This is a genomic window from Leisingera sp. S232 (assembly GCF_049800895.1).
Lineage (GTDB): Bacteria > Pseudomonadota > Alphaproteobacteria > Rhodobacterales > Rhodobacteraceae > Leisingera.
Map to the genome: position 1 here is coordinate 1 of NZ_JBNAFX010000037.1, position 42,237 is coordinate 42,237.

General features: G+C 60.2%; 43 protein-coding genes. 16 read left to right on the plus strand and 27 right to left on the minus strand.

The window, feature by feature from the left end; all coding sequences use genetic code 11:
• The 5 genes from ACP151_RS17825 to ACP151_RS17845 form a co-directional block, all read right to left on the minus strand.
• Window positions 1-247, minus strand: a 247-nt coding sequence (locus tag ACP151_RS17825; protein ID WP_424979233.1) for a transposase, incomplete at its 3' end; no start/stop codon positions are given.
• Between the two features lie 135 nt (window positions 248-382).
• Entirely contained in the window at window positions 383-808 is a 426-nt protein-coding gene (locus ACP151_RS17830) for a TIGR01244 family sulfur transferase (protein WP_424980247.1), read from the minus strand.
• 11 nt (window positions 809-819) lie between these two features.
• On the minus strand, window positions 820-1,254 hold the full coding sequence (locus ACP151_RS17835; protein WP_424980248.1) for a DUF6691 family protein: 435 nt from the start codon (window positions 1,252-1,254) through the stop codon (window positions 820-822).
• On the minus strand, window positions 1,254-1,682 hold the full coding sequence (locus ACP151_RS17840; protein ID WP_424980249.1) for a YeeE/YedE family protein: 429 nt from the start codon (window positions 1,680-1,682) through the stop codon (window positions 1,254-1,256). Before ACP151_RS17840 ends, ACP151_RS17835 begins: the two co-directional genes overlap by 1 nt.
• A 22-nt stretch (window positions 1,683-1,704) precedes the next feature.
• Window positions 1,705-2,568 (minus strand): MBL fold metallo-hydrolase, encoded by an 864-nt coding sequence (locus ACP151_RS17845; protein ID WP_424980250.1) that lies wholly within the window; start codon window positions 2,566-2,568, stop codon window positions 1,705-1,707.
• A 294-nt stretch (window positions 2,569-2,862) separates the two neighbouring features.
• Here ACP151_RS17845 and ACP151_RS17850 point away from each other — a divergent pair, with 294 nt between their 5' ends.
• Complete coding sequence (locus tag ACP151_RS17850) at window positions 2,863-3,078, plus strand: hypothetical protein (protein WP_424980251.1); 216 nt, start codon at window positions 2,863-2,865, stop codon at window positions 3,076-3,078.
• A gap of 39 nt (window positions 3,079-3,117) precedes the next feature.
• Here ACP151_RS17850 and ACP151_RS17855 read toward each other — a convergent pair whose 3' ends face one another.
• Window positions 3,118-3,336: a hypothetical protein gene (locus tag ACP151_RS17855; RefSeq protein WP_424980252.1), complete on the minus strand. Its 219-nt coding sequence runs from the start codon at window positions 3,334-3,336 to the stop codon at window positions 3,118-3,120.
• 191 nt (window positions 3,337-3,527) lie between these two features.
• On the opposite strand from ACP151_RS17855, the gene ACP151_RS17860 reads away from it, so the two are divergent.
• From ACP151_RS17860 to preA, 4 genes are all read left to right on the plus strand, one after another.
• The gene (locus tag ACP151_RS17860; protein ID WP_008553759.1) at window positions 3,528-3,791 is read left to right on the plus strand and encodes a DUF2312 domain-containing protein; all 264 of its coding nucleotides are present in this window, start codon (window positions 3,528-3,530) and stop codon (window positions 3,789-3,791) included.
• A gap of 159 nt (window positions 3,792-3,950) precedes the next feature.
• Window positions 3,951-4,349: a RidA family protein gene (locus ACP151_RS17865; RefSeq protein WP_424980253.1), complete on the plus strand. Its 399-nt coding sequence runs from the start codon at window positions 3,951-3,953 to the stop codon at window positions 4,347-4,349.
• Window positions 4,350-4,640: 291 nt separating this feature from the next.
• Window positions 4,641-5,975 (plus strand): NAD(P)-dependent oxidoreductase, encoded by a 1,335-nt coding sequence (locus ACP151_RS17870; protein ID WP_424980254.1) that lies wholly within the window; start codon window positions 4,641-4,643, stop codon window positions 5,973-5,975.
• Window positions 5,976-6,030: 55 nt separating this feature from the next.
• Entirely contained in the window at window positions 6,031-7,335 is a 1,305-nt protein-coding gene (gene preA / locus ACP151_RS17875; RefSeq protein WP_424980255.1) for an NAD-dependent dihydropyrimidine dehydrogenase subunit PreA, read from the plus strand.
• Between the two features lie 183 nt (window positions 7,336-7,518).
• Here the strand turns inward: preA and ACP151_RS17880 are convergent, their stop codons facing one another.
• Window positions 7,519-8,133, minus strand: coding sequence for a TetR family transcriptional regulator C-terminal domain-containing protein (locus tag ACP151_RS17880; RefSeq protein WP_424980256.1), 615 nt, complete (start codon window positions 8,131-8,133; stop codon window positions 7,519-7,521).
• 268 nt (window positions 8,134-8,401) lie between these two features.
• Between ACP151_RS17880 and ACP151_RS17885 the strand changes: the two genes are divergently transcribed.
• The 7 genes from ACP151_RS17885 (at window position 8,402) to ACP151_RS17915 (ending at window position 16,375) form a co-directional block, all read left to right on the plus strand.
• Window positions 8,402-9,652, plus strand: a complete 1,251-nt coding sequence (locus tag ACP151_RS17885) for a Zn-dependent hydrolase (protein ID WP_424980257.1) — start codon at window positions 8,402-8,404, stop codon at window positions 9,650-9,652.
• 130 nt (window positions 9,653-9,782) lie between these two features.
• Window positions 9,783-11,237, plus strand: a complete 1,455-nt coding sequence (gene hydA, locus ACP151_RS17890) for a dihydropyrimidinase (RefSeq protein WP_424980258.1) — start codon at window positions 9,783-9,785, stop codon at window positions 11,235-11,237.
• Window positions 11,238-11,309: 72 nt separating this feature from the next.
• On the plus strand, window positions 11,310-12,149 hold the full coding sequence (locus ACP151_RS17895) for an ABC transporter ATP-binding protein (RefSeq protein WP_424980259.1): 840 nt from the start codon (window positions 11,310-11,312) through the stop codon (window positions 12,147-12,149).
• A gap of 111 nt (window positions 12,150-12,260) precedes the next feature.
• Window positions 12,261-13,178: an ABC transporter permease gene (locus ACP151_RS17900; RefSeq protein WP_424980260.1), complete on the plus strand. Its 918-nt coding sequence runs from the start codon at window positions 12,261-12,263 to the stop codon at window positions 13,176-13,178.
• 85 nt (window positions 13,179-13,263) lie between these two features.
• Window positions 13,264-14,109 carry an ABC transporter permease gene (locus ACP151_RS17905; protein WP_424980261.1) on the plus strand — a complete coding sequence of 282 codons (846 nt, stop codon included), beginning with the start codon at window positions 13,264-13,266 and terminating at the stop codon, window positions 14,107-14,109.
• A gap of 90 nt (window positions 14,110-14,199) precedes the next feature.
• The gene (locus tag ACP151_RS17910) at window positions 14,200-15,186 is read left to right on the plus strand and encodes an ABC transporter substrate-binding protein (RefSeq protein ID WP_424980262.1); all 987 of its coding nucleotides are present in this window, start codon (window positions 14,200-14,202) and stop codon (window positions 15,184-15,186) included.
• Between the two features lie 286 nt (window positions 15,187-15,472).
• Window positions 15,473-16,375, plus strand: a complete 903-nt coding sequence (locus ACP151_RS17915; protein ID WP_424980263.1) for a 4Fe-4S binding protein — start codon at window positions 15,473-15,475, stop codon at window positions 16,373-16,375.
• On the opposite strand, the gene ACP151_RS17920 is transcribed toward ACP151_RS17915, so the two are convergent.
• The 8 genes from ACP151_RS17920 to acs form a co-directional block, all read right to left on the minus strand.
• The gene (locus ACP151_RS17920; protein WP_424980264.1) at window positions 16,335-16,835 is read right to left on the minus strand and encodes a flavin reductase family protein; all 501 of its coding nucleotides are present in this window, start codon (window positions 16,833-16,835) and stop codon (window positions 16,335-16,337) included. The genes ACP151_RS17915 and ACP151_RS17920 overlap by 41 nt on opposite strands.
• 60 nt (window positions 16,836-16,895) lie before the next feature.
• Window positions 16,896-18,305: an exonuclease domain-containing protein gene (locus ACP151_RS17925; protein WP_424980265.1), complete on the minus strand. Its 1,410-nt coding sequence runs from the start codon at window positions 18,303-18,305 to the stop codon at window positions 16,896-16,898.
• A gap of 2 nt (window positions 18,306-18,307) precedes the next feature.
• Entirely contained in the window at window positions 18,308-18,823 is a 516-nt protein-coding gene (locus ACP151_RS17930) for a hypothetical protein (protein ID WP_424980266.1), read from the minus strand.
• A 119-nt stretch (window positions 18,824-18,942) separates the two neighbouring features.
• Window positions 18,943-20,766 (minus strand): DUF294 nucleotidyltransferase-like domain-containing protein, encoded by a 1,824-nt coding sequence (locus tag ACP151_RS17935; RefSeq protein WP_424980267.1) that lies wholly within the window; start codon window positions 20,764-20,766, stop codon window positions 18,943-18,945.
• Between the two features lie 111 nt (window positions 20,767-20,877).
• Complete coding sequence (locus ACP151_RS17940) at window positions 20,878-22,662, minus strand: sodium:solute symporter family protein (protein WP_424980268.1); 1,785 nt, start codon at window positions 22,660-22,662, stop codon at window positions 20,878-20,880.
• 1 nt (window position 22,663) lies between these two features.
• Window positions 22,664-22,948, minus strand: coding sequence for a DUF4212 domain-containing protein (locus ACP151_RS17945; RefSeq protein WP_424980269.1), 285 nt, complete (start codon window positions 22,946-22,948; stop codon window positions 22,664-22,666).
• Between the two features lie 188 nt (window positions 22,949-23,136).
• Window positions 23,137-23,820 (minus strand): adenylate kinase, encoded by a 684-nt coding sequence (locus ACP151_RS17950; protein WP_424980270.1) that lies wholly within the window; start codon window positions 23,818-23,820, stop codon window positions 23,137-23,139.
• Between the two features lie 7 nt (window positions 23,821-23,827).
• A complete protein-coding gene (gene acs / locus ACP151_RS17955) occupies window positions 23,828-25,789 on the minus strand; it encodes an acetate--CoA ligase (protein WP_424980272.1) in 1,962 nt (653 codons plus the stop codon).
• Between the two features lie 485 nt (window positions 25,790-26,274).
• On the opposite strand from acs, the gene ACP151_RS17960 reads away from it, so the two are divergent.
• The 3 genes from ACP151_RS17960 (at window position 26,275) to ACP151_RS17970 (ending at window position 29,503) form a co-directional block, all read left to right on the plus strand.
• A complete protein-coding gene (locus ACP151_RS17960; RefSeq protein WP_424980273.1) occupies window positions 26,275-27,291 on the plus strand; it encodes a C4-dicarboxylate TRAP transporter substrate-binding protein in 1,017 nt (338 codons plus the stop codon).
• 122 nt (window positions 27,292-27,413) lie between these two features.
• Complete coding sequence (locus ACP151_RS17965; protein WP_424980274.1) at window positions 27,414-28,100, plus strand: TRAP transporter small permease subunit; 687 nt, start codon at window positions 27,414-27,416, stop codon at window positions 28,098-28,100.
• Complete coding sequence (locus tag ACP151_RS17970; RefSeq protein WP_424980275.1) at window positions 28,100-29,503, plus strand: TRAP transporter large permease; 1,404 nt, start codon at window positions 28,100-28,102, stop codon at window positions 29,501-29,503. Before ACP151_RS17965 ends, ACP151_RS17970 begins: the two co-directional genes overlap by 1 nt.
• Window positions 29,504-29,572: 69 nt before the next feature.
• Here the strand turns inward: ACP151_RS17970 and ACP151_RS17975 are convergent, their stop codons facing one another.
• The 12 genes from ACP151_RS17975 to ACP151_RS18030 all read right to left on the minus strand — a co-directional run bounded on the left by ACP151_RS17975 (window position 29,573) and on the right by ACP151_RS18030 (window position 41,767).
• Entirely contained in the window at window positions 29,573-30,346 is a 774-nt protein-coding gene (locus ACP151_RS17975; RefSeq protein WP_424980276.1) for a LamB/YcsF family protein, read from the minus strand.
• Entirely contained in the window at window positions 30,343-31,371 is a 1,029-nt protein-coding gene (locus ACP151_RS17980) for a biotin-dependent carboxyltransferase family protein (protein ID WP_424980277.1), read from the minus strand. Before ACP151_RS17980 ends, ACP151_RS17975 begins: the two co-directional genes overlap by 4 nt.
• On the minus strand, window positions 31,368-32,138 hold the full coding sequence (locus tag ACP151_RS17985; RefSeq protein WP_424980278.1) for a 5-oxoprolinase subunit B family protein: 771 nt from the start codon (window positions 32,136-32,138) through the stop codon (window positions 31,368-31,370). Before ACP151_RS17985 ends, ACP151_RS17980 begins: the two co-directional genes overlap by 4 nt.
• A gap of 41 nt (window positions 32,139-32,179) precedes the next feature.
• Complete coding sequence (locus tag ACP151_RS17990; protein WP_424980279.1) at window positions 32,180-33,463, minus strand: TRAP transporter large permease; 1,284 nt, start codon at window positions 33,461-33,463, stop codon at window positions 32,180-32,182.
• Window positions 33,460-34,008, minus strand: coding sequence for a TRAP transporter small permease subunit (locus ACP151_RS17995; protein WP_424980280.1), 549 nt, complete (start codon window positions 34,006-34,008; stop codon window positions 33,460-33,462). Before ACP151_RS17995 ends, ACP151_RS17990 begins: the two co-directional genes overlap by 4 nt.
• Before the next feature lie 22 nt (window positions 34,009-34,030).
• Window positions 34,031-35,065 (minus strand): TRAP transporter substrate-binding protein, encoded by a 1,035-nt coding sequence (locus tag ACP151_RS18000; protein WP_424980281.1) that lies wholly within the window; start codon window positions 35,063-35,065, stop codon window positions 34,031-34,033.
• A 24-nt stretch (window positions 35,066-35,089) separates the two neighbouring features.
• On the minus strand, window positions 35,090-35,917 hold the full coding sequence (locus tag ACP151_RS18005) for a putative hydro-lyase (RefSeq protein WP_424980282.1): 828 nt from the start codon (window positions 35,915-35,917) through the stop codon (window positions 35,090-35,092).
• Between the two features lie 76 nt (window positions 35,918-35,993).
• Window positions 35,994-36,893: a LysR family transcriptional regulator gene (locus ACP151_RS18010; RefSeq protein WP_424980283.1), complete on the minus strand. Its 900-nt coding sequence runs from the start codon at window positions 36,891-36,893 to the stop codon at window positions 35,994-35,996.
• Window positions 36,894-37,547: 654 nt separating this feature from the next.
• Window positions 37,548-37,964, minus strand: coding sequence for a hypothetical protein (locus ACP151_RS18015; RefSeq protein WP_058280689.1), 417 nt, complete (start codon window positions 37,962-37,964; stop codon window positions 37,548-37,550).
• A gap of 103 nt (window positions 37,965-38,067) precedes the next feature.
• Window positions 38,068-38,445 carry a hypothetical protein gene (locus tag ACP151_RS18020; protein WP_424980284.1) on the minus strand — a complete coding sequence of 126 codons (378 nt, stop codon included), beginning with the start codon at window positions 38,443-38,445 and terminating at the stop codon, window positions 38,068-38,070.
• A 179-nt stretch (window positions 38,446-38,624) separates the two neighbouring features.
• Window positions 38,625-40,007 carry a hypothetical protein gene (locus tag ACP151_RS18025; protein ID WP_424980285.1) on the minus strand — a complete coding sequence of 461 codons (1,383 nt, stop codon included), beginning with the start codon at window positions 40,005-40,007 and terminating at the stop codon, window positions 38,625-38,627.
• Entirely contained in the window at window positions 40,004-41,767 is a 1,764-nt protein-coding gene (locus ACP151_RS18030) for a hypothetical protein (protein ID WP_424980286.1), read from the minus strand. The genes ACP151_RS18025 and ACP151_RS18030 overlap by 4 nt, the downstream gene beginning before the upstream one ends.
• Window positions 41,768-42,054: 287 nt before the next feature.
• Between ACP151_RS18030 and ACP151_RS18035 the strand changes: the two genes are divergently transcribed.
• Window positions 42,055-42,237, plus strand: a 183-nt coding sequence (locus ACP151_RS18035) for a transposase (RefSeq protein ID WP_424976771.1), incomplete at its 3' end; no start/stop codon positions are given.

The window sequence follows — 42,237 nt, forward strand, 5'->3', positions numbered from 1 at the left end:
TCTTCAGCAGGCTCGCAACCATACCGGACGTTTGCCGCAATGGCAGGCCGAACAACACCTTCACACTAAGGCAGAACTGGATGGCCGCATCGGAGAAGGTCTCCGGTCGTCCGCGTTTGCCGCATCGCTCGGCGAACCAGGTCATGTCGCGGTCAAACCAGACCAGCAGAGAGCCGCGCTTTCGAAGTGATGCGTTATAGTTGGACCAGTTCGTTGTTCGATAGCGGGAAGAGGCAGGCTTCGGCATGCCGCCGATCTAACCTACGGGATTCGCAAAGTGAATCCTCTACGGCCTTTGTGCAACAACGCCCTTTCACACTTGAAAATTCTGATCCGCAAGGGCGCAGAAGGCCGTGGCCGATTGTAGCGGCCACTGGATATTTTAACGGCCTGCCTGAGACATGAGCGCCGGGCGCAGCCCATCCAGCTGATATCCTGCGGCTGCGGTCTTTTGCAGGATGTCGTCGGCGGACATATCCTCTGCCTGGCTCAGCGCCCAGACCACTGAGCAGCGGGTGCCGGACGCGCAATAGGCCAGCACCGGTCCTTTGCAGCTTTCATACAGCGCGCGCTGAAGGGCGATGTTTTCCGGTGTCATGGTTTGATGGGTCAGCGGCAGGACTTCGAACTGCAGGCCAGCGGTCTCAGCAGCGGCGCGGATCGCCTCTGCCTGATGACTGGGCGGAACCTCTTCATCCGGGCGGTTGCAAATGACCATCTTGTAGCCGGCATCTGCAATGGCGGGCAGGTCTTCGACCGAGATCTGCGGCGAGACCGAGTAGCGGGGGGTAAGTACGCGTGCATCCATGGTTTATGTCTTTACGCTTTTGCAGCTGTGCGGTCCAGATGCCGGTTGATGCCGGGTGCAGCGAGCATGCCGCAGGCCATTGCGGCCAGGAACACAGCGCCCTGCCAGCCGTTGTAGCTGAGCGAGGCCAGGGCAGGGCCGGGGCAAAGCCCTGCCAGGCCCCAGCCCACGCCAAACAGAACGGACCCCAGAATCAGCCGCCGATCCAGGCGGAAAGGCGGCGGCGCCGGAAAGCTGCCGCCAGCGGCCGGCCTGCGCCCCTGTGTCAGCCGCCAGGCCAGCGCCATAGGCACCAGTGCTCCGCCCATCACAAAGGCGAGGGTCGGGTCCCAATTGTCAAATATGTCCAGCCAGCCTTGCACTTTGGCGGTGTCCGTCATTCCCGACAGCATCAGGCCTGCCCCAAATAATCCGCCGGCGATAAGCGCCAGAAACATCCGCAGCATCAGATCACCCCCAGCATTTGGCGCAGTACCGCCACCGTCAGAATACCCGCCAGCATGAACACGGCAGTTGCCAGGATCCCGCGCAAAGACAGGCGGGAAATGCCGCAGACCCCATGACCGGAGGTGCAGCCGTTGGCCACCCGTGTGCCAAGGCCGACCAGCAGGCCCGCGGCAATCAGGGTGGCCGCGCTTTTGGTGACATGCGTGTCAGGTGTGTGGCCGGACAGCAGCGCAATCAACAGCGGCATCAGAACGGCGCCGGCGATAAATGCGGACCGCTCAGCAGCAGAGGATCTGCCGCTGCCGTCCAGCAGCCCGCCCAAGATGCCGCTTGCCCCCATGATGCGCCCGTTTCCCAAAAGGTAAACAGCGCCGCCCAGTCCGATCAGCGCGCCGCCGGCCAATCCCCAGATCCAATCCGCTTCCATCGGTTTGCTCTTTCGTTGTTCTCTAGATTTTGTTGACCGGAATTTTCAGGAAGACATCCCCCTGGTCGTCCGGTTCCGGCATCTGGCCCGCCCGCATGTTCACCTGCAGCGACGGCAGGATCAGCCGCGGCATGCCCAGAGTGGCATCTCGTGCGTCACGCATTTCAACGAAGTCCTCGATACTGCGGCCTGCACCGATATGTACGTTCAGCGCCCTTTGTTCGCCCACTGTTGTTTCCCAGGCGAATTGATCACGGCCCGGCGCCTTGTAGTCGTGGCCGACATAAATGCGGGTTTCATCCGGCAGGGACAGAATTTTCTGGATCGAGTTGTAGAGATCCGCCGAAGAGCCGCCAGGGAAATCGCATCGCGCGGTTCCAAAGTCAGGCATGAACAGCGTGTCTCCGACAAATGCAGCATCGCCGATCACATAGGTCAGGCAGGCCGGGGTGTGGCCCGGCGTGTGCAGCACCTCACCCCGCATCTGGCCGATCATGAAGCTGTCGCCTTCTTGGAACAGCTGGTCGAACTGGCTGCCGTCCCGCTGAAACGCGGTGCCTTCGTTGAAGATTTTGCCAAAGGAGTCCTGGATGACCGTAATCTGGTCGCCGATGCCGATCTTTCCGCCCAGTTCTTTTTGCAGATATGGCGCTGCTGAGAGGTGATCTGCGTGAACATGGCTTTCAAGGATCCATTCGACCCTAAGGTCTTCGGCCTTGATCCAGTCTGCAATCGTCTCTGCAGAAGCGGTGCAGGTGCGTCCCGCCGCTTGGTCATAATCCAATACAGAATCGATGATGGCGCAGGCGGAGCCTTCGGGTTCGCGCACCACATAAGAAACGGTGTTGGTCGCTTCATCGAAAAAGGCTTTGACGGCGGGGGTCATGCGGTGCTCTCCCATTCGGTTCAATATTCATATATGGTTTTTAGAATGTGTATCAAGTCCGGTCGCAGCAGGCGCCATCTTAGGCCCTGAATCATCACCTGAGGCTGATTTAAGTCAAGGAAGAGGATTGCTGCGCCGCAGTATGCTGAGCGGGATGAGAAAAGGGACTGAAAATCGTGAGCGGACCAGAAAAACTGCTCAGATAGGCGGATACACGCTCAGATTGTGCAGGCATTCGTGCCGCTGTTGTGAAATATCAGTATAACCACATCATGTAAAAAGGGAGGACCGCTTATGACTCGAGAAGATCTGCTCAGCACTGTCGAAAGCCTGGAGACCCGGATCCACAAGGAGACCGGCGCTGCCCGTCTGGCCATGCGGCCGGAATTCATCCGCCTGTTGGATTACATGCGCAAGACCGGTGCCGAGGTTCCCGGAAGGTTGCGCCGTCTGGAGGCCGCCCTGTGCGAAGAAGCGGTCGAGGACATGTTCGACAACGTGCCGGTTTAACCGCGTGCCGGGGCAGGCGGGGCCTGCTGCAGCTGCAAGTCAGCCCAGGAAGATGCCGACCATCACCAGCATCAGACCCAGGACCGACAGCAGCAGAGCGCCCAGATTGTAGGGCAGCACGGATTGTACTGCGGCGCGCAGGGCTTCGTCGTCCAGCTTTTGGCGGCGCGCGCGCGCCACTTTTACGATACACCAGATCAGTCCCAGCAGGCCGGTCACGGAAACTGCGGCTCCGGTCCAGACAATGTATTCAAACATATGTGTGCTCCTGCGGTTCTGTTCTGCGCCGCGCCTAGCCGATCCCGGCTGCGCGCGCAAGCTTTGCCTCCGGCACGCCGGATTTTGCCGCTCTGAACGGCTCTTCTTCTTTCCCTGCTTGCGGCGCGGCGGGCGTGGCGCTATCCCCTTGCTCCGACAGCAACAGACAGCATGTGCCGACGGAGCCGCAGATGGATATCACTGAAGACGAAAAGAGCGAAAACTACCGCGTGACCGCTGGCGAATTGCGCCAGTTCATCGAACGGTTCGAGCGGCTGGACGAAGAAAAGAAAACCATTGCCGAACAGCAGAAAGAGGTAATGGCCGAGGCCAAGGGCCGCGGATATGACACCAAGGTGATGCGCAAGATCATCGCCCTGCGCAAGCGGGACGAGAACGACATCGCCGAAGAGGAAGCGGTGCTGGAGATGTACAAGGAAGCGCTTGGCATGTAAGCCGCACCGCAGCTTTGCAAGATTTGGCCGCGCAGGTTCCCGACCTGTGCGGCCTTTATGTTTTTGGTGCATGCTTCAATAAATTTTAAGCTTGAAATAAATGCTATGGCGGCGCTATGGTCTGCTTCAGGACGTGATCACAGAAAAGGGAGCCCTGTCATGCCGACCATCAGCGTGCATCCAGAAGGGTGGAAGCCCGCCAAAGGCTATGCCAATGGCATGATTGCCGAGGGCAAGCTGCTGTTTGTCGGCGGTCAGATCGGCTGGACTGCGGATCAGGTTTTCGAGGCCCGCGACTTCATCGGGCAGATGAGCCAGGCCCTGCGCAATATCCTTGATGTCGTGGAGACAGCAGGCGGTTCTGCGCAGGATATTACCCGGCTCACATGGTTTGTGACGGATAAGGCAGAGTATCTCGCCCATCAGGCGGAGGTCGGCACAGCCTACCGTGCGGTGATGGGATACCATTTTCCAGCAATGACCATGGTGGTGGTTTCAGCGCTGGTTGAGGACGAGGCCAAGGTTGAAATTGAAGCCACTGCGGTCCTGCCGTCCTAGCCTTTCAAAGAGCTGCTGGCGGGGTTGTTTGCCACCGCAATTCGCTCCGCGCGGCTTTGCAAACGGCAGGCTTGCTTCGGGCTTTCTACCGGTTTTGACGCCGTATTGCATTGGCGTCGGCTGAATGTCACCGAAGCAGCATTTCACAAAAGCGCATGATTACAAGTTCTTGCAGGCCGTTCTTTCGGGTTCGGTCAATTTTTTTGGCCTGTTCAAAATTTTACCAGTTGATAAAAAATTAGACTGTGGCACTCTTATAGAAACAGCAACGCAAAATCAGGGAGACACCCAATGGCGACCAGCCATCAGGCATCCGGCATTCAGGCAGCGCGGCTTGACGCTGCTGGCATTGCCGAGAATTTCTCGGACCTGCACCCGGCCTATGATGCGCATGAGGCAGCCGTGGCGGCGGACCGCTGCTATTTCTGCTATGACGCGCCCTGCATGACCGCCTGTCCGACCAGCATCGATATTCCTCAGTTCATCCGGGAGATCCAGGCAGGCCATGCTGAAAGCGCAGCCAAGACCATCCTAGAGCAGAATATTCTTGGCGGTATGTGTGCCCGAGTTTGCCCGACTGAGACTTTGTGCGAAGAGGCCTGTGTGCGAGAGACGGCGGAGGGCAAGCCGGTCGAGATCGGCCGCCTGCAGCGCTATGCCACCGACACATTGATGGAGAAGGGGGAGCATCCCTTCACCCGTGCTGCCGCCACCGGCAAGAAGATCGCCGTGGTTGGCGCAGGGCCTGCGGGCCTTGCGGCTGCGCACCGGCTTGCGATGCTGGGCCATGACGTTGTGGTCTATGACGCCAAGCCCAAGGCCGGGGGGCTCAATGAATTCGGCATCGCTGCCTATAAATCCACCAATGATTTTGCCGCCCGCGAAGTGGATTGGCTGCTGCAAATTGGCGGTATTACAATGGATTACGGCAAGAAACTGGGTGCGGATCTGTCGCTGGACGGGCTGACCTCCGGCTATGACGCGGTGTTCCTGTCGATCGGTCTGGCTGGCGTCAACGCGCTGCGCGCCCCGGGCGAGGACAAGGACGGCGTCCGTGACGCGGTGGCGTTTATTGCCGAGCTGCGTCAGGCGGATGACCTGACCGCGTTGCCGGTGGGCCGCAATGTTGTGGTGATCGGTGGCGGCATGACCGCGGTGGACGCCGCGGTGCAGTCCAAGCTGTTGGGGGCCGAAAACGTCACCATCGCCTATCGCCGCAGCCGGGACGACATGGGCGCCAGCCGGTTCGAGCAGGATCTGGCGGCCTCCAAAGGGGTCAAGCTGATGTTCAATGTCATGCCCAAGGCTGTGTATGGCAATGGCGCAGCGGCTGAGATCGAATTGGAATATACCGACGTCACGGACGGCAAGGTCGCGGGCACCGGGGAAACCGTGCGGCTGGCGGCAGATCAGGTGTTCAAGGCCATCGGGCAGACGCTGGAAGGTCAGCCTGATGCGCTGGCGCTTGAGGGCCGCAAGATCAAAGTCAGCGGCACGGGCCGCACGTCGGTTGCGGGGGTCTGGGCCGGGGGCGACTGCGCAAGCGGAGGAGAGGACCTCACCGTGACTGCGGTGGCTGAGGGCCGGGATGCGGCAATGGACATCCATTCCAGCCTAATGGGCTGAGCCAGTTCGGGTGCAGCTCCATTGCACCCAAGCTAGCCTTAAGAGGAGAGATCAAATGGCTGATCTGACAACAGAATTTCTGGGTATCAAATCCCCCAACCCGTTCTGGCTGGCCTCTGCGCCACCAACCGACAAGGAATACAACGTTCGCCGCGCCTTTGAGGCAGGCTGGGGTGGTGTGGTCTGGAAGACCCTGGGCGCCGAAGGCCCGCCGGTGGTCAATGTGAACGGCCCGCGCTATGGCGCGATCTGGGGCGCCGACCGCCGCCTCCTGGGGCTCAACAACATCGAGCTGATCACCGACCGGCCGCTGCAGACCAACCTGGAGGAGATCACCCGCGTCAAGAAGGATTACCCGGACCGTGCCGTGATCGTCTCGATCATGGTGCCCTGCGAGGAGCAGGCTTGGAAAGACATCCTGCCGCAGGTGGAGGCCACCGGCGCGGACGGGATCGAGCTGAACTTCGGCTGCCCGCATGGCATGGCGGAACGTGGCATGGGCTCTGCCGTGGGGCAGGTGCCGGAATACATCCAGATGGTCACCGAATGGTGCAAACAATACTACTCCAAGCCGGTGATCGTGAAGCTGACCCCCAACATCACCGACATTCGTCACCCGGCGCGGGCGGCAAATGCGGGCAACGCAGATGCGGTCAGCCTGATCAACACCATCAACTCGATCACCTCGGTGGATCTGGACAGCATGGCGCCGGAGCCGACGATTGGCGGCAAGGGCACCCACGGCGGCTACTGCGGCCCGGCGGTCAAGCCGATTGCGTTGAACATGGTGGCGGAAATTGCCCGGGATGCGCAGACACGCGGGATGCCGATCTCTGCCATCGGTGGCGTCACCACCTGGCGCGACGCGGCAGAGTTCATGGCAATGGGGGCAGGCAATGTGCAGGTCTGCACTGCGGCGATGACCTATGGTTTCAACGTGGTAAAGGAAATGATTTCCGGCCTGTCCACTTGGATGGACGAAAAGGGTTACACCTCCACCCAGGACTTCATCGGCATGGCGGTGCCGAATGTGACCGACTGGCAGTATCTGGATCTGAACTTTGTCACCAAGGCGAAGATCAGCCAGGACGATTGCATCAAGTGCGGCCGCTGCTTTGCGGCCTGCGAGGACACTTCGCACCAGGCGATTGCCATGAGCGAAGACCGGGTGTTCACGGTGAAGGACGACGAATGTGTTGCCTGCAACCTCTGTGTGAATGTCTGCCCGGTCGAGGGCTGCATCACCATGGAGGAGGTTCCTGCAGGCCAGCTTGATGAGCGCACCGGCGAAGTTGTCTCAGGTGATTATGCCAATTGGACCACGCACCCAAACAATCCGTCCGCAACCGCTGCAGAGTGAACCGCTGTCAGGACCCGGCTTCGAAACTCTCCCGCCCGTCGCCGGCCTCCTGTTCAGGAGACCCGCTCCCGTTGGGCCCGGCACCGCGCAAGGCGCGATGCCGGGCCCAAGGCCGTTCAGGTCGCATCAGCTTGGCTGATGGGGGCTGCGGGCGCGGGAGCGATTGATTTTGTTGGCGGCAAATCAGCTTACCGGCGTAAGCATCCGTCGGTAAAGAGTTTCCAGATAGTCTGGCGCGGCGTCAAACGGATCTTCTGCGCCCATCAGTGTTCGGACCTGAGCGTCGAAGTCGGCATAATGCTGAGTCAGCGACCAGATCGAAAACAGCAGATGTTTGGGATGTGCGCGATTGATGCGACCGGCATCCATCCAGTCTTGCAGCAGCTGGGCCTTTTCTTCCACAAGCACAGTCAGATCCGTGGCGATCACATCATGCAAACGTGGCGCACCTTGCACAATCTCATTGGCATACAGCCGGCTTTCGCGCGGATAATCGCGGCTCATCTGCAGCTTGCGCTGCACATAGGCGAGGATCTCCTCCAGCGGATCCCCTTCCGGGTCCAGCGCGCGGAGCGGGTCCAGCCAGGTGTCCAGCAGCCCGGCCATCAATTCGTTGAAGATCGCTTCTTTGGAGGAAAAATAATAGAGCAGGTTCGGCTTTGACAGCCCGGCTGCCTTGGCGATCTGGTCCACGGTGGAGCCACGGAACCCATGGCTGGAGAACACGTCCAGCGCAGCCTCCAGAATGGCGGCGCGATTCTTTTTTTGAATTCGGGTGGGCGCGCGGTCTGCGGGCATGTTCGTCCTTGTCTATTTCGCCGCGCCTGTCGGTTGAGGCGCGGTGTTTCCCCTATTTCCGGCAAAAGGGCCGATTTTTTCAAGAGGCGTGCGGCAATTTCTTGACTGAGTGTGAACCCGTGATAGCGTGAGTTTGACCAGTTGGTCAAATCATTGACTGGACCCGCAGGGGTCGGCGATTTGATGGATCGGCACTCAAAGCCACCGGAAACGGCGATAACGCCGGCCGAAGCCCGCAGAGACGGGTGAACAGGGAAGGAAGCTGGAGATGACGTCACTTGGACAGAATCTGAAAATCGATGGCGACAGGCTGTGGGGCAGCCTGATGGATATGGCCAGGATCGGCCCTGGTGTTGCGGGCGGCAACAATCGCCAGACCTTGACGGATGAGGATGGCGAGGGCCGCGCATTGTTTCAGAAGTGGTGCGAGGAAGCGGGCTGCACCATGGGGCTGGACCAGATGGGCAACATGTTTGCCATGCGCGCGGGCACCGACCCTGACGCGCTGCCGGTTTATGTCGGCTCGCATCTGGATACCCAGCCCACCGGCGGCAAGTATGACGGGGTGCTGGGGGTGCTGGCGGGGCTGGAGCTGATCCGTTCGCTCAACGACATGAACATAAAGACCAAGCACCCGATCGTGGCCACCAATTTCACCAACGAAGAAGGCACACGCTATGCACCGGCCATGCTGTCCTCTGGTGTTTTTGCGGGCATTCACACCCAGGACTGGGCTTACGCACGCGAAGACGCCGAAGGCAAGACATTCGGGGATGAGCTGAAACGCATCGGCTGGCGCGGCGCGGAGGAGACTGGCGCCCGCAAAATGCATGCCTTCTTTGAACTGCACATCGAGCAGGGGCCGATTCTGGAGGCCGAAGGCAAGGATATTGGTGTTGTGACCCATGGTCAGGGGCTGAGCTGGACCCAGGTGACCATCACCGGCAAGGATGCCCATACCGGGTCCACCCCGATGCCGATGCGCCGCAATGCGGGGCTTGCCATGGCGCGCATACTGGAATTGGTGGACGAGATTGCCTGGAGCCATGCACCACATGCGGTGGGTGCGGCCGGCCATATCGACGTCTACCCGAACTCGCGGAACGTGATCCCGGGCAAGGTTGTCTTCACCGTTGATTTCCGCAGCCCGGATCTGGACGTGATTACCGATATGGAGAAGCGACTGCGCGAAAAGGCCAGCGAAATCGCCGCGGCGATGGAGGTTGAAATCGAATTTGAAAAGGTTGGCGGATTTGACCCGGTTGCCTTTGATGAGGGATGTGTCAGCGCCGTGCGCAGTGCAGCCGGCCGGCTGGGGTATTCGCATTTGGATATTATCTCTGGCGCGGGCCATGACGCCTGCTGGATCAACCGGGTGGCGCCGACTGCGATGGTGATGTGCCCCTGTGTTGATGGTCTTAGCCATAATGAGGCCGAAGAGATCAGCAAGGCGTGGGCGGAGGCGGGCGCCAATGTTCTGTTCCATGCGGTGGTCGAGACAGCGGAGATCGTGGAGTAGGGGGCGCTGCCCCCGCGGCCCTTTGGCCCGCTCCCCCGGAGTATTTCGGGAAAGATGAAATGAGCTGCGCCAGATGGCGGAAGAGACAAGTGGAGGCGTGAAAAGCGCCCCGATTCAGGGAGTTGCAACCATGAGTAAAGTCATCCGGAACGGCACCATCGTGACCGCCGACCTGAGCTATGAGGCGGATGTTCTGATTGAACACGGGGTGATCACCCAGATCGGCCCGAACCTGAAGGGCGATGAGGAACTTGATGCCAGCGGTTGTTATGTGATGCCGGGCGGGATCGACCCGCATACGCATTTGGAGATGCCCTTTATGGGTACATATAGTTCCGACGATTTTGAAAGTGGCACCCGGGCAGGGCTGGCAGGGGGCACCACCATGGTGGTGGATTTTGCCCTGCCCAATCCGGGCGAGAGCCTGCTGGATGCGCTGAAGCGTTGGGACAACAAATCCACCCGCGCCAATTGCGACTATTCCTTCCATATGGCGGTGACCTGGTGGGGGGAGCAGGTCTTTGACGACATCAAAACCGTGATCCAGGCGCGCGGCATCAACACCTTTAAGCACTTTATGGCCTACAAGGGCGCGCTGATGGTGAATGATGATGAGCTTTATGCGTCGTTCCAGCGGTTGGCGGAACTGGGCGGTATTGCCATGGTGCATGCGGAAAACGGCGATGTGGTGGCGGAACTCTCCGCGAAGCTGTTGGCCGAAGGCAATACCGGGCCAGAGGCCCATGCCTATTCGCGACCACCCCAGGTGGAGGGCGAGGCCACCAATCGCGCCATCATGATCGCCGATATGGCCGGCGTGCCGCTTTATGTGGTGCATACCTCCTGCGAGGACAGCCACGAGGCCATCCGCCGCGCCCGCATGCAGGGCAAGCGGGTCTGGGGCGAGCCGCTGATCCAGCATCTGACCCTGGATGAAAGCGAGTATTTCAACGCTGACTGGGATCACGCCGCGCGGCGCGTCATGTCGCCGCCGTTCCGCAACAAACAGCATCAGGACAGTCTGTGGGCCGGTCTGCAGTCGGGATCATTGTCAGTGGTGGCCACGGATCATTGCGCCTTTACAACCGAGCAGAAACGCAGTGGCGTTGGCGATTTCACCAAGATTCCGAACGGCACCGGCGGGCTGGAAGACCGGATGCCGATGCTGTGGACCCACGGCGTTGAGACCGGGCGGATCACGCCGAACGAATTTGTGGCCGTGACCTCGACCAACATCGCCAAGATATTGAATTGCTATCCGAAGAAGGGGGCCATTCTGGTTGGTGCCGATGCCGATCTGGTGGTCTGGGATCCGGAGAAGCGCAAAACGATTTCGGCCGGCACCCAGCAGTCCGCCATCGACTACAATGTGTTCGAAGGCCATGAGGTGAAGGGGTTGCCGCGCTTTACCCTGACCCGTGGCCATGTGGCGGTGCAGGACGGCGAGATCCGCTGCCAGGAAGGCCATGGCAAGTTTGTGTCGCGCGAGGCCAACACCACGGTGAACAAGGCACTGTCGACCTGGAAAGAACTGACGGCGCCGCGCCCGGTGGAGCGCAGCGGCATCCCGGCGACAGGCGTGTAAATCAGGAACGGGCTGCCGATACTGGCAGCCCGTTTCTGTGTGAAATCCAGATATTAAGATTTGTGCGAAGATATGAATATGGCAACGACCACCCAGGCTATCAGTCCCGAGGCCGCCGCTTCCGCAACAGGTTCCGCAGATTGCGTGATCCAGGCAAAGAATCTGGACCTGACGTTTCAGACGGGGGACGGGCCGGTGCACGCGCTGAGGGACATCAGCCTGGAGATCAACAAGGGCGACTTTGTCTCCTTTATCGGTCCGTCAGGCTGCGGCAAGACCACCTTTCTGCGCTGTATCGCAGCGCTGGAAACCCCAACCGGCGGCAGTCTGAGCGTGAACGGCATGACTGCGGATGAGGCGCGGCGCAACCGGGCCTATGGCTATGTGTTTCAGGCGGCGGGGCTGTACCCGTGGCGCACCATCGCCAAGAACATCAAACTGCCGCTGGAGATCATGGGATATTCCAAGGCGGAGCAGGAAAAGCGTGTGAGCCGAGTTCTTGAACTGGTTGAATTGTCAGGCTTTGGCGGCAAGTTTCCCTGGCAGTTGTCGGGCGGTATGCAGCAGCGGGCCAGTATTGCCCGCGCTCTGGCATTTGATGCGGATATCCTCTTGATGGACGAGCCTTTCGGGGCGCTGGATGAGATTGTACGAGATCACCTGAATGAGCAGCTGTTGAAGCTCTGGGCGCGGACCAACAAGACCATTGGTTTTGTCACCCATTCAATTCCTGAGGCAGTCTATCTGTCGACCAAAATCGTGGTGATGTCGCCGCGGCCGGGGCGGATTCACGATGTGATCGACAGCACACTGCCCAAGGAGCGGCCGTTGGACATCCGTGACAGCCCGGAGTTCATCGAGATCGCCCACCGGGTGCGGGAGGGGCTGCGGGCGGGGCATGGCGATGATTGAATTTGCCAGCCAGACTCGGCTGAGTTGGGGCCGGAGTTGGGGGGGGACCTGCCTGCACCGCCCGTGCACTCCCTGTGCAGCGGGCTGGTGCCATCTGCGGAGGGTAGGGGAATGAAAAGCCTTGTTGCTGTTCTGACCGTTCTGACCGCCATTGTCGCGCTTTGGTATGCGGCCTGCGTGCCGATGAACATCAAAGGCGTGTTGGATGCTGCTGAACGGGCAGGGAGTGAAGTAACGCCTGCCACGCCAAAAATGCGGCGGGACATGAGCGCATTCGGGCTGGTCGCAAACAACACATTTGCCATTGGCGAGACCTGGGCGCAGGAGCGTCCGCGGCTGCCTGCGCCGCATCAGGTGGCGGTGGAGCTGTGGGCGACCACGGTGGAGAAGAAGATCACCTCGAAACGCAGCCTGATCTATCATGCGCAGGTAACGCTGAGTGCGACGCTCTTGGGCTTTGCGATCGGCACCGGTCTGGGCATTCTGCTGGCGGTGGGCATCGTGCATTCCCGCGTCATGGATATGTCGGTGATGCCCTGGGCCATTGTCAGCCAGACCATCCCGATCATCGCGCTGGCGCCGATGATCATTGTGGTGCTGTATTCCATCGGTGTGCAGGGGATCATTCCGAAGGCGGTGATCTCTGCCTATCTCAGCTTTTTCCCGGTTGTTGTCGGCATGGTGAAAGGGCTGCGGTCGCCGGATTCTATGCAGCTGGATCTGTTGAAAACCTATAGCGCCAATACCAGCCAGGGGTTTTGGAAGCTGCGGCTTCCGTCCTCGCTGCCATATCTGTTTGCTTCGCTGAAAATCGGCATTGCGGCCTCGCTGGTGGGGGCCATCGTGGGTGAGCTGCCAACTGGTGCTGTGGCAGGCCTGGGCGCGCGGCTGCTGGCGGGCAGCTATTACGGGCAGACCGTGCAGATCTGGTCGGCGCTGTTTGCGGCTGCCATTCTGGCGGCGGCGCTGGTCTCTTTGTTGGGGGTGATGGAAAAGCTGGTGCTGAAGCGGATGGGGGTGCGGGTATGACCGGACGTCGGGAGAAGGGCTCTGCCCTCGCCGCTGCGCGGCTCACCCGGGATATTTTCGGCCAGAAGAACAGGGGGGCTGCGTCATGGGACTGGTGATGCTGGCGGGGCTTGTCTGGTGTTTGGGGTGGTGGCTGAACAGCCGTTTGGCCAATAGCCCGGCATCGAAAACCCGCGCCGTGCAGCTTTTGGTGCCTGCGATATTCGGCATTACCGTGCTGGTGGTCTGGGAGTTGCTGGTGCGCGGCCTAGACGTGTCGCTGGTGATCCTTCCCGCGCCTTCGGTGATTGCGGCGCGCTTTGCTGTCAGCGTTCCGATCCTATGGCAGGATTTCGCCCAGACCATCCTGAAAGGTGCGCTCGGCGGCTATGTGATCGGCTGTGGTGCGGCGTTTGTGACTGCGATCCTGGTGGACCGCAGTGATTTCCTGCGCCGCGGCCTGCTGCCTGTTGGAAATTTCGTAGCAGCCTTGCCGATTGTCGGAACCGCGCCGATCCTGGTGATGTGGTTCGGCTTTGACTGGCATTCCAAGGCGGCTGTCGTGGTTGTCATGGTGTTTTTTCCGATGCTGGTGAATACCGTTGCTGGCCTGCGTGAAACCGACCAGATGCAACGCGACCTGATGCAGACCTATGCTGCCGGATACTGGCAGAGTTTTTTCAAACTGCGGCTGCCGGCGGCGCTGCCTTTTGTGTTCAACGGGTTGAAGATTTCAACCACTCTGGCGCTGATCGGTGCGATTGTCGCGGAGTTCTTCGGCTCGCCAACCGTCGGTATGGGGTTCCGCATTTCCACCAGTGTCGGCCAGCTGGCGCTGGATATGGTCTGGGCTGAAATCGTGGTGGCTGCACTGGCGGGGTCAGCCTTTTACGGGCTGGTGGCGCTGATCGAGAAGAGCTTCACCTTCTGGCACCCGTCGCAACGGGGATGATCAGAGGGGTTGAGCCGGCACAACACATACGGGAAGATAAAAACCAAAAAGAAACCCGGAGAAACCAAAATCAATAGGGAGAACTTAGCGATGAAGCACATTATGACGGCAGCGGCCCTGGCGCTGGGGGCGGCAGGTGCAGCCCAGGCAGCGGACGACGTGACCTTGCAGCTGAAGTGGGTCACACAGGCACAGTTCGCAGGCTACTATGTGGCGCTGGACAAGGGGTTCTATGAGGAAGAGGACCTGAACGTGACCATCCTGCCAGGTGGTCCGGATATTGCACCAACCCAGGTGATTGCAGGTGGCGGCGCCGATGTGACCATCGAATGGATGCCGGCCGCGCTGGCCGCGCGGGAAAAAGGCCTGCCGCTGGTCAATATCGCTCAGCCGTTCAAATCCTCGGGCATGATGCTGACCTGCTGGAAGGACACCGGTATCGCCGCGCCGGCTGATCTGGCCAATCGCACCCTGGGGGTCTGGTTCTTCGGCAATGAGTTCCCATTCATGAGCTGGATGAGCCAGCTGGGCATTTCCACCGCAGGCAAGGGGGAGACCGGAGTGGAAGTTCTGAAGCAGGGCTTCAACGTCGATCCGCTGCTGCAGCGCCAGGCGGACTGCATCTCGACCATGACCTATAATGAATACTGGCAGGTCATCGATGCGGGGGTTGGCGCCGATGAGCTGATCACCTTTAAGTATGAGGATCAGGGCGTGGCGACGCTGGAAGACGGTCTGTATGTGCTGGAGGACAAGCTGAGCGACGCCGAGTTCACCGGTAAGATGGAGCGCTTTGTACGTGCCTCGATGAAGGGCTGGAAATACGCTGAGGCGCATCCGGACGAAGCCGCAGAGATCGTGCTGGACAATGATGCCTCTGGTGCGCAGACGGAAACCCATCAGAAGCGGATGATGGGCGAGATTGCCAAGCTGACTGCTGGCAGCAACGGCGCGCTGGATCCGGCAGATTACGAGCGTACCGTCGCGACCCTGATGGGGGGCGGATCGGATCCAGTGATCACCAAGGCACCTCAAGGTGCCTGGACCCATGCGATCACGGATGCGGCGCTGAAGTAAGACAGCCGCAAGGCCAGAAACTGTGTGCTTTTTGCCCCGCCGGACGTCTGTCCGGCGGGTTTTCCGTTAAAAAACCAGTGGATCTATTAAAATTGCAACAAAATGAATGTTTCCGGCCAGACACACGTAAAAGTGGTGTTTGTTGTGCTAACATGTTTTTATGGGTGAGGTTTTTCAGCATACCCCGGACAGGATTGGATCAGCGGACGGTCGCCCGCAAAGCCTGTGCTTATGCCCTCCGGGTGAGGCGTCAAGCTGTTGTTCCAGATATGCCGTCAAGGGGCGGGTGACCTTGCTGGATGCAGCCCGGCGCAGCAGTGCGCTGCCGCTGATGGAGCTGTGCCAGGCTGCGCATGACCGCAAGCTGGCAAGCGGGCGCCCGCAGACCCTGGCGCTTTATGAAATTGAACCACCGGGACTGGCGGAAACACAGAGCCTTCATAGCGATGTTGTCCCGGTGGCGGTCTGCTGCCTGGACAGGATAGGTCACGCGGACCTGCTGCATGCGTTGGCCTGCGGATTTGATGTTATCTATCTGCAGGTCTGTTCGGCCTCTCAGGCGCGGGAGCATCAGCGACAGGAGGTGGAGCTGGTGCGATCTCTCGGCGGTCTGGGCAGGATCGTTCTGTTTGACGGCGCCGCCGGCGTCGACCGAAGGCTGGCTGCCCGCCTGTTGCCGTTTCCCGCCGTCGCGCCGGAGGTTCTGGCCGTAGGCAGCCGCAGGGACACTGCCCGGGCCAGCGCGGCGGCGCTGCTGCCCACCAGCGTTGGGCATGCCGCGTTGCCGGAACAGGCACCTTATGGAACTGTTCGCCTGGACAATGATCTTTGCAACAGCTGCAACAGTTGTGTCTGGGTGTGTCCGACGGATGCGCTGAGCCTGACGGAGAATGCTGGCGCGCTGAGCTTTGTGGAATCCCTGTGCACCCAATGCGGGTTATGTGTTTCCATCTGCCCGCAGCGGGCAATGGGTCTGGAGCCGGGCATGGATTTGACGGCCTATGCGGTGCTGCCAAGTGTTCTTGGCAAAGAGCGCAAACAGGCGGCCAGCGGGTCTGCCGGGCCTGCCAGTGGGGCCGCGCCGGATGCCGGGTCTGAGGCGCTGCAGACATACGCAGCGGCCGCGCCGCTGTTTTCGGAACACGACCTCAGCTCTGCTCCAGAAACCCGCCATACTGGCCGCGTTTGAAGATCAAACCTTTGCCCGGGCGGGTGGTTACGCGGGCGACCTCACCGATAACGATGGTATGGTCGCCTGCAGGGTGGGCGGCATAGCGGCGGCAGTCGAAACGGGCAATCACATCTTCCAGCGCAGGTGCACCGAGTTCGTTGGGTTGCCAGGCTGTGGCGCTGAAGTCTTCACCTTTGGCGGCAAAATGCTTGGCCACGGACAACTGGTCTTCGGCCATCACATGCACCGCAAAATTCTCTGCCGCGACAAATGCGTCGTGGCGCAGGGAGGCCTTGGCAGGGCACCACAGCATCAGCGGTGGGTCCAGTGACACTGAGGCGAAGCTGTTGACGGTAATGGCCAGCGGGCCGCGCGGGGTCTGGGTGGTCACAACCGTCACCCCGGTGCCAAAGCAGCCGAGCGCATCGCGGTAGGACCGGGCGGTATCCGGCCCGGGAATAAAGCTGGTTTCGGCCATCTCGCGCGCCTCTTGTTCGTTCCGGGCAGTGACCTGCCACGCATGGCGCGGATTGTCTACCTAGTTCATGTCCTCAATGAGGCGGCCGTGCCTGCGGGTCTGTTCCAGCACTGCGCCAAAGGTCGTCAGCCCATGTGCCTCCAGCATCGGCAGCATTTTGCAGAACACCTCTGCGGTGGCGCGGGCATCCCCCATGGCGGTGTGGCGCAGGGCAGGGGGAATGGTGACGTCCAGCCGATCGCACAGGGCGTCCAGCGTATGGTTCTGCGAGGCGCCAAACAGCACCGCGCTCAGCAATACGGTGTCCAGCACCGGCTGATCCCAGGCGACGCCGCTGCGTTTTGCATGGCGGTGCAGAAACGCCATGTCAAATGGTGCGTTATGTGCAACGATCACCGCATCCGAGGCAAAACGATGGAAGTCACGGGCTGCGCCTGCAATGTCGGGAGCGCCTTGCACCATCACATCACGGATCCCATGCACCTTGGTGGAGGCAGCCGGAATGGGACGGCCAGGGTTCACCAGTGTCTCGAAGGTTTCGCTCTCAATGATCCGCCCCCGCACCACCCGCAGGGCGCCGATCTGCACGATCTCATCCTTATGTGGCAGCAGGCCGGTGGTTTCGGTGTCAAACACCACAAAGCTGAGACATTTCAATGTGCACTTGTCCAGATCCGCGCGGTCTGTCTCCAGCAGGGCAAAGTCATAGACCAGCGGTCGCGCGTCGTCTGGATAAAGACCTCTATGGGTGCTTTCGAACAGAATAATATAGCCCGGCGCGCCGCCCAGCGGTTTCAGCCGCAAATCATACAGCTGCACACCGCTGGCGCTTTTAACACTGGCCGCAACTTCCTTGCCGCTGCGCATCAGCCGGCCATAGGCCGCCTCCAGTCCGGTCAGGTCCAGGTAATCCGAAAGCGGCGCATTCAGCCGCGGCGGCGCTTCCTGGGCCAGCACCGCGGCTGCCTGCCCGTCATAGAGCACAATCTGATGTGCCGGGCCAACCATCACAGTGGCGACGGGGATGTCGGTCAGCAATGCTGCCAGCCGGGTTTTCTCGGCCTCCAGATGCTCGGTTTCGCGGGCGATGGCCTCTGCGGCGGTCAGCGCCGAGGCATCGAGTTGCCCGGCCAGCCCTTCGGCAGCCGCAGCCAGATCGCCCAGATAGCGGGCGCCGCGGGTGTCCAGTTCGCGTCTGACACCGGCATGGGCGCGGGCGCGCATCTGCGCAGCCAGCCGCTCGATCGGCTTGGCGACATTCTCATCAAACAGCTGCCAGATCGCAGCACATAACCCCAACAGGGAAAACCCGCTGAGCAAGCCGGAAAACAGAAAGGCGTCCATCAGCTCCGGCTGATCGGCACGAGAGTAGCCCAGCCACAGAGCACCTCCAGTCACAGCAAGGCCGCCCAGAGCCAGCAGGCAGAAAAACAGGAAGATCCGCAGACGCAGGCTGAACCGGCTGAGCATCGCTATCCCCCGCAAGCATGTGTCAGGATCGGATCACCGGCAGCGGGTTCGATCCAGTTCAGGTCTGCCGGCAGCCCGCCACTGAATTCTGCAGTACCGGTGGACAGTGCCCGCCGCCCGCTGCCGCAATCCAGCCAGACCGGCAGTTTGCTGACGGCGGCCCAGCGGCCGAAGAAATAGAGTTCGGCCAGATGCACCTGCGGGTGATCAGCGTGGCTTTTCATCGTAGCCGCGTCGATGGCGGCAAACCGGTCGATATAGGGCAGGGCATAGGTCCAAGGGCGGTAGAAACTGCGGTTCGCCACTGTCTCTGTCACTGTCAGAACCTCGGGCAATCCCGCCACGGTGCGCGAATACCAGCCGTATTCCGACGCAATTGTCACCCCGATCATTGCCAGACCTGCCGCCACCGGCGCCAACCAGCGCGGCAGGTGGCCTTTGAACGTCCGGTTCAGAAGCAGCACCACGCCCGCCACGGCAATGCCCGCAAAAATCACCGCAATCAGTTCCAGAAACATACGCTCTCCCAACCTGCCACAGGCCATTTCATCTTTCTAAAAATACTCACTTTCCGCCGCTTGGCAGATGGTTTTGCCGTCGGAAAGAGAGGCGCTCAGGCTCCTCGCAGGCGCTGTTCTCAGCTCAACATGCCTTTGCCGTGCCCGACCGCCGACTGCAGTGTCTTTACCACAACAAAGGCGTCGCGCAGATGACTTCGCTCAAAGTCCGACAGGCTGGAGGGCGCCAGGTAATTGTCCGGTGCAGACCCTGCGCGGATCTGTGCGGCCTGATGCTCCAGCCGGGTCTGGGCAATCAGATCATAGGCGTCCAGCAAGTCCCGCGCACCGGAGGGGCTCAGCACAGCTGCGGCCTCTGCCGCGTCCAGCCGGGCGCGGGTGTTCACCTCTGCCAGCTCACCCTGCAGCGCATAGATCCGACCCAGATCCACCACCGGCACCACGCCGTTGTGCTTCATGTCCAGCATATTGCGATGCTCGCCCGAACGGATGGCAGCCAGCCCGCGCAACAGGCCCAGCGGCGGCGTGTGTTTCAGCGCATTGGCAATCATATGCGCCGTGAAGATCGTGTTGGCACGGGCAGCCGCCAGCGTTTCCTGTTGCAGGTCCGCGAACAGGGATGTGTCGCCGCCGATGGGCCGCAGGTCGAACATCACCGAGGCCAGCAACTGCGCTTCGGGGCTGGGTTTGGCAATCCAGCCGCGAAAGTAGCTGCGCCAGACCTGCAGCGGCTGCCGCCAGCGGGGATTGGTGGCCATCATGTCGCCAGGGCAAAAGACATAGCCGCAGGTGTTCAGCCCACTGCAGACAAAATCGGCAAGCTGCTCGAAATAGGCTTCATCTCCTGGTGCCAGATCGTCTGACAGGATCAGGCAGTTGTCCTGATCGGATACGCCGGTCTGCTCGCGCCTGCCTTGCGAGCCACAGGCCAGCCACAGGTAGGGGACAGGGGGCGGCCCCAGGATTTCCTCTGCCAGCGCCAGCAAGCGGCGGCTGGCGGTGTCGGCAATATCGCTGATCAGCCGTGTCACCACCTCATGCCGGTTGCCGCCAGCCACCAGTTGCACCAGCAGCCGGGGGATTTCGGCTGTCACCTTGGCCATCTCCACGGCAGTGTCTGCGCGGGCGATGGCAGAGACCATCTCGCCAGTGCTTACGGCCTGAAAACGGGTAAGGTCGGTCTGGGTGACGATGCCGACCAGCCTGCTGTCCTCGGTCACCGGGATATGGCCGATGTCATGTTCCATCATCATGTGCAAAACGTCCGAGCCGATGGCGGAGGGCGCAAGCGTCAGCGGGTCCGGCGTCATCACGGCACTGACTGGAGTACTCGCAGACCTGCCTGCAGCCAGGATCCTGCCGGTGAGGTCGCGGGTGGTGAGGATGCCTTGCAGGCAGCCTGCGTCGGTGACGCAAACCGAGGAGATGAAGTGCTTGCGCATCAGCTGCGCGGCGCTTTGGCAGGTCTGGGTGCCTGCGCAGGTGACGGGGTCACGTGCCATGATGGCCTCGACGCGGGTGGTGGCCAGGCTGTTGCCGTCGTAGCTGCCGGGGCGGCGGCGGTCGAAAAACCGCGCTACGTGCGGCTCCATTTGCATCAGGGTGTAGAAATCCGCCTTGGGCAGCAGCAGCAGAATGCCGCCCGCAGTTGCGCGTGCCGAGGTCACCGCGCGGCCGCCGCGGGTCAGGCCCCGTTCGCCAAAGGAATTTCGGGGGCCAAGGATTGAAACCGGAATGCCGTTTTCGTCGGTAACTTCCACCTCGCCGCTATGCACCAGATAAAGGCCCTGCAGGTCTTCGTTCAGCGCATAAACCGGATCATCTGCAACGATGCTGATTTGCCGAAAGACCGGAGCAAGGTCCTGCAGCAGCGCAGGCTCCAGGCTGTCGTAGGGGTGGACCGAAGTCAAAAACCGGATCAGGGCGGCATCGGAAAGCGGCATGGCAAACCTGTCTTAGCAGTCATGACGGAAAACCGGCCCCGCCGACCAGACAGCCGGACGGGACCAGGAGGGATTTGGCGGGCCGTCGCAAAACGGCCCGCCAATGGGAGGTCAGTGGTCCTGTGCGGCACCGGCGCCGCGCGGAATGCGGACGCTTTCCACCAGCTCCTCGATCTCGGCCGGGATGGCTTCGCTCGACTTGGAGACGATGAAGGCAACCGCAAAATTCACAATCGCACCAATCGCACCGAAGGAGGTGGATTTGACGGTGCCCAGCAGCGGGTCCGCATCGGTAAAGGAGTTGGTGCCCGGGATGAACAGCCAACCCTTGTGCAGGAAGATGTAGACCAGCGTCACGATCAGGCCTGCCAGCATGCCGGCCACGGCGCCTTTGTTGTTCACCTTGGTGAAGATGCCCATCATCAGCGCCGGAAAAATCGAGGCCGCCGCCAGTCCAAAGGCCAGCGCCACGGTCTGCGCGGCAAAGCCCGGCGGGTTCAGACCCAGATAGGTTGCCACTGCAATGGCCACAGCCATGGCGATACGGGCCGACAACAGCTCGCCTTTTTCCGAGATCTGCGGGTTGATCGAACCTTTGATCAGGTCGTGGCTGACAGCCGAGGAAATCGCCAGCAGAAGACCCGCCGCAGTGGACAGCGCCGCTGCCAGGCCGCCCGCCGCCACCAGACCGATCACCCAGCCCGGCAGGTTGGCAATCTCTGGGTTCGCCAGAACCAGGATATCGCGGTTGAACTTGGTCAGCTCATTGCCGGCCCAGCCGTTGGCTTCGGCCACGGCCTGCAGATCGGCGTTCTTGTCGTTGTAATACTGGATTGCGCCATCGCCGTTCTTGTCTTCCCAGGCCAGAAGGCCGGTTTTCTGCCAGGTGGCCATCCAGTCATACTGCGGATCGTTTTCGATCTGCTGTACAGTCACGGCGCCGCCGTCGATGCCGCCGTTGGGCCACATCATTTCGGTGATGTTCAGGCGGGCCATGGCACCAACTGCCGGGGCGGTCAGGTACAAAAGTGCAATGAACACCAGCGCCCAGCCGGCCGACCAGCGGGCGTCCGCCACGCGCGGCACGGTGAAGAAGCGCATGATCACATGCGGCAGACCGGCGGTGCCGATCATCAGCGACAGGGTGAACAGCACCATGTTGAAAGTGTCGGAATGATGCGCGGTGTATTCATTAAAGCCCAGTTCGCGGACAATGGCGTCCAGCTTGGCCAGCAGCGGTTCGCCCGATGCAGCGTGGTCGCCAAACAGGCCGAGCGCCGGGATCGGGTTGCCAGTCAGCTGCAGCGAGATGAAGATGGCCGGGATGGTATAGGCCATGATCAGCACGCAGTACTGTGCAACCTGGGTATAGGTCACGCCCTTCATGCCGCCAAACACGGCATAGGCGAACACCACACAGGCACCGATCAGCAGGCCTGTGGTGTTGGAGACCTCCAGGAAGCGGCCAAAGGCCACGCCGACGCCGGTCATCTGGCCAATAACATAGGTGGTTGAGGCAACAATCAGACAGATCACAGCGACGATGCGTGCGGTCGGGGAATAGAACCGGTCGCCGATGAACTCGGACACGGTGAACTTGCCGAATTTGCGCAGATAGGGCGCCAGCAGCAGCGCCAGCAGCACATAGCCGCCGGTCCAGCCCATCAGGAAGGTGGAATTGTCATAGCCGGTAAAGGCAATGAGGCCCGCCATCGAGATGAAAGACGCCGCTGACATCCAGTCCGCTGCAGTGGCCATACCGTTGGTCACGGGATGAACGCCCCGACCGGCGGCATAGAATTCAGATGTGGACCCCGCGCGGGCCCAGATCGCGATGCCGATATAGAGCGCAAAACTCGCGCCCACAAAAGCCAGGTTGATGGTGAACTGGTCCATCCTATTCTTCCTCCACGCCGAATTCGCGGTCCAGCTTGTTCATCCGAAACGCGTAGAAAAAGATCAGCCCCAGGAACACCAGGATCGAGCCTTGCTGGGCGAACCAAAAACCCAGGTCGCTGCCGCCGACGCGGATGCCCGACAGGGCAGGCCGCAGCAGAATGCCAAAGCCGAATGACACAACAGCCCAGATCACCAGACTGACAAGAATGATGCGCACATTTGCCGCCCAATAGCCTTTGTCGGCTTTGGCGGTATGTGCCGCATGTGTGGTTTGATCCGCCATGGCGGCTCCTCCTTCTTCCTCCATGTCTGCCTGACGGGGTTTGCCGGGCAGGCTCTCTGTGTTTGCCTGCCGACGGGTTGACGTCGCGCAGGCATGACTCCTCCGGTCCGCCAGGGCGGTGCCGATAGGTATTCCAATGTCCGGGGGACGGGGTCCTGCGGGTGTGGCGCAGGCCCCGTTCTTGTTCGTTAGCTGGTGGCTTCGGTCACGATGGCCGCCATGTCCTGGGCGATGTCGGTGATTTCGCCCATGGCATTTGTTGTCTTCAGCACGTCTTTGCCGCTGTAATAGCTGATCAGCGGCGCGGTCTGCGCGTGATAGGCCTCCAGCCGGCTGGCAACGGTTTCTGCATTGTCATCGGCGCGGCGCGTCATTTCGGTGCCGCCGCATTTGTCGCATCTGTCGGCCTCGGCAGGCTGCTTGAAGCTGTCATGATAGCCTTCGCCGCAGCCGCCGCAGGTGTAGCGGCCGGAAATGCGGTCAACCATGGCGGCGTCGTCCACCTCAAGGCTGATCGCGGCATTGATCTTCTGACCGGTCTCTGCCAGCAGATCATCCAGCGCTTCAGCCTGCACAGTGGTGCGCGGAAAGCCATCAAGGATTACACCTTTGGTGCAATCAGCTTCTGTCAGGCGGTCGCGCAGGATGTTGATCACGATCTCGTCGCTGACCAGCTGGCCTGCTTCCATCACTGCCTTGGCTGCCAATCCCGCAGGTGTGCCAGCGGCCACCGCTTGGCGCAGCAGGTCGCCGGTGGACAGCTGCACAAAGCCGAACTTTTCCTCCAGCATCCGCGCCTGGGTGCCTTTGCCGGCGCCCGGAGGCCCCAGCAGGATCAGCACGGCGGGACGGGTGAGTACTGCCATATTCATGTGTTCATCACCCTTTGTTCGCGCGGTTTTCGATCAGGTCTTCGACCACCGACGGATCGGCCAGGGTCGAAGTATCGCCCAGCGAGCCAAAGTCGTTCTCGGCGATTTTGCGCAGGATGCGGCGCATGATCTTGCCAGAGCGGGTTTTCGGCAGGCCGGGCGCCCATTGGATCACATCGGGCGAGGCAATCGGGCCGATCTCGGTGCGCACCCAGGTGCGCAGCTCCTTCAGCAGCTCGTCCGAGGGGGCGCGGTCGTTCATCAGGGTGACATAGCAGTAGATGCCCTGGCCCTTGATGTCATGCGGGTAACCCACCACGGCGGCCTCGGCCACGGCGGCATGGGCCACCAGCGCGCTTTCGACTTCAGCCGTGCCCATGCGGTGACCAGAGACGTTGATCACATCATCGACGCGGCCGGTGATCCAGTAATCACCGTCGGCGTCGCGGCGGCAGCCGTCCCCGGTGAAGTAGTAGCCCTTGTAGTCGGAGAAATAGGTTTTCTCGAACCGTTCATGATCGCCCCAGACGGTGCGCATCTGACCCGGCCAGCTGTCCTTGATGCACAGGACGCCCTCGACGCCGTTGCCTTCGATCTCGACACCGCTTGCCGGGTCCAGAACCACCGGCTGGATGCCGAAGAACGGCTTCATCGCGGCACCCGGTTTCATTGCATGAGCGCCCGGCAGCGGGGTCATCAGATGGCCGCCGGTTTCGGTCTGCCACCAGGTGTCGACTATCGGGCATTTGCCGCCGCCGACAACCTCGTTGTACCAGTTCCACGCCTCGGGGTTGATCGGTTCACCCACAGTGCCCAGGGTGCGCAGCGAGGACAGATCGCATGTCTCGACCCAGTCGTTGCCCTGGCCCATCAATGCGCGCAGCGCGGTGGGGGCGGTGTAGAACTGGTTCACCTTGTGCTTTTCGCAGACCTGCCAGAACCGGCTGGCATCCGGGTAGGTCGGCACGCCTTCGAACATCAGCGTGGTGGCGCCATTGGCCAGGGGGCCATAGACGATATAGCTGTGGCCGGTGACCCAGCCCACGTCCGCTGTACACCAGTAGATGTCGCCATCGTGGTAATCAAAGGTGATCTCATGGGTCATCGCGGCATAGGTGATATAACCGCCGGTGGTATGCACCACGCCTTTGGGCTGGCCGGTGGAACCAGAGGTATAAAGGATGAACAGCGGATCTTCGGCGTTCATTTCGGCCGGGGCGCAATAGTCATCGGCTTCCAGCGCCATCTCGTTGTAGTCATGGTCGCGCCCGTCGACCCAGGTGGTCTGGCCGCCGGTGCGTTTCACAACCAGGCATTTCACCGTGTCTTTGGTGTGCAGCAGGGCGGCGTCGGCATTGGATTTCAGCGGCGTGTTGCGACCGCCGCGCGGGGCCTCATCTGCGGTGATCAGCACCTTGGCGTCGCAGCCGTTGATGCGGGCCGCCAGCGCGTCGGGGGAGAAGCCGGCAAAGACGATGGAATGAATGGCGCCGATACGGGCGCAGGCCAGCATGGCATAGGCCGCTTCGGGGATCATCGGCAGATAGATCACCACCCGGTCGCCCTTGCGCACACCCATGCTTTCCAGAATGTTGGCCATCCGGCAGGTGCGGCGGTGCAGCTCCCTATAGGAGATATGCTGCGCCTCGTCCTGCGGGCTGTCCGGCTCCCAGATGATCGCGGTCTGGTCGCCGCGGGTTTCCAGATGGCGGTCGATGCAATTGGCAGAAACGTTCAGGGTGCCGTCGCCGTACCAGTTGATCGAGACATTGCCAAAGCTGTAGTTCACATCCTTCACCTGGGTGAAGGGTTTGATCCAGTCGATGCGTTTGCCCTGTTCGCCCCAGAACCCTTCGGGATCGGACAGCGAGGCTTCATACATTTCCTGATATTTGGCGGCATTCACATGCGCGCGGGCAACGGTTTCATCCGACGGCGGATAGACAGCGTCTGCGTGCAACGCGTTCATTCGGTTTCCTCCCAGAATTTTATTGGCAAGACAAACGACAACGCTGTGCTGCGGCTGTCAAACCGTTTCCTCCTGGGCGCCGATAATACCGCTGTTTGAAAATTTGTGAATAAAACGCCGATTTCAAAGAGTTTATCTGTAAATGAATTTCTTGCAATTGACATATTTTGTAAAGATATGTTGTCGCAAGTGTATGCCCTATAGGGTTTTCATAGGTTTTTCTGTAAATTCTTTCGAGGTGTGTTTGCGCTCGCATCAGCCGGGATTGGCGTCGGGGCGGCGTCCTGCCGCAGGGGCGGGTGGTGTTCAGCCTGCGGCATTTTGTACTGCCGTCTTCAAATTCCGCGCTCCGGCCTCTCTCCGAGTCGCTGCGTCAACTTTCCGGCTTGGGCTTGGCAGAACGGCGATGTGCGGCTAGCCTGACCGCAAGCGCACCGTCGGCCCGTCGCCGGGCCAAAAAGGGCGCATTTCGGGAGAGTTACATCATGAACAGATTTCTGACTGCCGCTGTTGCGGCGACCGCTGGCATTGCAATGGCAGGCGAGGCCGCCGCCACCGAATGGAACGTGTCCCTCTGGGGCAAGCGCCGCGCCTTTACTGAACATGTGGAGAAACTGGCTGAGTTGGTCAGTGAAAAGACCGGCGGAGAGTTCACGCTGAACATCAGCTATGGCGGGCTGTCGAAGAACAAGGAGAACCTCGACGGGATTTCCATCGGCGCCTTTGAAATGGCGCAGTTCTGCGCCGGGTATCACCGCGACAAGAACCCCTCAATCACCGTTTTGGAACTGCCGTTTCTGGGCGTGAACACGCTGGAGGAAGAAGTGGCGGTGGCCAATGCGGTCTATGCGCATCCGGCGGTGCAGGCGGATCTGGCGCGCTGGAATGCCAAGCTGCTGATGACCTCGCCGATGCCGCAGTACAATATCGTCGGCACCGGCGAGCCGCGCGATGAACTGGGTGAGTTCAAGGATATGCGCGTGCGCGCCACCGGCGGCATCGGCAAGGCGTTCTCGGCCGTGGGCGCGGTGCCGACATCGGTGACCGCGACAGAGGCCTACAACGCAATGGAATCCGGTGTTGTCGACACCGTCGCCTTTGCCCAGCACGCGCATCTGGCCTTTGGCACCATCAACCGCGCCGACTGGTGGACCGCAAACCTGAACCCCGGCACCGTGAACTGCCCGGTGGTGGTCAATACCGATGCCTATGACGCGCTGAGCGACGCGGAGCGCGCCGCGCTGGACAGCTCGATTGCGGAGGCGATTGATCACTATCTGGCCAACTACGGCGAGCTGCTGGCGAAATGGGACAGCGTTCTGGCCGAGAAAGGCGTTGAAAAGGTCACCATCTCCGATGCCGAACTGGCTGAGTTCCGCAAAGTGGCCGCCGACCCGATCCGCGCCCAGTGGATCGAGGACATGTCAGCGCAGGGCCTGCCCGCACAGGAGCTGTATGATCTGGTTCAGAAAACACTGAGCGATCACCGCTCAGGCAGTTAACCGCAATAGGGCAGCGCCCGACCCTGCGTGGGCGCCCAAGCGCCCCCCTTTGGGAGGGTCGGGCGCTGCCCGGCCTTCAGCCGGGCGATGGGTGTCTATCTCACTGGTTGGAGAACGATGGAATGGCGGCAGGAGCAGCAGTCCTGGAGGACGGCAGCCTGATCAGCAGGCTGGACCGGATGCTATTGAATGCAGAGCGCTTGCTGGCACTGCTGAGCGGACTGGCGGTGTTCTCGCTGATGATCCTGGCAGTGGTTTCAGTCGGCGGGCGCAACGCCGCCAATGCACCGCTGCCCGGTTATGTGGACTGGATCGAACAGATCATGCCGCTGATTGCCTTCATGGGCATTGCCTTTGTGCAGCGGGATGGCGGCCACATCCGCATGGATATCTTCATCGGCGCCCTGCGAGGCCGGGCGCTGTGGCTGTTTGAGCTGATCTCGGTCCTGCTGATCTTCCTGCTGATCGCCGCCTTGGTCTGGGGCAGCTGGGCGCATTTCCTGCGCTCCTTTGATTTTGCCGCGCCCTGGTGGAGCCGCGACAGCTCCATCGATATCGGCATTCCAATCTGGCCGGCCAAGCTGTTGGCGCCGGTGGCCTTTATGGTTCTGGGATTGCGCCTGATGCTGCAGATCTGGGGGTACGGCCGTGCCTTGGTTCTGGGGCTGGAGGCTCCGGTCGCGGTGCCGCTGATCCAGAGCGCGGCAGAGCAGGCGGCCGCTGAAGCGGAGCAGTTGGCAGGCCATGACATCGACGGGCTGGCAGACGTTGCAGCGGGACAGAAAATGCACGACGAGGATCCGCACTGATGGAACCCATTGAAATCGGCCTGTGGGTGACGGGCGGCCTTCTGTTGATGGTGGTGCTGGGCATGCGGGTGGCCTTTGCGGCCGGTCTGGCTGGGCTGATCGGCCTCATTTGGATTTTCTGGGCCAAGTTCGGCTATGATCCGGCGCGTTTCGGCAAGGCACTGACTGTGTCGATCAAGATCGCAGGGCAGGTGCCCCATTCCAAGGTCTCCAGTCAGGCGCTGAGCCTTATTCCGACCTTTATTCTGATTGGTTATCTGGCCTATTACGCTGGATTGACCAAGGCCTTGTTCGAGGCCGCCAAACGCTGGCTGGCCTGGGTGCCGGGCGGGCTGGCGGTCTCTACGGTCTTTGCCACTGCAGGTTTTGCTGCCGTCTCTGGCGCCTCGGTGGCCACTTCAGCTGTCTTTGCCCGCATCGCCATCCCGGAGATGCTGAAGATCGGCTATGACAAGCGCTTTGCCGCAGGCGTGGTGGCGGCGGGCGGCACATTGGCCTCGCTGATCCCGCCTTCGGCTATTCTGGTGATCTATGCCATTATTGTTGAACAGGACGTGGGCAAGCTGCTGCTGGCAGGGTTCATTCCCGGAGCGTTTTCGGCAGTGATCTATGGGCTGCTGATTGTCGGTATTGCAGTGATCTTCAAATCCGTCGGCCCGCCGGTCAGGGGCTTCACCTGGGGCCAGCGGTTTGCGGCGCTGCCGGGCGCGCTGCCCATCGTGCTGGTGGTCGTGATCATCATCTGCTTTGTCTACAACCCCTTTGGCGGCGATGCCTGGGGCACCCCGACCGAAGGCGGCGCCATAGGTGCCTTCATCGTCTTCCTTTATGCGCTGAAGGAAGGGATGAAATGGGCGGAACTGAAGTCTGCGCTTTTGGAGACGGCCAAGCTCACTGTGATGATTTTCACCATCATCTGGGGGGTTCTGATCTATGTGCGGTTCCTAGGCTTTGCTGACCTTCCCGGTGCGTTCTCCGACTGGATCACCGCGCTGGAGATGCCACCCATGCTGATCCTGATCTGCATCCTCTTGGCCTATGCGGTGCTGGGCATGTTCATGGACGCAATTGGCATGCTGCTGCTGACCTTGCCGGTGGTTTACCCGGCGGTGATGGCGCTGAATGGTGGCGAGGCGGTTTCGGCTGCGGACAGCACCTTTGGCATGTCCGGCCCGATGTGCGCGATCTGGTTCGGCATTCTGGTGGTGAAAATGGCTGAGTTCTGCCTGATCACCCCGCCCATCGGATTGAACTGCTTTGTGGTCGCCGGCGTGCGCGATGACCTGAGCGTGCAGGACGTGTTCCGCGGCGTGACCCCGTTCTTCATTGCGGACGCCGTGACCATCGCACTCTTGGTCGCTTTCCCGGGAATTGTGCTCTACCTGCCGTCTTTGGCCGGGTAGCGGCGCGGGCGTAAGGGGCCAGCAAAGCAGATACTGACTTGCACAGCCGCTTGCCCCTGTTCGCGCCATTCAAGTCAGGGCATCGTCAAACTGACTGATAACAATGCCGGCGGTTTCGAGTGCCGTTTTACAGTGCCGGGCAATGTCCAGGGCGCAGGGGGTGTCCCCGTGCAGGCAGATGGTGTCGATCCGACTGGGGATGTGCGTACCGCTTTTTGCGATAATCGCACCTGCCTGGATCATTTCCACCACCCGTTTTGCAGCTGTTTCCGGGTCATGAATGACCGCGCCGGGAAGGCTGCGGTCCACCAGTGTGGCGTCGTCATTGTAAGCCCGATCGGCAAAGATCTCGCAGGCGGTCTTGCAGCCAAGCTGCTGTGCCGCGGTCTGCTGAGCGGTCCCTGCCAGAACCACAATGATGATCTGTGGCGCGACCGACAGGGCAGCCGCATAGCAGGCCAGTGCCAGGGCCGAATTCTCCGCTGCCATATTCGCCAGCGCGCCGTGCAGTTTCAAGTGACGGATCTCTCCGCCTGCGGCGCGGGCCATGGCTTGGGCTGCGCCCAGCTGATAGCGGATCATATTTGCAAGACTGTCATGGGGCAGCTGCATCCGCCGCCTGCCGAACCCCTGCAGGTCGGCAAACCCGGGATGAGCACCAAGACCAACCCCCTGTTCCACAGCGGCGCGCATCGTGCGGGCCATCACGTCCCAGTCGCCAGCATGAAAGCCGCAGGCGATATTGGCGGAGGTCACCACGTTCAATAGAGCGGCGTCATCGCCCATGGACCAGGGGCCGAAACCTTCGCCCATGTCGGCGTTCAGATCGACGGTTTTTGTCATGGCGCGGGCCTTTCCAAGTCATCGCCGGCAGTGGCACCGCTGATCAGCTGATAGGACAGCAGATCCCCCATGCGATGAGGGTCGCGGATCAATGGCCGCAAGGATTGCCGCAGGCTCTGGCGGCGGGTCTGTTCCTGCCGTTCGACGTTCACGGCTTCTTCCAGCGTCACGAAGCGGAATTGCAACTGCGCACCGGCAGGGGCCTGTGCGACACGCGGGAGGTCGGCGGGCAGGACAGAGCCGATGCGGGGGTATCCGCCGATCGTCTGGCACTCGCTGAGAAGCACAAAGGGCGTCCCATCGCCAGTGATCTGAATGTCGCCGGGGACAATGACCTCTGAAATCACGCTCAGGCCGGCCTCATTCCGGTAACCGTCACCGCCTGGCAAAAGCCGCACGCCCATACGGTTTCCACGACTGTCGCGGCAGAATACGTCAGCTTCAAAGCGGGCAATCTCGGATGGTTCGAAGAAATCTGTCTGCAGGCTTGGCACCACCCGCACCGTGCCGCCTTCGAAACGTGGGTCGGCATCCAGCGTCATGCCTGCCGCGGAAGGCTGCGTGTCAGCGCCGGCTGGAAGGCGCATGCCGACGTGAACGGCAGCGCCTAACCCTGCTGCAAGATGGGCGCTGCGCGCGCCCAGGCGTTCGGCAACCGCGACACCGCCGTCCAGATGCAGATAGCCATAGATGCCGCGTTCCGCTGCACCAATCGACAGGCGCTGGCCCGCTGACAGCAGATGGCTGGCGTTCCAGGCAATCCTGACACCGTCGATGCTGGCCGTCATGGGGGCGCCGGTCAGCGCGATGCGCATGTCTGCGGTGGCTTCAAACTCGCCCCCCATGCCGGCCATTTCCAGCGCCGCAAAGCTGCAGTCCTGACAAAGCAGCGCAGCCCCTTCGGCCAGCGCCAGCCGATCCGCCGCACCGCCACGCGAGAGCCCATAGGCCAGGTAGCCTGGTCTGCCGAGATCCTGGACGGTGACGCCGGGCCCGGCACGGTGAACGATCAGTGCCGGGGTCATCGCAGAACCTCAAATGTTGCGCCGCCATCCGGGACGCTGCGCATGTTGGCCAACGCTTCTGCCGTCACCGGGACGAACCGGGCCTCGTCTCCGGGGCGCAAGGCAAAGGGGGCGGCATCGTCTGGCCGAAAAAGAGAGAACGCGGTCTGGCCGATGTGGCGCCAGCCAGTGGGCGTATCTACCGGGAACAGCACCAACTGGCGGATCGCCACACAAAGCCCGCCGACCGGGACCCGCCCGGTCAATTGGGTCTGACGTGGGATAGCCCATTCCGGCGGCAGCTCTCCCAGGTAGGGCATGCCTGGGGCAAAACCGATGGTCTGCACGCGAACCTGGGCGTTTGAGATCGACGCGATGGCCTCTTCGGGCGTCAGCCCGGCGACGGCGGCGGCTTCTTCCAGTTGCGGCGCCAGCTCTGTGCCATAGACCGTCGGGATGCTCCAGCGTCTGCGCCCGCCGGGCAGCGGTGCAGCCAGCCAGTTCTGCGTGCGCAGGAGCGTTTCAAGCGCAGAGCGCACGGCCCCATGATCGCTGACGCTGATGTCAAACCGCAGATAGGCTGAAACCAGCGAGGCGGACGTCTCAAGGAGGCCTGGCAGATCCGCTGCCTCAATGGCCGCGCGAAAGGCCAGCGCAGCCCGGTTGGCCGGTTCGCTCAGGGCATCGGCAAAGCTGACAAGCAGCCCATCTGTGCCGATGGTTCGAATGTGCGGAAAGACGGTCCTGTCCGGACACTTGCCGCTGGATGTTGCGCAAGGTGATGTCATGATGTGATCCCGAAGTATCGTGCCGGCAGGTTCCGCAGGCGCTATTGCAGCGCGTCCGGAAGGAACAATGCAATCTGAGGGAAGGCGATCAATGCGGCGACCATGGCCAGCATTGCGACCACATAGGGCACTGCGCCCAGCATCACCTCGCTCATCCGACCGCTTTTGCGGGCGCCTTGCACCACATAAAGGTTCAGCCCCACCGGCGGCGTGATCAGCGCCATTTCGATCAGCACGATCATCAGGATGCCGAACCAGATCGGGTCAAATCCCTGCTCCACCACCAGCGGGACGATGATTGGGATAGTGACCACCATCAGCGAAAGCGTTTCGATGAAGAAGCCAAGAATGATGTAGATGCAGACCACAACCAGAATGGTCATCATCGGTGTGAGCCCCAGTCCGCTCAGGAAATCCTGCAGCTCGCGCCCCAGCCCGGCAGAGGCCAGGGTGAAGTTCAGAAAAGAAGCTCCGATCACGACCAGCATGATCATCGACGTGATCTTAACCGTACCTAGAATGGCATCATGGAACATCTGCAGGCTGACCCCGCCAAAAAAGGCTGCGATTACGACGGCGCCAGCCACCCCCACTGCCGCGGCTTCGGTTGGCGTCGCCCAGCCTTTGTAGATCGTGCCGATGATCACCGTGAACAACAGGATAATTGGCACCAGCTGCACCAATGCGCGCAGCATTTCGGGGAAAGGGAAGACCCGGCGCGCGCCGCCCAGAGAGGGGCGGATCATGCAGATGATCATGGTGATCACGATGAACCCCAGCGCCAGGCCGATCCCCGGCACCAGCCCGGCAAGGAACAGCCGGGGGATCGAAGTCTGGGTCAGGAAACCATAGACGATCAGATTGATGGAGGGCGGGATCATGATGCCCAGCGTGCCGCCGGCCGCAATGGCGCCGGAAAACAGTTTCGGATCATATCCCAGTTTTTCGGCCTGCGGCATGGCCACGGTGGCCACGGTCGCCGCAGTTGCCACGGAAGAACCTGATGTGGCAGAGAACAGGGTGGCGGTGGCCACATTGGCATGCACCAGCCCACCCGGCAGCCAGCTGACCCAGCGATCCAGCGCGGCATAGGTTCGCGTGGCGATGCCAGAGCGTACCAGGATCTCTCCCAGCAGCACGAAGAACGGGATGGCGATCAGCGTGGCATTGTTCGAAGTCGACCACGTGAGGTTGCCAAGCCCTCGGATCAGCGGGAAGGAGCTGAAGAAACTGTCGACGCCAAAGCCCAGTAGAAACAGGACGATCCCAACAGGAATTGACAGGCTGAGCAGACCCAGAAGGCCGATGGAGATATAGACAATCACAGGGCCGCGTCCTTCTCGCCGAAGGTGCCGATGGCTGCTTCGGATTGCATGAACTCACCTTTCAAGACCAGATTGAGCGCGGCAGCAAAGGTGACCCAGGCGCAGAGGGCAAACCAGAGCCAACCTGCAAACCACGGCAGCTGCACCAGCGCCAGCGGTGTTTCCAGGGGGGTATTGGCGCGCGACCCATTGGCCAGTGACCGCGCCAGAACCGGCCATGATTTCAATGCGATCAGCGTGACGGTGCCCGACAGAACCAGAAGGGAAAAGAGGTCGAACATTGCCCGTCCCCTGGCCGCCACCCGGCTGCGCAGCAGGTCGATGCGCACATGCCCCAGCTCCAGCAGGGCGTAGCTCATCCCCCAGGACGTCGCGATCGCCATGACATAGCCGCTGACTTCGTCTGTGCCACCAAAGGAGGATCCCAATTGCCGTAAGCCAATGTCAAGAAGGACAAAGCCTGCGCAGGCCAGAAGCATGAGGCCGGTCGAAATTGCGACCCAGCGGTTGAGCCGTCGCAGTAATGCCAGAATAGGCTGTGCCATTGGAATCCCCGTTCTTTCAGTCTTAGTGGGCAATGGTCACGCCGACGGCCTTGCCGACAGAGGCGTTCCAGCGTTCGGCCCATTCCGGTCCGGCGCGCTCAGCCCATTCGGGCAGCACCTGGCCGACCAGCACGTCGCGTGCCTTTGCAAAATCGGCATCGGACACATCAACCAGCGTCATGGAACGCGCGTCCCCCGCCGGGCAGTCTCCGTTGCCGGTGAGGCAGGCAATGTCATTGACCAGCGCATCCTGTGCACTTGCCCAGGCCGGGGTCTCAAAGTCGGCGGCGACCCGAGCGCTGATCAGCGCCTGTGTTTCAGTGTCCAGGCTGTTCCATTTGTCCATATTGATCGCAGTCACGACACTGTCCCAGCCACCCAGCGGGATTGCCATCAGATGGGTCGAAACCTCCCACCAGCCGGCGCTGTATCCGGAGCCAGCACCGGTTACGGCGCAATCAACCACGCCTTTTTGCAGCGCGCCCGGCACCTCTGAGAAGCTGACGTTAATGCCTTCGGCCCCCAGCGCTTCGAGGAATTTGGCGGTCATTCGGCCTGAGGCGCGCACTTTCAGCCCTTTGAGGTCGTCCAGCGCCGCCACTTCTGCGTTGCAGAACACCACCTGCGGCGGATAGGGCGCGATGGCCAGAACGTGGCTGTTGAACCTGTCACGATAGATGTCAGCCACCATCGGGCGGGCGGCATCCACCATGACGCGGGCCTCGTCTGCCGACAGTGCAACCAGCGGTACATCCAGACCTTCCAGTTCCGGCGCGTCGGCCACGGCGTAATCCGCCACCGTCATCGCCACGTCATAGACCCCTTCGCCAAGCAGGCGATAGACATCCCCGACGCCGAGGTTCATCTGGTTGTGGGTGGTCAGTGCCACATTGATCTTGCCGCCCGAGGCTTCCGGCAGGGTCTCGCCCCAAAAGGGGGCCTCGTATTGTTTGTGAAGCGGCAGGCCGGACCAGCTTCCGACAACCGACAGGTCCTCGGCCATTGCGGGGACTGCCAGCGCGGATGTCGCTGCGATCAGGGTCAGGGTTCTTTTCATTGTGTGTCTCCTTGTTGGGTTGCTTTAGCGTTTTTCATTGTTGAAAGACAAAATCGGGCTTTCGGCGTTTTCGGGAACATCGGTAATCAGCATGTGGCCGGGCTTGTGGGTGATGCAGAGCGGCAGACGGGCAGCCTCGATCGCCACCTGAGGCGTCACACCGCAGGCCCAGAACACCGGCACTTCGCCGGGGCCAACCGGAGCAGGATCACCCCAGTCGGGCTGCGCAATGTCCATGATCCCGATTTCCGCCGGATCACCGCAATGGATCGGCGCGCCATGCGCCAGCGGGAAGCGGCGGGAGATTTCAGTGACCTCTTCCAGCCGGTCTTTGGGGATCGACCGCATGCTCACCACCATGGCGCCGCCAAAGGGGCCGGCGGGCACGGTTTCGATGCTGGAGCGGAACATCGGCACGGTCTGGTTCTTGTCGATATGCCACAAAGGAATGCCCGCCCGTTGAATTGCGTGTTCGAAAGTGAAGGAGCACCCCAGCGCAAAAGCCACCAGATCGTCGCGCCACAGATCGGAAATATCTCCCGCCGTCGCGTCCAGCTGCCCATTGCGGTAGATGTTATAGGCCGGCACATCGGTGCGGATATCTATGTCACGGCCCAGCGTGAACATCCTGGGATTGCCAGTGTCGGACACAGCTGTCAGCGGGCAGGGCTTAGGGTTTCGGTGGCAAAACCGCATGAAATCCAGCGCATGCGCCTCCGGCAGAATGGCCAGATTGGCCTGCAGCAGCCCCTGTCCCAGCCCGGCGGTATGCGAATGATACCGGCCGCTTCGGAACGCAGCGCGCAGGGCCTGCGGATCGCTGTGTTTTAAGGTTTGATATGTAACGGGCACAGACACCTCCTCTGCTTCAGAGGAGTGTCACGGCAGGTAGCTATAAAATCAAATCGAATGATTTTTTAGCAAGCGATCAACTATTTTTATCATTCATGTGATCGACAGCCACTTCAAAGGCGGTTTTTGCGGCGGTTTCAATCAGATGGCTTTTGGGTTCCCCCATGTAGGAAGCGGAGAATTGCAGCGGGTTTGGTATCCAGCCCGGATCGAACTCGCGGATCCGGCCTTCGGCGGCAAAAGCCTGCCCCAAAGACTTGGGCAGAACCGCAACCCCCAGGTTGGCCTCGACCAGCCGGAAACATGCCGAGAGGGAGGAGGACGGAAACAGCGACACACCGGGCCCCGCGCGTTCCAGCAGCATTTCCTTTAACTCGCGGTAGGGTCGGGTGTTGCGGGCATAGGTCATTACCGGCCGGGTCAGATAGCCGCCCTGGGCAATGTCCGCGGGCGCATCCGCGGCAGCGTACCATGCCAGTTCAAACCCGGGCAGTTCGATATTGTCGACGGCGTAATCCGAGATCGGCCCCAGCAAAATCGCCAGATCGATTTCGCGGTTCAGCAGCCCGGCCCGAAGGTGCACCGAGATATCGACGTTGAACTCGATTTCCAGCTTTGGGTAAAGCCCGTGCAGCCGCGAAACCAGTTCGGGCAACCAGCATTGCGCGATGGTTTCCGAGACCCCCAGCCGCAGATGGCCTTCAAGCCCGGCAGGGTCGGCCACAATTTTTTCGACCCGTTCCGACAGATGTTCGAACTGTTCGGCATAGGCCAGCAGCAACTCGCCCCGGCGGGTCAGCGTCATGCTGCCCGACGTCCGGTCGAACAGCGCGCAGGACAGGCTGTCCTCAAGGTTCTTGATCCGCGCGGTTACGGCCGGCTGGGTCAGGTTCATTCCGGCGGATGCCTTGCGCACGCCGCCCAGCCGCACAACGGTCAGAAAGGTTTTTAGCTGGTCCAGATTGATTCTGCTCATAGCGGCATTCTCGCAGTCTCGTGCGAAATGAAAACTCGTTTGATTCTGGCCGCGGTCCTTGGCAATGCCACCAGCCGGATCTTGGCATCCGCGCTTTCAGCCTTTCAGGGGGCGTTTTGGCAGAATGGGACTTGGGACGCCGCCCCTGCTTTGCCCGATGACGGCAGGTCACGCGGCTGATCCCGCCTTGGCCGCACGCAGTCAATGGATGCATGAGGAAAAAGCAGCTGTAGATTTCGCCGCCCTGCCAGTCATGCATCAGCCGCAGTTCGGCCGCTGTTTGTAGGCTTTGGATATGCTACACCGTGGCACGCTCGAATCGAGACCCTCCGAAATCCGCTGAGAACACGGTGAACTCAGGAGAAATCGCGCGACGCGAAGTTTGAAGATAAATGGAGTTAACGCTTTGAAAAATAACGCACAAAAAGCAGCGCGTTTAAGCGTGGCCCCGATGATGGATTTGTGCGACTGACGGTAAGATATTGTTTTGTAATTGTTTTTTAGGGGTGATTTCGGCGCGTAGCACATATGTAGCAATCGTCCCTTTCTGACAGTGAAGCTGTGCTCCACCTTCCTGAGGATGCAATATTTCTGTTTGGTCTTCAAATGAATGTGCCGGGACCTCACGAAGCGCCCGGCCATCCCATTGAGGTTTCAAACGACGGTCGCAAGAAGGGTGTCCGTATCCCGGATTGCTGCCAGCTTATCGTCGAGCGCTACCTTGGCTTTTTTGAACTGCTTCCAGCGATATGCGAGATTCACATACTCGACGACTTTCTGATCTTGTTCCCAGACCAGATCCACGTCCTGCGTTATTGCAGTATCACCTTTGCCCTCACGAATTTCATTCAGGGTTCTGCGGATCTGTTCACCCATGACGTCGATTAGATCCTGGTCGATCTGCTGAAGCCCCTGGCGCTCTCGGAGGGATTGAAGGCTATCGAGGATGGTTGATCTAATGGATCCTTTGGGGGTCAGGCTGCCTGCGAGCCATTCTTCGGCCAACAATCGCCCCAGAACGATTGCGTCGAGTGTCAACTTGTGTACGTCGCGTTCGATTTCGATGTCCAATGTGGTCTCCTTCGGTTTGAGCGGTCATCTGTCAGTGGTGAGCCGGCATTGCGCTGGCTCTCAAGCCGCCAACCCCAGATTGACAGGGGGTGACGCTGCGCCGTCATGCGACAAGATCTGTTTCGATCAATGCGATCAGATCCGGGTCCTGGTGCTGACAGATTGCTTCTTTCAATCCTTCGGTGAGTAGACAGAGCTCCTCCATGATGGGCGATGCCGGGTCGATTTCGGCGAAGTATGCCGCTTCGAGAGTCTCGATGTCATGCACATTGCTCAGAGACAGAAGACCATGGAGTGCAGCAATCCTGTATCTCAGTCTTCGTGTCAGACTGCGTGCGCTCATGAGGTCGCCGAGTAGGGCCTGCGTCCGACGAAGGGCGGGCTGGCCACCTAAAAGGAGGGAAGCATTTTGCAGGGCTTGGTTATGAGACGACATGAAATCCCGAAGGCCTTTCAGTGCGTCCTGGTGAAAGTCGAACATTGTGTTCTCCTATGCAGCGCCAAAGCATGATGCCGTGGCTTCAAGGCGACTGAATTTCCTTTCGAATGCGCGGTTGTCGTGTGAGAGGCTGCTTTTCTCTCGGTTGATAGGCTGGGCTGGTTGTTTCTTCGGGGTTCATGTCGAAATCCCGACGAAACACCTGCCGCCGCCAGTTCATCCTATTTGAATTCAAACATCTCGAGCTCTCCCTGGTTGGCTATCTCGCGGAGCTCGGCCTGTCCTTTCATGCGTTGGGCCATCGCCAGAGCTTCACCTTGGTATGCCTCAGCTGTCGCATGGTTACGTTGTCCGCAGGATGCCATCGCCAGGTCTGTTCCTGCTTGTCCCATTTCTATTCCCATGAAAGTGTGCAGAACCGTACGAGCGATGTGCTCTCCGGTTCCCACTTCTCTCCGCCAGCAATCCGAAACATATCCATAGGCGACAGGAGTTCCGTCGATGTTGATAAACAGGGAACGTTTCTCTGCGAGGCAGGTCTGGCGCATGTGATCGAGCCAAGCAGGATTGGCACCACGCAGGATGAGAGCGTCGATCAGGACATTGAGCCGTGGATCAATGTCTGTTGTCCACGCATAGCCGCTCTTGGAGAGTTCGGTTTCAATGGTGTATTGGGTGCCGGTCCAGAACAGGTTTTCGCCAAAGACAAATCGCGTGTCAGCAAGGCGGACCGGCATGACGGAAAACAACGCCAATGCTGCCGCGCGGTTGCGCTGCGCATGGCGGCTTCTTGGGCAGACGTGTTCTTCAGAACCCTGCAGAATGTCACGAGCTTGCTCGATCAGCGCCACCGGCGAGTAGCCGGTTTTCTGCAGATGGTTGAATTTCTTGCTTTTCACCTTGCGGGCTTGAGCTTCGTAAATTCGAACGAGATCGGCCAGCAGATCGAGTGTTTCTGTACCAGCCGCCACGTATCGAGCGAACTTTTGCACCGCTGCGAACGAAGACCGGAGGGTTCCCGGGGCCACTCCTCGGTTTCGAAGATCGCGTGCATATGCGCGCACTGTTTCGGTGGACAGAGCATCCGGTAATCCAGCTGCGCGGGCCGAAAAAAGGAACTGACGCATTTTCATTTTGTGGGTATCCATCATTCCTTCTGCAGGAGGTAATTCTCCGTTTTGATCGAAACCCGCATCCATGTCTGCGAATGCTTTTCTCCAGGCCGAAGGCAATTGGTCGAACTCCACGGATTTGGACAGTCGGCGCGACTTGGGTTTCGACTTCTTCTTGCGTTTTGCTTCGCGTGATCGGATGGCTTCCTCCAGGGCCAGAACCGAGGGGTGGCCCGGGAAAATCGCCACGATCGCATGTTTGAGACGACGAAGCCGGTTCTCCGATCCATTCCTGGAATCAAACTTCAGGAATTCCTGCGCAGACAGGGCTTCCATCGACGAAATTCCGCGTGTTTCGAGGAAAGCCAGAAGATCATCGACCAACCTCAATTCTTGAACCGTGGCCGCGGCCATATTGGGATTTCCAATCAGGAGATCCCAGCGTTGAAGCCTAAGAATGTCGTTTTTCGAGCGGTAGTCTGGGGTTTTCATCGGCTGAGGCTCGACAGATCCAGAATGAATTTTTGAACTTCCGTGCGTTTGGCGCGTTCATTCACCCAGGCATAATTCTTGCGAACGGTTGCGGGGGTGTCGTCGAGCAATCTCTCGAGGAGGTCCCATCTGCCTGGGTTGTGTTGCAGCAGAAGCGAGGCGAGGCCATGCCTGAATTTATGCGGTGTCATCGGCAATCCGGCGCTTCGGGTTTGGCGCTTGAACCAGCCCAGGAAGGTTCTGTATTCCAGTGCTTCCCTGTATTTGAAACCAGGAAACAGGTGAACGCTTTCTTCGTGGTTTGGGAAGAGGGGGCGAATTTTTTCGAGATACCAGAGGATGACTTCGAGGCCATTCAAATTGTTGGGCTGTATCGGGGCCCAAATTTCCACATCGTTCTTGGTGTGCTCGGGCCCGAGATTGATTGTGGCATGCTTGGTTTTTCGTGACGGGAGATGGAAGGTTCTGCCCGGGCCGCGAAATATCAACTCCAAAGCACTTTCGATTCTTATGGGAGCCCCGCGTGTTTCGAGGGCGCAGATGGCAGCGACCGTTCCGATCTGTCGGATCCGCGTAATCTCCTGCGATTTCGGGTTGAATTCAACGCCAGTAAGCCGGTCGAGCAGTTCATTGACCTGATTGCGCAAATGAACATGCATCGACAGGAATTTCATTGTCTGCTGTGGTGATGCCAATAGGTTCTCACAGAATTTGCGTGAAGTGGGTGACATGTCGTTGCTGGCCTTCTTCCCATTTCGCAGGAACCGGTTGGCTCTGAGATGGCTTTTCATGAGGGAAGGATCGACGTCATTTCTGGCCATGACGACGTAGTTGGATTTGAGGTAGTCATACGCTGTTCTTGCCGAGATATGGCCCTTTTGATCTTCATGTTGGCTCCAAAACCGAACAACATCGGCCGCATACTCAGGCGTCATGAGGTCCTGCAGGCCCAATTTTGTATGTGGCTGTAGCCGACCACTGCGAAAAAGTGTGCTGACGAATTTCCGCATCGCTGCCAGCTTGAAATTTACGCTCGAGACTGAAGCGGTTTTCACATGTTCCTGCTCAACAGGATCGAACTCGGTCAGCGTGGCGTTGCGCACCCAATCATCGATTTCATCAGCGATATGAGGAGGAATGAGATGAAGGTTTTCCTGGCGGCGAGGTTCAGGGGAGGGAAAGGGAGCAACGGGAAGATAGCGGCACAAATTGTCGTCGTGGCGATATTTGTTCAGCGTCTTGAATGCCCGCTGAAGAGTTTTCCATTCGTTGGTTTCCAGGGTTGGGGAAATGGCGTCCAACCAGTCCTGACACACCTGGCTTGGTTTGATGTCGCTTGCCCGCGCTACGTCAGCCAGCTTCCTGACAGGGATGAGAATCTGTTTGGCACGGTGTTTCCGTTCGCCTTCTGTGACAGCGTGAGGTTCCAGGGCGGTCAGAAGTTCCGCCCATTCGTCGACCCGGGCACGGCGTTCTCTGGCTGCTTCAGCTTCGCCTGTCGCGTTTTTGACCGCTGCAATGATCTTTCGCCTCGTTGCTTTGTAGGCCTTCTCTGATTTGCTGAGAGAGGGATCGAACCCATGGAGTGGCAGTTGCTGTTTTATCAACGTCAGATCTGCGGGGATTTGATTGAGAACTGCACCATCAGTCAGGTGCGGGTAGCGACCTACAGCGTTGGCGTAGTCATTATTGCCTGCCGCCACCTCTCGGTCTTGAACGTCTTGCAGGGTCATTGCGGTGATTGGTTTATGAAAGCTCATTTGGGCCTCTTTTTTTGTCCGCTAAATGACAAATTGGCCGTTATCGCTGAAACCAAAGCGGAAAATGACAAAAACCTGCGGATATTCCGGAGCCGAATATTCGGCGGTGTTTGTCATTTTGCCCGCTATCGGTGTCATTGACCGATAATCATCCAATTCCGCGCCGGAGAGTCATTTGGCGAACGGAATATTGTTCAACCTTTTGGCGCCTGGCGTCGCAAAGGGGCGTTGTTGCACAAAGGCCGTAGAGGATTCACTTTGCGAATCCCGTAGGTTAGATCGGCGGCATGCCGAAGCCTGCCTCTTCCCGCTATCGAACAACGAACTGGTCCAACTATAACGCATCACTTCGAAAGCGCGGCTCTCTGCTGGTCTGGTTTGACCGCGACATGACCTGGTTCGCCGAGCGATGCGGCAAACGCGGACGACCGGAGACCTTCTCCGATGCGGCCATCCAGTTCTGCCTTAGT

Bases quoted from the DNA above. Each gene is read 5' to 3' on its own strand.
- ACP151_RS17830 (WP_424980247.1), bottom strand. From the start codon at position 808: ATGGATGCACGCGTACTTACCCCCCGCTACTCGGTCTCGCCGCAGATC.
- ACP151_RS17835 (WP_424980248.1), bottom strand. From the start codon at position 1,254: ATGCTGCGGATGTTTCTGGCGCTTATCGCCGGCGGATTATTTGGGGCA.
- ACP151_RS17840 (WP_424980249.1), bottom strand. From the start codon at position 1,682: ATGGAAGCGGATTGGATCTGGGGATTGGCCGGCGGCGCGCTGATCGGA.
- ACP151_RS17845 (WP_424980250.1), bottom strand. From the start codon at position 2,568: ATGACCCCCGCCGTCAAAGCCTTTTTCGATGAAGCGACCAACACCGTT.
- ACP151_RS17850 (WP_424980251.1), top strand. From the start codon at position 2,863: ATGACTCGAGAAGATCTGCTCAGCACTGTCGAAAGCCTGGAGACCCGG.
- ACP151_RS17855 (WP_424980252.1), bottom strand. From the start codon at position 3,336: ATGTTTGAATACATTGTCTGGACCGGAGCCGCAGTTTCCGTGACCGGC.
- ACP151_RS17860 (WP_008553759.1), top strand. From the start codon at position 3,528: ATGGATATCACTGAAGACGAAAAGAGCGAAAACTACCGCGTGACCGCT.
- ACP151_RS17865 (WP_424980253.1), top strand. From the start codon at position 3,951: ATGCCGACCATCAGCGTGCATCCAGAAGGGTGGAAGCCCGCCAAAGGC.
- ACP151_RS17870 (WP_424980254.1), top strand. From the start codon at position 4,641: ATGGCGACCAGCCATCAGGCATCCGGCATTCAGGCAGCGCGGCTTGAC.
- preA (WP_424980255.1), top strand. From the start codon at position 6,031: ATGGCTGATCTGACAACAGAATTTCTGGGTATCAAATCCCCCAACCCG.
- ACP151_RS17880 (WP_424980256.1), bottom strand. From the start codon at position 8,133: ATGCCCGCAGACCGCGCGCCCACCCGAATTCAAAAAAAGAATCGCGCC.
- ACP151_RS17885 (WP_424980257.1), top strand. From the start codon at position 8,402: ATGACGTCACTTGGACAGAATCTGAAAATCGATGGCGACAGGCTGTGG.
- hydA (WP_424980258.1), top strand. From the start codon at position 9,783: ATGAGTAAAGTCATCCGGAACGGCACCATCGTGACCGCCGACCTGAGC.
- ACP151_RS17895 (WP_424980259.1), top strand. From the start codon at position 11,310: ATGAATATGGCAACGACCACCCAGGCTATCAGTCCCGAGGCCGCCGCT.
- ACP151_RS17900 (WP_424980260.1), top strand. From the start codon at position 12,261: ATGAAAAGCCTTGTTGCTGTTCTGACCGTTCTGACCGCCATTGTCGCG.
- ACP151_RS17905 (WP_424980261.1), top strand. From the start codon at position 13,264: ATGGGACTGGTGATGCTGGCGGGGCTTGTCTGGTGTTTGGGGTGGTGG.
- ACP151_RS17910 (WP_424980262.1), top strand. From the start codon at position 14,200: ATGAAGCACATTATGACGGCAGCGGCCCTGGCGCTGGGGGCGGCAGGT.
- ACP151_RS17920 (WP_424980264.1), bottom strand. From the start codon at position 16,835: ATGGCCGAAACCAGCTTTATTCCCGGGCCGGATACCGCCCGGTCCTAC.
- ACP151_RS17925 (WP_424980265.1), bottom strand. From the start codon at position 18,305: ATGCTCAGCCGGTTCAGCCTGCGTCTGCGGATCTTCCTGTTTTTCTGC.
- ACP151_RS17930 (WP_424980266.1), bottom strand. From the start codon at position 18,823: ATGTTTCTGGAACTGATTGCGGTGATTTTTGCGGGCATTGCCGTGGCG.
- ACP151_RS17935 (WP_424980267.1), bottom strand. From the start codon at position 20,766: ATGCCGCTTTCCGATGCCGCCCTGATCCGGTTTTTGACTTCGGTCCAC.
- ACP151_RS17940 (WP_424980268.1), bottom strand. From the start codon at position 22,662: ATGGACCAGTTCACCATCAACCTGGCTTTTGTGGGCGCGAGTTTTGCG.
- ACP151_RS17945 (WP_424980269.1), bottom strand. From the start codon at position 22,948: ATGGCGGATCAAACCACACATGCGGCACATACCGCCAAAGCCGACAAA.
- ACP151_RS17950 (WP_424980270.1), bottom strand. From the start codon at position 23,820: ATGAATATGGCAGTACTCACCCGTCCCGCCGTGCTGATCCTGCTGGGG.
- acs (WP_424980272.1), bottom strand. From the start codon at position 25,789: ATGAACGCGTTGCACGCAGACGCTGTCTATCCGCCGTCGGATGAAACC.
- ACP151_RS17960 (WP_424980273.1), top strand. From the start codon at position 26,275: ATGAACAGATTTCTGACTGCCGCTGTTGCGGCGACCGCTGGCATTGCA.
- ACP151_RS17965 (WP_424980274.1), top strand. From the start codon at position 27,414: ATGGCGGCAGGAGCAGCAGTCCTGGAGGACGGCAGCCTGATCAGCAGG.
- ACP151_RS17970 (WP_424980275.1), top strand. From the start codon at position 28,100: ATGGAACCCATTGAAATCGGCCTGTGGGTGACGGGCGGCCTTCTGTTG.
- ACP151_RS17975 (WP_424980276.1), bottom strand. From the start codon at position 30,346: ATGACAAAAACCGTCGATCTGAACGCCGACATGGGCGAAGGTTTCGGC.
- ACP151_RS17980 (WP_424980277.1), bottom strand. From the start codon at position 31,371: ATGACCCCGGCACTGATCGTTCACCGTGCCGGGCCCGGCGTCACCGTC.
- ACP151_RS17985 (WP_424980278.1), bottom strand. From the start codon at position 32,138: ATGACATCACCTTGCGCAACATCCAGCGGCAAGTGTCCGGACAGGACC.
- ACP151_RS17995 (WP_424980280.1), bottom strand. From the start codon at position 34,008: ATGGCACAGCCTATTCTGGCATTACTGCGACGGCTCAACCGCTGGGTC.
- ACP151_RS18000 (WP_424980281.1), bottom strand. From the start codon at position 35,065: ATGAAAAGAACCCTGACCCTGATCGCAGCGACATCCGCGCTGGCAGTC.
- ACP151_RS18010 (WP_424980283.1), bottom strand. From the start codon at position 36,893: ATGAGCAGAATCAATCTGGACCAGCTAAAAACCTTTCTGACCGTTGTG.
- ACP151_RS18020 (WP_424980284.1), bottom strand. From the start codon at position 38,445: ATGTTCGACTTTCACCAGGACGCACTGAAAGGCCTTCGGGATTTCATG.
- ACP151_RS18025 (WP_424980285.1), bottom strand. From the start codon at position 40,007: ATGAAAACCCCAGACTACCGCTCGAAAAACGACATTCTTAGGCTTCAA.
- ACP151_RS18030 (WP_424980286.1), bottom strand. From the start codon at position 41,767: ATGAGCTTTCATAAACCAATCACCGCAATGACCCTGCAAGACGTTCAA.